This is a genomic window from Dokdonella sp. (assembly GCF_035511235.1).
Classification (GTDB): domain Bacteria; phylum Pseudomonadota; class Gammaproteobacteria; order Xanthomonadales; family Rhodanobacteraceae; genus Dokdonella.
The window spans coordinates 1-57,671 of sequence record NZ_DATKFQ010000004.1 but is presented as its reverse complement, the minus strand read 5'-3'; the positions used below and the strand labels follow the sequence as shown (position 1 = coordinate 57,671).

The following is a 57,671-nucleotide window of genomic DNA, read 5'->3' as shown; positions in this document are numbered from 1 at the left end:
ACCCCGAGCGGGTGTCGTGATCCGGGCTGCCGGTCCGACGCACTCGGGCGAAGAGACCGGCATCGTCCGGCACCGAGCCGATCTGCGCACGGCCCCGGCACGAGGCTGGTTCTTGTGGTCGAGCATGGCGATCGCGTCGGGAGACGGCGGCAGCGAGATCCCGCGCGATTGCGCCGCCGATACCGGTTGCGGTCGCGCCGGTGGACCGCGCGTCGGCATCCCGCATCGCGACGGCCGGTTCCGAGAAAGCGCCGTCATCCGGCGCGACCACGTTTCGACGAAAGATGCCGCGCACCGCGGCGGCACGGGCGAAACGATCGCGAAAGGCGCCGCCGTCGAGGCGATCGAGAGCGCGTGACAATCGTTGACAAACGGCCGGCCGCGCCGTTCGCACCGCCATACGGGGCGCTGCGCACTCGCCCGTGAGTAACGGTGATCGAAGGAAAGACAGCGTGAGTGATTTGCGCGGATGGCCGTTCCTAGACTCCGCGCGGTCGATGCCACCGGTGCCGTTGCCGCGGACCGCAAGCCGACCCTAGCGCGGTTCACTCGCGATTTGAAGGGGGTGCCGTCGAGACGCCCGCGTCTCGCGGTCCCATCCGATACCAAACGCTGGCGAGCCTCTTGCAAAGAGGCTGGGCCTTGGCGCAAGCGATTCTGGGGACCTATGTTCAAGCGAATGTTCGATCATGCACGCCGCACGTGGATCACGGCGGCATCCGTGCTGGCCCTGGCGTCGATCGCCGTGGCGACCTCACCGGCCTCGGCCGAAGGCACTCGCTCGCTGCATCCCAGCGGCGCCGTCGGCAATCGCGGCGTGATGGACGTCAGCGACTCCACCAACTTCGCGAGCGTCGCGCGCGGCCGCCAGTTCCTGTACGTCTACGCACGGGCCGGCGAGTACATCCTGCTCGGTTCGCGCAACCGCGCCAACGGCGGCGACATCTTCGTCTACGACCCGCAGTCGTTCGGCACGCCCGGCGACGAGACGATTCCGGCCACGGCCAACTTCACGTGCAGCACGCAGAGCGGCGGCCTGATCGCCAGCCGCGACGAAGAACTGGCCGGACCGAACAGCGCCGACGGCTCGGCGACGATGCCGAACGGCTTCACGCCGTGCTGGTACGTCGCGCCGACGACCGGCGTCTACGGCGTGCGCTTCACCGGCGCGACCAGCGGCGGCCAGACCAACACCGCGTCGATCGCGACGCCGCCGATCCTGTCCGGCAGCCTGGTATCGGCCTGGGACGTCACCGTGCGTGCCAGCGCCGACTCGCTCGACGACCTCGACGGCCGCCTGTTCACGTACGCCTGGACGGTCTACCTGCAGAACAACGGCCGCACGCTGCACAACGATCTGTATTACGTCTCGACCGACGGCTACCGCTACCGGCAGACGTTCCGCGGCCTCGACCCGAACCGCGCCGCGTTCTACGCCAATGCGCGCGGCTACATCGACACCAACGGCGGCCCGCTGTATCGCGACATCCGCGGCAGCAACGCCGCGGTGTCGGCAGGCCCGTCGCTCAGCGCCGGCATCAGCGCGCAGCGGCCGCAATATCCGATCTTCTTCAGCGACATCACGCCGGGCGGCGCCAATGCAGCCGAGGTCAACCGGGTGCTGACCGCGCTGGCCATTCCGCTGGTGCCGGCCGTGCCGCAGCTGACCAATCCGGTATTCATCGGCAACGTCGGCGGCAGTACCTCCACGGTCTCGGCCGGCGGCGTGTTCGCGTTCTCGACGCAGAACACGCTGACCTACGAGATCGTCGTCAGTCGTGACGGCATCGACTTCGATCCGGCCAACGTGCTCAACCGCGTGCTGACCGGTACCGCGCTGACCGGCAATCACACGGTGCTGTGGGACGGCCTGGACAACAACGGCCTGCCGTTCCCCGCCGGCGACTACCAGTTCCGCATCGTCGGCCGCAACGGCGAGATCCACTTCCCGATGATCGACGTGGAAGGCAATAGTGGCGGCGGCCCCACCCTGACCAAGCTCAACGGTTCGCAGGACAGCACCGTCTACTACGACGATCGCGGCTATCGCGCCGCCAACGGCACGCTGATCGGCGAGCTCAACGGCCATCTGTGCGGCGCCGGCAGCGCGATCCTGCAGCCGGTTCCGAGCTACTCGCTGATCGGCGTCGACTCGGCCAACGCCAACTTCAACGGCAGTGGCAACTACTACCGTTCCTGGGGCGGCTCCAACGACAGCAACGCCGACTGCACCAATGCCGCGAGCCAGTACTTCGCGACCGCCAAGGGCCTGGACCTGTGGGCGCTGGAGCGCTCGCCGACCTATCAGGAGCCGATCGAGATCGTCGAACCCACGGACGGCGTCGACGTCGGCACGATGGTCAGCGTCACCTCGAGCGTCCTGCCCGGCGAATCGGCTTTCGGCAATTTCGTATTCACCAATGCCGGCGACGTCACCGCGACCGGCGTGACCTACGCCGCGACGCTCGGCGACCCGGGCGTCCCGGCCACGTGTCCGGCTGCCGTCGTCTTCTCGATGGTGCCGCCCGGCGTCACCGCGACCTACCAGCCGGCGCCGCTGTGCTCGATCACGTTCACCGGCATGCCGACGACGCTGACGCCGGGGCAGTCGCTGAACTTCAATTTCAACTACGTCGTCGCGGTCTCCAATCCCGGCCCGATTCCGATCACCACGGTCATCGCGGCAGCCAACGAGACGCCCGGCGCGCCGGCACCGAATACGGCCACCGCGCAGACCGTCGTCGCGCGGCCGGTCATCGGCGTCGTCAAGAGCTCCACGCCCGCACCGGGCAGCGAGGTCGAGGTCGGCGACACGATCACCTACACGCTCAGCACGACGATCGCCAACGCGCCGCTGACCAGCACGCTGACGCTGGACGATCTGCTCGGGCCGGGACTGACCTTCGGCTCGGTGACCGGCAGCCATCCGAGTTTCATCTGCAGCGGCGCGCTGGTCTGCACGCTGCCGCCCGGCACCGCGATCGGCACCTATACCGTGACCTATACCGCGACCGTCGACGCATCGGCGGTCGGCAGCGTCGCCAACAACGTGGTCGCGAGCGGTGGCGGCGGCGATACGCCGCCGACCTGCGCGCCGTGCCAGGTCGAGCATCCGCTGCCGCCGCCGCCGACGTTCCCGTTCTGCCCGGCCGCCGGCGATCCGGCGCAGGTGTTCAGCATCGTCAACGGCCCCGGCATCTACGGCTATACGCCGCCGAGCGCCACGCCCGACGCCTTGCTGCCGCTGCTGCCGGCGACGATGTCCGGCGATCTCAATGCGCTGATGCTCGACCCGGTCCGCAACCGCCTGCTGATGATCCAGCGCTCGAGCGGCACCGAGTCGACGCTGTGGGCGTATGACGCCGCCAACGGCGGCTGGTACGTCGCGGCCGGCCCGTTCGTCTCGCCGGACTTCCCGCGCGGCGGCTTCGCCGCCGACGGTACCGGTTACCTGCTATCGGGCGCCGCGAGTCCCGACGTGTGGACCGTAGTCGCGCAGCCGTCGCCGTCGTTCGGCTACACGGTGACGCAGATCGGCAACATGACCTACGACCAGACGCCGACCAACCTGTCCTCCGGAGACATCGCGTTCGACGGCGACGGGCGCGCCTGGCTGGCCGTCGGTCAGGATCTGTGGCATCTCGATCTCGGCACGCTGGTCGCGGTGCGGCAGACCCGGCCGCTGCTGAACGGCTCGCCGAGCACGATCAACTGGGCCGGCATCGCGTTCGCCTCGAACGGTGCGCTGATCCTCGCCAACAACAGCAGTCCGAGCGCGTACTACCAGTACGATCCGGCCACCGGCGTCATCACGCATCTGGCCGACACCACGGCCAATTCATCGCGCGATCTGGCTTCGTGCGCGTTCCCGATCCAGGCGCTGCCGGAGCTGTCGGTCGTCAAGACGCTGGACCAGGTCAACGGCGCGGCGCCGGGTCCGTTCGTCCATCCGGGTGACGTGCTGCGCTACGCGATCACGATCAGCAACACCGGTGGCGCGGTCGCGACGCTGTATCCGGGCGACGTCGTCGAGACGCTGCCGACGCATACCACCGCCGTCGCCGCCGGCAACGATTTCACCTGCACCGGCAGCACCTGCCCGAACAGCGCCGCGGTCAACGTGACCGCGGGCGGCAGCACGACGCTGTACTTCGTCGTGCAGCTCGACTCGCCGCTGCCGACCGCGCAGATCAGCAACGCGGTCGCGATTCCCGGCGAGGTCGACTGCTCGGTCGCGCCGAACGACTGCGGCGAGGAGACGCCGGTCGGTCCGCGCCTGACGATGAGCAAGACCTTGCAGTCGGGCGGGCCGCTGGCCGCGCCGGGCGGCAGCCTGGTCTATGCGATCACGCTGACCAATCTGAGCGGCGTGCCGGCCAGCGTGCCGGCCGGTGCGATCGGCGAGACCGTGCCGGTCGCGACGACGCATGCCGGCGCCGACAGCTTCAGCTGCGCCGGTGTCGCCGCCGGCTCGGCCTGCTCGAACAGCGCCGCAGTCAGCGTGCCGGCCAACGGCAGCACCGTGCTGACGTTCGCGGTCAGCGTCGACGATCCGATCGCCGCTGGCGTACTGTCGATCCAGAACACCGCGCTGCCGCCGCCGGACGTCGCCTGCCCGAGCTGCTCGGTGACGACGCCGACCGCGCCGAACGTGACCCTGGTCAAGGCACTGACCGCCGAGAGCGGCGCCCAGCCCGGCATCGCCGAGCCCGGCGAGACGCTGACCTATACGATCACGCTGGGCAACAGCGGCGGTACGGCCTTCACGAACTACGACTTCGCCGAGCACGTGCCGGCCAGTGCGACGCTGACCGCCGTGAGCGGCGCCGGCGTCACCGCCGGCTGCACGCTGCCGCTGGCCGGTGTCGCGACCTGTCCGGTGACCGTGGCCAGCGTGCCGGCCAATGGCACGACCACGGTGTCGGTCTCGTTCCAGATCGCCGCTCCGGTTCCGGCCGGCACCGCGGCGATCGTCAACCTCGTCGACGGCGGCGACACCACCTGTCCGCAGGCCGGCAACGTCTGCTCGGTCACGACGCCGACCGCGCCGAGCGTCACGCTAGTCAAGGCGCTGACTGCCGAGAGCGGCAGCCAGGCCGGCGTCGCCGAGCCCGGCGAGACGCTGACCTACACGATCACGCTGAGCAACAGTGGCGGCACGCCGTTCGCGAACTACGACTTCGTCGAGAACGTACCGGCCGGCGCTAGCCTGGTCTCGGTCGCCGGTGCCGGCGTGACCAGCGGCTGCGCGCTGCCGCTGACCGGCCCGGCCGGCTGTGCGGTGACGGTCGCGGCGGTGCCGGCCAACGGCAGCACCACGGTCACGGTCGCGTTCGCGCTCGACGACCCGCTGCCGACCGGCGCGGCCGCGATCGTCAACCTCGTCAACGGCGGCGACACGACCTGTCCGCAGCCCGGCAACGTCTGCTCGGTGACGACGCCGACGGCACCGCGCGTGACCCTGGTCAAGGCGCTGACCGCCGAGAGCGGCAGCCAGGCCGGCGTCGCCGAACCGGGCGAGACGCTGACCTACACGATCACGCTGAGCAACAGCGGCGGCAGCGCCTTCGCGAACTACGACTTCGTCGAGCACGTGCCGGCCGGCGCGACGCTGACGGCCGTGACCGGTGCCGGCGTGACCGGCGGCTGCGCTTTGCCGCTGGCCGGCGCGGGCACCTGCAACGTCACCGTCGCCAGCGTGCCGGCGAACGGCTCGACGACCGCCACGATCGTGTTCACGCTCGACGCCCCGCTGCCGTCCGGCACCGCGTCGATCGTCAACCTCGTCGACGGCGGCGACACCACCTGTCCGCAGACCGGCAACGTCTGCTCGGTCACGACGCCGACCGCACCGAGCGTCATCCTGGTCAAGGCGCTGACCGCCGAGAGCGGCAGCCAGGCCGGCGTCGCCGAACCCGGCGAGACGCTGACCTATACGATCACGCTGAGCAATGACGGCGGCACCGCGTTCACGGACTACGATTTCGTCGAGCACGTGCCGGCCGGTGCGACGCTGAGCAGCGTCACCGGCACCGGTGTCAGCTCCGCGTGCACGCTGCCGCTGGCCGGCGCGAACACCTGCGCCGTGACCGTGGCCAGTGTGCCGGCGAACGGCTCGACGACCGCCACGATCGTGTTCACGCTCGACGACCCGCTGCCGTCCGGCACGGCGTCGATCGTCAACCTCGTCGACGGCGGCGACACCACCTGTCCGCAGACCGGCAACGTCTGCTCGGTGACGACGCCGACCGAGCCGCGCATCACGCTGGTCAAGGCACTGACCACCGAGAACGGCAGCCTGAGCGGCGTCGCCGAGCCCGGCGAGACGCTGACCTATACGATCACGCTGAGCAACGACGGCGGCACCGCGTTCACGGACTACGATTTCGTCGAGCACGTGCCGGCCGGCGCGACGCTGAGCAGCGTCACCGGCACCGGCGTCACCGCCGGCTGCACGCTGCCGCTGGCCGGCGCGGGCACCTGCGCGATCACGGTCGCCAGCGTGCCGGCCAATGGCAGCACGACGGTCGACATCGTGTTCACGCTCGACGACCCGCTGCCGTCCGGCACGGCCTCGATCGTCAACCTCGTCGACGGCGGCGACACCACCTGTCCGCAGACCGGCAACGTCTGCTCGGTGACGACGCCGACCGAGCCGCGCATCACGCTGGTCAAGGCACTGACCACCGAGAGCGGCAGCCAGGCCGGCGTCGCCGAACCCGGCGAGACGCTGACCTACACGATTACGCTGAGCAATGACGGCGGCACCGCGTTCACGGACTACGATTTCGTCGAGCACGTGCCGGCCGGCGCGACGCTGAGCAGCGTCACCGGCACCGGTGTCAGCTCCGCGTGCACGCTGCCGCTGGCCGGCGCGAACACCTGCGCCGTGACCGTGGCCAGCGTGCCGGCGAACGGCTCGACGACCGTCACCGTCGTGTTCGCGCTCGACGACCCGCTGCCGTCCGGCACGGCCTCGATCGTCAACCTCGTCGACGGCGGCGACACCAGCTGCCCGCAGACCGGCAACGTCTGCTCGGTGACGACGCCGACGCAAGGCCGGGTGACGATCGCCAAGACCGTCGCCGACGCCAGCGGCAACGGCATCGCCGAGCCGGGCGAGACGCTGACCTGGACGATTACGCTCAACAACGACGGCGGCAGCGCGGTCGGCGGTTTCGGCCTGACCGATCCGCTCGATCCGAACACCAGCTTCGTCAGCGCCAGCAACGGCGGCACGCACGCGGCCGGCACGGTGACCTGGACCGGGCTGACGGTGCCGGCGCAGGTCGGCTCGACGCCGGGGACGCTGGTGCTGACGGTCGTCACGACGGTGAGTTCGCCGATTCCGGAAGGCGTGCGCGAGATCGCGAACCTCGCCTACGAGACCGGCGGCACGCCGCCGGACTGTTCGAGCACGCCGCTGCCGGCCAACTGCGCGTCGATCCCGACCGCGGCCAGGCTCAGCGTCGCCAAGGCGCTCAGCGGCGAGAGCCAGACCGCCGACGGCATCGCCGAGCCCGGCGAGCAGCTGACCTACACGATCACCGTGCGCAACCATGGGGGTACCCTGGCCGACGACGTCATCGTCAACGAGATCGTGCCGCTGCATACCACGTTCGTATCCGGCACGCCGGGCTGGAGCTGCGCGGCCGGTGCGCCGGCCGGCACGGCCTGCGTGTCGACGGTCGATGTGCCGGCGGCCGACGCGGGCGGCACGCCCGGCGTGGCGACGCTGACCTTCACGGTCGAGGTCGCCGATCCGCTGCCGGCCGGCGTCCAGCAGATCGCCAATGCGGTCGCGATCGACGACGGCGTGCCGCCGGACTGCGCGGCGAACCCGACGCACCCGCAGTGCGTGGTCACGCCGACGATCAACCTCAACCTGGTCAAGAGCGTCGAGTCGATCACCGCGACCGGCCCGGGCACGTACTGGGTCGCCTATCGCATCGATCTGGCCAACACCGGCGGCAGCCCGGTCACCTACACGCTGACCGATACGCCGGACTTCACGCCGAACGGCGTGACCGTGACCGGCAGCGGCATCGCGGCGACCAGCAGCGGCGTGCTCAATCCGGCTTTGCCGGGCGGTGCCTTCGCGGTCGTCAACGGCTCGCCGGTGCAGCTCTCGGCGAACGGCGTCACGCTGGCGGTCGGTGCCTCGCACAGCTACACCGTGCGCATTCCGATCGCGGTCGCCGCCGGCAGCCTCGCCGACGCGGCCTGTACCGGCGCCCCCGGCCACGGCCTGTACAACCGCGCGTCGGTCGCGGGCTCGTTCTCGAGCGAGAGCAGCGCCTGCGCACCGGTCTCGGGCGAGCAGCCGCTGATCCGCCTGGTCAAGACCGTGCGCCTCGGCATCGACGCCAACGGCGATCACTACGGCAACGTCGGCGACGTGCTGCACTACACGTTCCGGATCAGCAATCCCGGTACGCTGCCGCTGAGTGCGATCGACCTGATCGATCCGCGCGTGACCGACCTGCAGTGCGACGCGACGACCGCCTACGGCGAGCTGCTGCGGATCCTGCGCGGCGACGAGCTGTTCCTCGGTCCGTTCGAGCACACGCTCGGCGGGTCGCTGGTGCCGGGCGACTCGATCACCTGCGGCGCGACCTATACGATCACCGCGCAGGACGTGCTGAACCGCCGCGTCGTCAATACCGCGACCACGCACGGTGCGGCCACCGATGGTCAGGTCGTCACCTCGACCAGCACCGCGATCTACACGAACATCCGTTGAAGAAGAGGGCATTGAGGCTATGGAAACGATGAACAAGCTCGCCCTCGTCCTCGCGTTGGCGGCCACTCCCGCGGTCGCCGACAGCGGCTTCGGCGTGGAGGCGACCGCGGCGGCAGACGGCGGCGCGATCGGCTTCACGATCGTCAACGACGGCAGCGAGGCGGTCAGCGGCGTGCGCTGGTACCCGGCACCGGGCTTCGCGGTGCATTGCGCGGTGCAGACCGATGCCGGCCGCGGGTTCGCATCGGGCGCCGTGCTGCAGGCCGGCGACCGTGCCGCCTGCACGATGACGCCGCTCGGCACGACGGCGGCACTGGCGCGCAGCGCCGCCGTCGTCGTCTCGGCGCACGAAGCCGACGGCGCAGTGACGGTCCGCCACGCCGGCATGACGCTGCTCGGCGGCGCGACGCCCGCGCAGGGCATCGTCGTCGTCGCCGCCGGCGCCGTGCACGCCGATACCGACCTCGACGGCGAGATCGATGCCGGCGAAGGCATCGCCTACGACTACACGGTCGTCAACGCCGGTACGCAGGCGCTGTCGGGCCTGCTCGTCGCCGACCGCACCGGTGCGCTGGCCTGTCCGTCGAGCGCGCTCGCGGTCGACCAGGCGATGACCTGCACCAGCGCCTACGTCGCGGTCCCCGACGATGCCGCCAGTGGCCTGGTGCTCAACGAGGTCGAGGTCACCGGCAGCGCCGAGGACGGCCAGACGGTGCAGGCCGCCGACGTGATCCTGACGCTGAACCTCGCCGGCAGCGCCGGCATCCGCGTGTTCAAGAGCCCGCTGCTGCTCGACGACGCCGACGGCAGCGGCTATGCCAGCGCCGGCGACGTGCTCGGCTACACGTTCCTCGTCAAGAACAGCCACGCGCAGTCGCTGAGTTCGGTCGATCTGACCGAGCCCGATCCGAGCCTGATCGACGGGCCGATTCAGTGCGAATCCGAGACCCTGGTCGGCGGCCAGCCGTTCGGTGCGCTCGGCGCCGGCATGCTGGCCAGCCAGGACGTCCTGCGCTGCCGCGCACAGCATACGATCAGCGCCGCCGAAGCGGCCGCGGGCGAGGCGCTGAATCTCGTCGAGGCCAGCGGTGTCGCCGCGATCGGCGGCCAGGTCTGGGGCACCGGCGCATCGGCGGTCGCGATTCCGGGCCCTGCGCAGATCGTCGTGACCAAGTCGGTCGATACACCGGTGTCCACGTACGGCGGTGAGGTCACCTATACGATCACCGTGCGCAATGCCGGCTCCACCGACATCCCGAACGTCACGATCAGCGATCCGATTCCGAACGGCCTGTCGACGTTCGATTGGACTTGCGCCGGTACCGGTGTCGCCTGTCCGGCGGCCAGCGGCAGCGGTGCGATCGCGGCGACCGTGCCGCTGTTCCCGGCCGGCGCGCAGCTGGTCTACACGGTCCGCGCGACCGTCGCGCTGAACGCGCCGCAGCAGATCCTCAATACGGTCACCGTGACGCCCGAGGCCAACGTCTCGTGCGTGCCGGCCGGCACGCCGGCGCCGTGCGCCGCGACGGTTCCGCTGATGATGGGCGAGCCGCGTGCGGTGCCGGTCGGCGGCCTGCCGATGCAGCTGATCCTGGGCGCGCTGCTCGCGCTCGGCGCCGCGTTCGGGTTCCGCATGCGCGGCGCCTGACCGATCGCCGAGTCATCCGGCGCGCGCATCGCTGTCGCGCGCGCGCCGGCGGTCGCTTCCGAGAGCGGAAGAAGGTCTGAACTTCAAACGGCATCGCCGTCGCACGCGCGCGCCGGTGGTCGCGCTGCCGATTCCCTTTGGCGAAGAACCCGTCATCCGCTCGACACGGACCGTGCGAGCGTGATGACGGGCCTTCGTTGCGGGATCACGCGGTTCGTGGCGACGGTCCGCCGGCGAGCCCGGCCGTGCACGCTGCGTTCTCGTGGCGGCCCAGCCTTACGCTCGCCTGGGCCGTCGGCTTCGCATGACCGTCACGGTGTCGACGATTCCCGGCGGCGAACTCACATGTGCTGGGTGCGTAGGTAGGTCGTCCCTGAGGCGAGGCCCGCCTGGGTCGTCGGCATGGCATGGCCGACGAGGGTTCGACGATTTCCGCCGGTGAGCCTGGACGTGCTGGATGCGTTTGCGAGCCGGCTTGGCCGCAAGGCGCGCCCACGCGTCCACCGCCACGGTCTTGGAATCTGCAGCGTCGCGGCGGCGCCGCAGGCCGGAGGGAAGGTATCCGGGCTTGTGCGCAAGAGTCGCCGATCCGGTGTCTCACGCGGTCGCTGCCGGCCAATGGAGTGAGCCGGCGCGGCGCTGCGGACTCCTCTGCGGGTGACACATGCCGCCGCTTCGCATCCGCGTCCGAGCGCGGCACCGTGAAGGCGCCGCGTCTTCACGGTGCGCTCCGCGCTTGCCCAAGCTGCGACCGCCCACCGCGCGCTCGTGCGGCGGTGGGGGCATGTCGCGCTCGTGCGCTTACGGCGTTGTCTCGAACCCGTTCGCAAAAATCGAGTCGACGACCGTCACGGTGACCGGTATCGCGATGCTGCGCATTCGCGAATCGTTGCTCCTCAGGCACAGCTCCGAGGTGTAGGTTCCCGTGGCGAGCCCGCGCGTATGGACCGTCAGCGTCACATCCTGCGCAGGCGCTCCGACCGCGATCGCTCCGGAGCCGGCGGATGGCGTCACCAGGCCCGGGTTCGCGTGCTCGCCGCAGGCGCTCTGCGGAACGGCCAGGGAGAGCGAGGAGAGGACGAACGTGTTCGTGTTCGCCACGTCGCCGATGGCCGTTGCAAGCCCGGTTTGGGTATCGATCGTATAGATCGCGCTGCGCAGTTCGCCCTCTGCACCCACGGTGAAGCCGGCCCAGTACAAGGTGTGCGTCGACGGGTCGAAGTCCATTCCGCCCTGGTATATCGAGGCATTGACGCCGAGCGGCCCAACGACCTGAGCTGCACCCGAGGTCTTGTCGATGGTGACGAGCGTATCGCTGGTCCAGTCGATGCCGTACATCTGTCCTTCCGGGGAGATCGTCATCGTGACAATCTCGTTGCCGGCCGGGATGCCGGGACCCCCAACGGTGCCGACCAAGGAGACGTGGGCGGTTGCCGGGTCAATGGTGTACAGCGTATTGCGGCCGAATAGATAGACGTTTCCTGAGACGGCATCCCACTTCAGGCCTTGCCAGCGGTCGGCCCCCACCGGGGCGTCGAGCGTGCCGATCGTCTCAGAGGCGCCCAGGGCGTCTTCCCGGGTGGCGAGGCGCACCAGCGTGTTGGGCGGAATTGCGAAAGTACTGCCGCCGCCCGCGCTGGTGACCGCGTAGATCTTGCTGAAATCATCGCCGATGAAGGTCGACGCGATGATGTTGCCGGGTCTGGGATTGACCAGATCGATCAAAATCGAAGGCTCCCGCAGATTGAGCGACGTGAAGCTGGTCAGATCCCAGCCGCCGAACGCGTAAGCGGGCACCGGAAGGGCCGACGGCGTCGAGGGCGGTCCGAGCGGCGACGACGATTCTCCCGTCGTCGTGGGGTGCGAGGACGCCGAATTCAGTTCCCAGCGCAGAATCTGGTTGCCTGCATTCGCGATGCGCAGGACGACGTTCACATCCTGGGCGGACGATCCATCCGCGACGATCGAGGTAGGCGTCGCCTGGATCGTCGGCTGACCTTCGACGACGAGGCGAAGCTGGCCGGCGGCTCCGTACTTCTCCGCACCGAACTGTGCCAGCCAGAACCAGTCGTGGAACCCGGTCTCCTCGGCGCGCGCGATGTGGTTGTACTGATAGATGCTGTTGCTCGGAAAATTCAGCGGCATTCCGACGAACAGATCGCCGTAGACGTTGTCGTTGAGTGTGTGGATGCCGTTCTCGTACGGCGTGTCGTTGTACACCAGGTAGCAGAAGTTGACCTCGTCACCGACCTCGACCACCAGCGTCGTGCGCGATCCGCACAGCGTCGGATCGCCGTTCGCCGGGGCCATGCCCACGATGGCGTAGAACGAGCCGGCGGGGGTCGTTCCGGCTCCGGTGGGTACGGGGTGCTCTGTCGGGCCGGCCTGTGCGGTGGAGAGGAGGCCGCCCAGAGCGGCGCAGGCGAGAGGGTGCGGAAGGCAGCGCATGAGAAATCCTCAATCGGTGATCGAACATTCGCGGCCGGCTCCACCTGTCGGAACACCTGAGCCGCGACCCGTTGTTTGAAGCGTAAAATTGCCGTCAACAGTGACATCCGGGTCCACCCAGGGGCTCGACCGGTGCGGGTCTCGCAAGTGCGCGCCGGCGCAGCTGCCCTAGTTTTGCGGCGAAAGACGAGCTTTGCGTGGTCCATCCCGCACGGGGTAGCGGCGATGAGCAGCGGTTTGGGAGACTGGTAGCCCGGCGACGACGGTGCGCTCCGCGCGCTGCTTCCTCTGGTCTACGCCGACCTGCGCTTCCCGGCTGCCGCCGAGCTGCGTGGAGAGCGGGACTCTGCGCCGCGCGTTCCACCTCGAGCGCAGTGTCGCCGACGTGCTCAAGCAGAGTTCGGCGTGATGAGCTACAACGAGGGCGTTGCGCCGTACAGCCTCGGCCGGTTCCACGCGGCGCTGGCGACGTTCGAGCCGCTCGGTCGGCTGCTGATCGCGACGAGCGGCGCCCAGAACGGCACCCATCGCCTGCGCCTGGCGATGATGCGCGTGCGGATTCGAGCGGCGCGCGGTGACACCGATGCCTCGTGCCGGATGCTGCGCGAGGTGCCGGAGCGGAGCGCGCACGCCGCGATGCCGGCGCCCGCTTTCGCCTGCACACGCTGCTCGCCGCCGCAAAGCGCGCGATCGACGCGCAGGCCGGTCGTGAGGCTCAGGCCTGCTTCGCGCAGGCGCGCACGATCGTCGAAGGCGCACGTCACGGCCTAGAGTTTCTCGCGGCGCGCATCGACCTCCTCGAGGCCGAACAGCGGCTCCGCAACGGCCGTTGTGCCGCTGCGAAGTCGAGCCTGGCCGCAGCCAGCGCCGCCCTGCTCGAACTCGGCGGCGAAGTGAGCGGCTGGCCGATGGCGGAGATCGCGGGCATCGAGGGCGCTGCCGGCTTCAAGCCGGCGACCACGCGGCAGCTGCCGCGTCCTTCGCACGGTCCGAGCGCCTGTACGCATCCGCGCCGGGCGAGGACGCGCCCGCCGTGCTGCGAGCGCGCTTCCATGCGGCCTGGAATCAATGGCTCTGGAACGGCGCCCGTGGCTGCTTCGTCGCGGATGCGCGGGCTTCACGCCGATCTGGAACGGCTGCTCGGAAACGGTCGCGCGCCGCAACTGACCGAGATCGATCGGATCATCGAAGGCGCCAGTCACCCGGTTGAGCGGCCATCCTACGGCGTCGCCGGCTTCTTCTAGGCCTGATCCGCAACGGGATCGGCTGCGCCGCGCCCTGTCGCTACGGGGGCGTCCGATGCGTTCCGCCGTCTCGGAGACGATGCATCCGGACCGGCGGCCCTGCGCTTCGTGGCGTCGAAGCAGAAGAACAAAAAAGGGGTGCGGATGGAATCCGCCCTCGAGTGGGTTGACCGCGTCTGCCCGCGAGCGGGCAGACGCGGTCGATCGGTCATCAGCGCTGCGGCAGGTCGAAGCCGTCGGTGAACAGCGCATCGGGCTGCGACAGCACCGAGATCGTCGCGGTGCTCGCATTGTTGCCGGACACCGGATCGCTCAGCGGCGATCCCGATGGCAGCGACACGCTCGCGGTGTTGTCGAACGGCGTGAAGTCGTTCGCCGGATCGGCCGCCGGCATCACCACGCCGTACAGCTCGAACTGCAGGCTGGCCTCGCGCGGCAGCAGCGGGATCACCAGATCCAGGTTGCCGGTGCCGGTCGCCGGTGTCGGGCAACTGGTACCGACGGCCGCCATGCACTGCCAGACCACGCTGGCCGGATCGATGCGCGCCGGGACCAGATCGAGCAGGCGCACGTTGGCGGCATGCGCCGGACCGACGTTGCCGAGATCGATCGAATAGCCGACCGTGTCGCCGATGACCGCCGTGGCCTTCCAGGCGGACTTCTCGATCCACAGATCGGCCTCGGTCGGCGCCACCAGCGTGACCTGCACGCTCACCTGCGCGGCGGCGCTATAGTTGCCGTCGCCGGCCTGATCGGCGGCGATCGTGCAGACGCCTTCGGCGACCATCGTCACCGTCGTGCCGCTGACCGAGCAGACGCCGCCGCTGAGCGACGAATAGACGATCGGCGCGCCCGAGTTCGGTTCGGCGCTGCTGGCCAGCGGTGCGATCGCGAAGCTGCTGCCGGCCTTGAACCAGCGCGTCGTCTCGGTTTGCGCCGGGAACGTCAGCGTCTGGGTGGCCTGGGCGATCGTCAGCGACTGCGTCGCCTGCGGTGCCGGGTTCCATGCGCTGTTGCCGGCCTGGTCGGCGGTCAGCGTGCAGGTGCCGGCCGCGACGATCGAGACCGTGCTGCCGCTGACCGTGCACACCCCGGTCGTCGCCGATCCGTAGGTGACCGCCAAACCGGAACTGGCGCTCGCCGGCGGGTCGATCGGGAACGTGCCGCCCGGGCTGTAGACGCGATCGGGCTGAACGCCGAACGTGATCGTCTGCTCGCCCATCGGCGTCACCGCCGCGCTGGGCAGCGATGCAGGGCCGGCTCCGACGCCGTTGCTCGCCGCGACGCTGCAGGTGTAGGCGTTGCCGTTGATGAGGCCGGTCACGACGGCCGGTGCTGCGGGCGCGGTCTGGCTGTGGCTGTCGGACCCGTCGCTGCAGGTCGCGGTGTAGCTGGAGATCGGATCGCCGCCGTCGAGAGCCGGGACGGTCCAGTCCACGCTGATCTGCGCATCGCCCGGCGTTGCGTTGACGTCCGTCGGTGCGTCGGGCAGGCCCGGAACGACCGTGATCGAGAAGGCGGCCGTGCCGCTGCATCCGCTCGCATCGCTGACCGCGACGGTGAAGTTGAAGGTGCCGGTCGCGTTGGGCGTGCCCGAAACGTGGCCGCCTGCCGACAGCGTCAGCCCGGGCGGCAGTGCGCCGGCGACGACGGCGAAGTTCGGAGCGCCCAAGGCACCGGTCTGTCCGAGCGGCGCGCTGTAGGCCTGGCCCCAGGTGCCGTTCGGCGTGGTGCCGGTCACGGTCAGCGTCGGACATACGTACGGCGTGTAGACCGCGTTGTCGATGCCGATGTAGTCGGAGTTCGATCCGGTCGGGCCCGCGCTGGTCACGAAGTAGCGGAATGCGATGCGCCCCGAGGTCGGCGCCGGCAGGCCCGAGATCGTGACCGTGTACTGCGTCCAGTTGTACGGATAGCCGCCGACGACCAGGGTCGGGTTGATCTCCAGCAGCACGGTCGTGAAATCGCCGACGGCGGTGCCGCCCGTGCCGACGTTGGTACTCGCGCCGTTCGTGCTCAGGCGCAGTTGCAGGCGATCGGGATAGTCCGCTCCGCCGACGGGCGTTGCCGGTTTGCGGGTGTAAAACTGGAAAATGTCGCCATTGCGGAAAGTCCGGTTCGGCGTTGCCAGCCAGTTGCTGATCGTGCCGGTGCCGCCGGTCGTATTGTTGAAATTGGCGCCGATGTAGGCGTTGGCCGCCCCGTTGTAGGCGTCGAACGGACCGCCACCGGCGACGCTGGTGCCTTGGAACCAGTTGGTGATGCCGATCGGCGTGCTGTTGTTCTGCAGGAACCAGCCGTTGCCGGCCAGCGTGGTGATGTCGTCGAAGTTCTCGACGAACGGTTGGGCACCGGCCGTGCCGGCGAGACCCGCGCACAGCGTCATCGCCGCGAGGCGACTCCATGTCTTGCTCATGATGCTCCCCTGATGATTTCAGTCGTGCGCGGGCCTCGCGAAACGAATGCGCGAGTGCGTCACGGCCGTTCCCCCTGTGGTCGCGGCGAGGTGAGTATGCGTGAAGGAGCGCCGGAAAAGAATGACCGGGGGAAGCTTCGGAGAAAAAGCGGCCATGCAGACCGACCATGCGCCGGCGCGCGCGGAGTGGTCGCGCGCCGGCCGCACCCGTCCGCGCCCGCCGGGAAACGCAGGGCGAGCCCCTGCTCGCGCATGGATTGATTCGTGCGATCGGCGAGCCGCGCCGGTCCGAGCCGGCGCGGCTCGCCGGGTCACGGCAGCATGCGCAGCGTCGGCTCGCGCTGCCATTGCCGCGTCCTGGCCGCCTTGATGAAGGCGGCCGTATCGGCTGCGTCGACGATGCCGGCGTCGGCCTCCACGCCGGCCGCATCGAGCAGCGCCTGCGCGCCGCTGCTCGATGCGATCGCCTTCAGATGACCGAATGCGTCACGCACCCAGTCGACGGCCGCCGCTTCCCGGGCGAGCCGCTCGCCGGCCTGCGCCGACAGCACCACGGCCACCGCGTCGAACACCACCGAGGGCGTGCCGTCCAGTTTGCCGTCGGCCGGCAGCCGCTTGCCGTTCCTGAGCTGCACGCCGCCGATCTTCGGCGCGACGATCTTGACGGCGGCGCCCTCGGCCTCGACCGCCTTGCGCAGCGCCGCGACGGCGGCGCCGTCGGAGCCTTCGTCGACGAGGATGCCGATCGCCCGGCCCACCAGCATCGGCTCGTTCTTTCCGATCAGCCGCAGCGCCGGCGAAGGCGGCATGTCGATCGGTTCGACCGCCGGCTTCGCTGCGGGCGGCATCCGCTCCAGGCCGAGGCCGTCGGCGACGCGTGCGGCCAGATCGGCGTCGATGTTGCGCAGATGCCCCACGACGCGCTCGCGCACCGCCGGCGTCTGGACCTTCGACAGCTCGAACACCAGCGCATAGGCCATATGCGCCTGCTCGACCTCGCTCTGACTGCGGTAGAACAGCCGTGCCTGCGAGTAGTGATCGGCGAAGCTCTCCGGGCGCAGGCGCGTCCTGGCGCCGTCCGCGGGCGTCGCGTGATGGCGGAAGCCCGCCGGCGTCTCGCGCGGACCGTCCATCCCGAGCGAGTTCGGCTCGTAGTTGACGCGTCCCTTCGGCTGCAGCATCTGCATGTGGCCGTCGCGCTGCAGGTTCGCGAACGGGCATTTGGGCGCGTTGACCGGGATCTGGTGGAAGTTCGGGCCGCCCAGCCGCAGCAGCTGCGTGTCCAGATACGAGAACAGCCGGCCCTGCAGCAGCGGGTCGTCGCTGAAGTCGATGCCCGGCACGATGTTGGCCGGGCAGAACGCGACCTGCTCGGTCTCGGCGAAGAAGTTGTCGGGCCAGCGGTCGAGCACGAGGCGCCCGACGATCCGCAGCGGAACCAGTTCCTCGGGGATCAGCTTGGTCGGGTCCAGGTGGTCGAACGGGAAGCGCTGCGCGTCCTCTTCGGTGAACAGCTGCACGCCCAGATCCCATTCCGGGAATTCGCCGCGCTCGATCGCCTCGAACAGATCGCGCCGGTGGAAGTCCGGATCGGCGCCGGCGAGCTTGACGGCCTCGTCCCAGCACGTGGACTGCAGGCCCAGGCGCGGCCGCCAATGGAACTTGACGAAGGTGCTGTTGCCGTTGCGGTCGAGCAGACGGAAGCTGTGTACGCCGAAGCCCTCGATCATCCGCAGCGAGCGCGGAATCGTGCGGTCGCTCATCGCCCACATGATCATGTGCATCGACTCGGGCATCAGCGAGATGAAGTCCCAGAACGTATCGTGCGCGGTCGCGGCCTGCGGGAAGCCGCGATCCGGCTCCATCTTGACCGCATGCACCAGGTCCGGGAATTTCATCGCGTCCTGGATGAAGAACACCGGGATGTTGTTGCCGACCAGATCCCAGTTGCCTTCCGCGGTGTAGAACTTCACCGCAAAGCCGCGCACGTCCCTCGGCGTATCGATCGATCCCGCACCGCCGGCCACCGTCGAGAAGCGGCAGAACACCGGCGTGCGGACGCCGACGTCGCTGAGGATCTTCGCGGTCGTGTATTTCCTGAGCGAGCGCGTCAGCTCGAAGTAGCCGTGCGCGGCCGAACCGCGCGCATGCACGATGCGCTCGGGAATGCGCTCGTGGTCGAAGTGCGTGATCTTCTCGCGGAGGATGAAGTCCTCCAGCAGGGTCGGGCCGCGGCCGTAGGCACGCAGCGAGTTCTGGTTGTCGGCGACCGGGATGCCCTGGTTGGTCGTCAGCGGCGGATGCGTGCCGCCGGCCTGCTGATGGGTTTCGCCGCCCGCACCGGCCTCCGACTTGGCACGGCGTACGGCGGGGGATGCAGCGGAGGTTCGGGTCTTGGCGGCCACGTGGGGAGCTCCTGCGCGGGAAGGGGGACGGGGACCAGATCACCTGCGGCGGGGAAACCGCAGCCCATCCATCTTGCGCGCGGCGCCTAAATGCCCGCTGAGTCCAGACAATGCGCAGCCGGGCCGGCCCGCGCCGGGCACGCGGCCCGCGCCGCGGGCCTGCGTGACGGACCGGAGGCCCGATGCGAGACGAGCGCCCGTTCGCGAATGCCCCTGGCATTAGGCCCCCGGCTGCCGGACTCGGATCGAGGCGCCGCGCCGGCCGTGCCGACAGCCGGAGCCGACGCCTCGGGCCGTGCCGATCCGGGCCGGCCTAAGCCGGCCGTGTCAGCTCCACCACGGGTGCGAAGCCGCCGAAGATCATGCGCTTGCCGTCGAACGGCATCGGCTCGTTGTCGGGATTGGAAGGATCCATGCGCGGATCTTCCATCATCTTCTTCATGCCGGCATCGCGGGTCGCCTTGTCGGGCCATTCCACCCACGAGAACGCGACGGTCTCGTCGGCGCCCGCCTGGACCGCCCTGCGGAAATCGGTCAGCTTGCCGTCGGGCACGTCGTCGCCCCAGCCTTCGACGATGCGGGTGGCGCCGTATTCGAGGAACACGGTATCGAACTTGCGGGCATGGTCGATGAAGGCCTGCTTGTTGGCGGTCGGAATCGCGATGACGAAACCATCGATATAGGACATGCGTATCTCCTGCGGACGGAACGGGGGTGAACCGGGGGAGCGTCCGATCGGGCCGGGCGGCGCGCATCGCCGCTCCCATCCGGACGACGAACGCGGGCGGCCGGAATCGACAGGCCCGATGCGATTCAGCTCGTCGGCCTGCGGAGCCGCAGATGCCGCCACCGGCAACGGCGCGGCCCGGCGCGCTAGCGCCGCATGCAGCGCTGGTAGCGGTCGTTGACGCGCGTGGCGAACCAAGCGGTGGTCAGATCGCGCGTGATCTTCGGACTCTCGAGCCTGATGCCCGGCACGAGCGCGCGCGGCAGCGGCGTGCGTGCACGGACCTCGGCCAGCGCGAACACCTTCACGTAGAGGTCGGTGTCGTCGAACTCGAGCCGGTCTCCGCGCGCCAGCGCATTGCGGATCGCGCGGTCGTCCATGCCGAGCGAGGCACCCAGCGCGCGTACCGCACGTTCGGTCTGGCCGGGCTCGTCGAGCCGCGCGCCGGGCCTGAGCAGATCGCCGTCCAGCGCGAGCTCGATGCCCGAGGCCAGGCCGGCTGCATTCTGGAAGGCGGCATTGCGGCTGGCGTACCAGCCCGCGTTGTAGTCGGCGAACCGGTGCAGCTTGCGCGTATACGGGGTCTCGTAGCCGAGCAGGTGGGCGATGCCGAAGTACAGGCCGCCGCGGCGGCTGAACGCCTCGCGGCGGATCGAGCCTTCGACCGGATACGGATAGCCCCGGGCATGGGCCTCGGCGAACGCGATGCTGACCTGCATCGGCCCGGCGGTCTGGACCGGGTTCATGTCGGCGAACAGGCGCTTGCCGAGCGGCACGCGGCCGATCATGTCCTCGTAGATCTCGCTGAGCTCGCGTTCGGTGCGCGCTCCCCGCAGGCGCTGCGCATAGGTCCGGCCATCGGTCGACCTGATCGCGAGCGCCGCGTCGACCAGCCGCTTCGGTACGTGCAGGGCGGAGGCGCGGCGATCGATCTCCCTGCGTGCGATCGCCGGCAGGCCGGCCACGACCGGATCGGCGCGATAGCCCGATTCCTGCTCGATCACCGCCAGCACGGCGCAGATGTTCTCGGCGTTCGGCTCGATGCGCTGCGCGTCGAACGCGATCTGGATATCGCCGGCCCAGCCGGTACGGTCGGCGGTCGTCGCCGGCATCCGCCGCGCGATCTCGGCACGCACCGCGACCGCGTCGTGCGCGGGGCGCGGCGGACCTTGCGTCGCGCAGGCCGTCAACAGCACCGGCAGCAGCACACGCAGCCCGCGCCATGCGCGCGATCCCCCGCCGGTGCCGGTGCGTGCGGCCGGTGCAGGCGCTTCGCGGGAAGAGCGGGGCGTGTGGCGGCCGTCGTCGTTCATGCGGCCAGCATACGGTGGCCGCCGCATCGGCTCCAGCCGCCGGTCAGCGCGCCTGCGACCGCAAGGTGGCGCTCGCGGATGCGTCCGCCACGCCTCCGCTGGCGCCACGGTCCGTTGCGGATCGCGGTCCGGCCGCATGCGCGACCGGCGTGTCGAGCCGCTGCACGCGCGCGTGCCACTGCACGGCGCGCGGATGGTCGGCACCCAGAGCGGTGCGGATGCGCGCAACGGCCTGTTCGAGCCGCGCGCGCGCCGCCCGGCGGTCCTGTCCGCCGTGCCAGTCGATCCAGGCGGTGACGGCATCGCAGACGCCGAGCTGCCAGCTCTGCGGATCGACCGATTCGCCGAGCATCGCCCGCGCCTGGACGACCCGCGGACCGGCCAGGTCGCTGCGGCCGACGTCGAGCGCCGCCTCCGCGGTGTCGAGCATGATCCTCGCCAGCGCCAGCTTCGACCCGTCGCCCATCGCGCGCAGCTGGGTCTCGGCATTCTCGAACCGCGCCAACGCCTCCTGCGGGCTCGCCGCCTTCAGCAGGGTCTCGTCGGTGATCTCCGCCTCGCGCAACGCGGAGCGCAGGCGCGACTGCGGCGGCACCTCGAGCGCGTCGAGTGCCTCGCGGGTCTCGGCGATCTTCGTGGCGCGCAGGTGCTCGTCGCCGGCCAATGACGCGACGCGGCCGGCGAGGGCCGCCCACTGGATGCGAAAGCGCCTGGCCTGATCGGGCGCGAAGTCGCGCACCATCGCCTGCGAGCGCTCGAGCAGGGCTGCCGCATCCTCGGCACGCGCCAGATGCACGGCGATCTGCGCCTGGCCGTACAGCATCATCGCGATGTCGGCCGTGGGGCCGGTCGCTTCGAGGTTCAGTTCGATGCTGCGCTGCATCTCGCCGAACGCCTGGAGCGGCAGGCCGACACGGGCCGTGACGTAGGCCAGCTGGCCCAGCGTCGTCAGCGCATCGGCGCTGGTCTGGCGTCCCAGGCGCGTATACATGTCGATCGAATCGCGGAACATCGCGCGTGCCTCGAGCAGCTCGTCGGCCATCGCCAGCTTGACCGCGTAGGTGCCGAGGAACAGCGCGTTCTTGCGCGTATCGGGCGGTGCATCGCCTATCTCGGCATCCGCCTGCCGATAGAACGCCAGCGTGTCGGCGAGGTTGCCCGACAACAGCCGATGCTCGGCCAGGATGCGCTGGCAGGCCGGGCGGATCTCGCGTGCCCGTTCCGGCGCCAGCGTGGCGGCCTGCTGCAGTCCGGACTCGGCCCGGCGGCGCGCCCCGTCCCAGTTCTGGATCGTCCACTCCAGGTCGGCGAGCGAACACGACAGCTCGGCGGCGACGGCCGGCGGCAGGTTCTTCTGCGGGTCATCCAGCAGCGAGGACAGCAGCGGAGCGAGCGCACGCGCGTTGCCGCGCTGCTGGTAGGCCTGGATCAGCGTGTCGAACAGCGGCGGATAGAGTTCCGGGCGATGCGCGGCCGCGTCAGTGACGCGCCGGGAGGCCAGCGCGAGCAGGTCGTCGATCTTGATCGCCTCGTTGCCGGGCGCGGCCGACCCGAGCACCGAGAGCAGGAAGTCCACGGTCATGTCCGAGCGCGCAGCCTGCGCGCGGGCGTTGGCGCGTTCGGTCTCGGCGATAGCGCGCGCTGCCTGTGCGGCGTCGCGCTGTTCGGACGCGACGCGCGCCTGCCACAGCGCCACGACCAGACCCGCCGCGAGGCTCAGGCCGACCGCGGCGAGAACGCCGAGCGCCAGCGCATTGCGGCGGACGAAGCGCCTGAGGCGATACGAGCCGCCGTCCAGCTTGCGGGCCTCGATCGGGCGGTGGGCGTAGGCGTCGTCCAGATCGCGCAGCATCGCCTCGACATTGGGATAGCGATCGCCCGGCCTCTTCGCCAGGGCCTTGAGCGCGATCGCATCGAGATCGGCGCGCAGGCCGCGCGGCAGGTCCGGCATATCGCCCGCCACGCTCGGCCGGGGCGGCTCGTCGTCGCAGATCCGCCTGATGCAGGCCGCCAGCGGCAGGCCCTGGAAGTGGAACGGCGGCTGGCGCGCGATCAGGAAATAGAACAGCGCGCCGAGGCCGTAGATGTCGGTCCTCAGGCTGGCCTCGCCGTTGCAGACCTGCTCGGGCGCCGCGTACTCGAGCGTCAGCGGCTGCAGCGTGTCGGCCCTGCGCTCCTCGTCGAGCAGGCGCGCCACGCCGAAGTCGAGCAGATGCGCGCGGCCGTCGCGGTCGACCAGGACGTTGTGCGGCTTGATGTCGCGATGCGCGACCGAGCGCTCGTGCGCGTGCGCGAGGGCCGCCGCGATCTGGCGAAAGACGCCGATGCGCACGTCGAGCTCGGCCGCCGCTTCGGTCCGGCTCCAGGCGTCGAGCCGCATGCCCTCGACGAAGTCGGTGACCAGATACGGCTGTCCGCTCGCCGTGACGCCGCCGTCGATCAGCCGCGGGATGTTCGGGTGCTGCAGCTGGGCGAGCAGGTGGCGCTCCATCTCGAGGCGCGCGCGCAGCAGCGGCGTGTCGCCGTACAGGAACTTGATCGCGACGCGCTTCTCGTAGGTGCCGTCGCTGCGCTCGGCCATCCAGACGTCGCCCATGCCGCCGCGGCCCAGGCGGTGCAGTGCCCGCCACGGTCCCACGCGCTCGCCGTCGTGCGTCTGCGCCAGCGGATCGCGCTCGGCCTGGTCGATGTCCGCCAGCCATTGGCGCAGCGCACGCGCGTCGTCCGGGGCGCTGCGGTCGAGTTCGGCGAGGCGGTCCACGCGCTGCGGCAGCGGCAGATCGAGCAGCGCATCGAGTTGTCGCTCGAGCGATGGCCAGTCGAGGGGAGGGCGGGGTGTCGACATGTTCGAAGTCGGTGGCGGGCGGATGGCGCAGCAAGAATCGGATTTCGGTGCGAAAGACGGGCATCGGGGAGGAATCCGGCGCGCTTCCGGCCGGCGCGCGCGGACGGCATCCGATCGCGCGGCGGCAACCGGGCCCGGTGCGACACACTCCCGGCGGCGCCGGCCGCTCCGTCGCATCCTTACGCTCGGGACCGCACCTGCCGCCGGCGCCGGCCCGACCGTCGCGGCGATCGCGTGCCGCTGGTCGCGCCGCCTGGCCTCAGTCCGCCTCCCGCAGCCGGCCGATCATCCAGCCGCGGGCCTTGATCCAGTCGCGGCGCACGGTGCGCTCGTCGATGCCCAGCGCGGATCCGATCTCGGCATCGTCCAGACCGACGTAGAACCGCAGCGAGACGATCTGGGCCATGCGCGGGAAGATCTGTCCGAGCTGGTCGATGACGTCGTTGATCTCGACGACCTGCTCGGCATGCCGCCCGTCGAGGTCCGGCACGGCGTGCTCGTCGAGCAGGTCCGTGCTGAGCGCACTGCCGCGCTTGCGCGCCAGCTTGCGCCGCGCGTGGTCGGTCAGCACGAAGCGCATCGCGCGGGTGGCCAGGTAATAGAAGTGCTTGACGTCCGAAACCTTCAGTTCCGGCGATTCCTGCAGCTTCAGATAGACCTCGTGGACCAGAGCCGTGGTCGACAGCGTCGGGCTGGCGCCGAGGGCACCGCGTTGCACGTGCGCCACGCGCAGCAGGTTGCGGTAGGCCTCGGTCATCATCGAGGCCAGACTGTGCGACGGATCGCGCATCGCGCTGCTCAGCGTCGTCTGCAACCGATCGAGGACGACATCATCGGTTGAATCGACGGCGCGCGGCATACGACGTTCCAAAGGTCCATTTCGGATCATTGTAGCGGCTCGCCGCAGCCGCGCATCGCGCCAAATCCGGAACTCCTTCTCACTGTCGTCGACGGCGTGTCCGGATTCGATGCGATTTTGCGAATTACGCGCCGGATCAGAGATGAGGGAGCCAGCGACATGCTCGAGGGAGCTCAAGAGCAGCGCAGCCGATGGGCGGGCCGGCGTGCGGATCGGAAGCCGGTCGAGCGCAGCGGCGGTGCCGATGCAGCGGCCGCGCCTTGAGCGGTCATGGTCAACGCGCCGTCGACGTCGATGCACGCGGATGAGGCTCGGGAGGAATCGTGCATTCGACACTGGAAGGACATGCGTCCGGCGGCGGCCTGCGCTAGACCAGGCGCTTCCGTCGGCGATCGGGGTACCTGGCGGTCCTCAGCTCGAGTCCGCTCGGCGCCGTTGAGGCACCGTGCGACACGCTTTGGTCTGTGCGGTCCAGGGAAGGACCGCTCCTGGCGCGCCGGTGCGGTCGCGATCGCCTGCGTCGATCGCGCGTCCGCTCGAATGCGCTGTGCCGCGGACCGGATCCATTCCGCGCCGCATGTGCATGCCGCGTAGCCCCGTCCGCAGCGATGCATCGCGCGGGCATGGATGCGGCGTGCGGCGAAGCCGTGGGGAAGGGGCGCCGGCCCGTTCGCAGAGCCGGTCGGCGGTCGTCTATCGCGCCTGCAGCGCGCGCAGCGGATCGATGCGCGCGGCTCGCCGGGCGGGCAGCCAGCTCGCGAGCGCCGCCGCGCCGATCAGCACGAGCGTCGCCGCGGCCAGCGTCGCCGGGTCGCCCGGCTCGATCTCGAAAAGAAACGCCCGCAGGAACGGCGCCGTCAGCGCGTACAGAAGGAAGCCGCCGGCGACGCCGGTCGCGGTCAGCGTCAACCCCTGCGCGAGGACCAGACTGGCGATGCGCTGCGGGGCCGCGCCGAGCGCGCCGCGCACGCCGAACTCGCGCTCGCGCAAGGCCACCGTATACGCCATGACGCCGTAGAGACCCAGCGTGCCGAGCATCAGCGCGATCGCCGCGGCCGTCGTCATCAAGGCCAGCAGCAGCTCGAGCCGCGCCGTCGCCGCGCGGATCACGTCGTTCATCGCCGCGACGCCGTACAGCGGAACCGTCGCGTCGAGTTCGTTCACGAGCCGCCTGATCGTCGGCAGGATCGCCGCGGCGTCTGCGCTCGATCGGACGAGAAGGGCCATGTTGCGCGGCGCGGCCGGCTCGACGGCGGCGTCGCTCGCCACCGCCAGTGGGCGGTAGACCATCGCGGACGGCGGCTGCGCGAGGTCACGGTCGCGCACGTCGCCGACCACGCCGATGACCGTGTAGACCGGCCCGGAGTCCGCCAGGGCCAGCTGCTTGCCGACCGAGGCGGTACCCGCCGGATCCGCGAACAGCGTCGCCGCTGCCGCCCGGCTGATCACGAGGTTCGTACCGCTTTCGAGGTCGAGGCGCCGGAAGCCGCGGCCCGCCAGCATGGGGATCGACATCGCCGCGAAGTAGCCGTCGTCGACGACATTGACCGGCAGCGCGCGCGTGCGTCCGTCGGGACCGGTCCGGAACGTCTGTTCGATCATGGTGCCGCTGCCGAGCGGCAGCCTCATCGCCAGGCCGGCCTCGTCGATGCCCGGCAGCTCGCGTACCCGCTCGGCGAGCCGTGCGTAGAACGCAACGGCCGCCGCCTCGTCGTAGCGCGCGAACGGCAGCTGGGTCCGTAGCGTCGTGACCTGTGCCGCGTCGAATCCCGGATCGACCCGATGCAGGCGCTGAGCCGTCTGCATCAGCAGCGCCGCCCCGATCGTGACCGACAGCGCGATGGCGATCTGCAGGGCGGTGACGGCCGCGCGGAAGCGGCTGCCGGACTTGCCGGTCGACGCGCCGCGTCCGCCGTCGCGCAGATCGATCGCCAGTTGGGCACGCCGGAGGCGGCCCATCGGCACGACCGCCGCGAATACCGTCCCGATCGCCGTGATCAGCGCGACGAACGCGACCGCCGGCAGTCCGACGCCGAGTTCGGCCAGCCGCGGTATGCCGGCCGGCCCGAATGCGACCAGTGCGCGGACCGCGCCGGCCATCAGCAGCAGCGCGAACGCCGCGGCCGCGGTTCCGAGCACCAGGGCTTCGGCGAAGACGGCGAGGACGGTGCGCAGGCGATCGGCGCCCAGCACCGCGCGAACGGCGAGTTCCGGCTGGCGGACGTCGGCGCGGATCAGCAGCAGGTTGGCCACGCTGGCCCAGGCCACGAGCCACACCAGAGCCGCCGCGGCCGCCAGCATCCACAGCGTGCCGGCGATCCCGCGCGTGGCGTACTCGGCCAGCGGCTCGACGATCGGCGCCGGCCGCAGATCGGCCAGCCAGGACGTCGTCGGCGCGCCGGATTCGAGCCGCGGAAACGACTCGGCGATCCGCGGCAGGATCCCGGCCAGTTCGTGCCGGGCCTGCTCGAGGCCGACACCGGAGGCGAGGCGCGCCACGCCGGTGTACGCGAACTCGCCGACGCTGGCGTCGGCGCTGCGCTTGGCCGGCAGCCAGATCCGCGTATCGGCGGTCGGGAACGAGAAGCGCGCCGGCATCACGCCGACGATCTGGCGCGAGACGCTGTTGACCATCACGGTCTTGCCGACGACGTCAGGCGCCGCATCGAAGCGGCTGCGCCACTCGGCCTCGCTGAGGATGGCCGCGTCCGGACCGCCGCGCAGTTCCTCTTCCTCGGTGAACGAGCGGCCGAGCAACGGAGACACCCCGAGCAGCGGCATCATCGAGGCGCTGACCCAGGTCGCGATGACGCTGTCGGCCCCGCTGTCGCTGCCTTCGATCCACAGATTGCTGCTGCCGGTCCGGTAAAAGCCGACGCCGTCGAGGGTGCGCGCATGCTCGGCGTAGGTGACCTGCAGCGCCGGCGGCTGGCCCATCTCGCCCGACTCGGCCGTCTGCATGCGCAGACTGACCAGGCGATCGGGCTGTTCATACGGCAGCGGCGCGAGCAGCACGCCGTACACGATCGCGAACATCGATCCGACCGCGGCGACGCCGACGGCCAGCGTCAGCACCACCGCCAGCGTGAAGGCGGGCGCGCGCTGCAGCGATCTCAGGGCGTAGCGAAGGGCCATCGGTCGTGGGTCCCGGGTCGTCGTCAGGGGCGCATCGGCTGGAGCCTGACGCTGGGCCCATAGGCTGCCCGCGTGGACGCGATCCGTCCATGGCAGCGGTATGGCTTTTCAGAGGCGTTGCATGTTTCTCGTCGCTTCCGGGTTGTTCGCGACGCCGGCGATCGCGAGGCTCCGAAGGTCGCAGGCGCCGGCGTTGCGTGCGCGCTCGGCAAGGACGGGGCACTGCCGCTGTGTGCGCATGTACCTCGAGCCTATGATGGAGGCATCGGAGGAGGGTGCATGAGCACCCAGCGCTGCATCGCCGAGTTCCGGCACGAGATCGCTCGACCGATCGGCCGACGCAAGCAGAATCCGTTCATTCGTCTGACCCATACCGCCGATCACTCACCGATGAACGACGATTCCCTGCTGCTGGCGTTCGGCATTTCCCTGGAAGAACAGAAGGCCTACGAGTTTCTTCTGGCCAATCCGGGCAGCACCGCGGCCGACGTGGCGCGTGATACGTCCTGGTCGTCGCGGCGTGCAGGCCATGTCCTGCGGTCTCTGGAAACCAAAGGCATGGCCAGCTGCCTTCCCGAGCGGACGCCGCGCTACGTGCCGACCTCGCCCGAGGTGGCCCTGGACCTGCTCACCGCCAGGAAGCAGAACGAGCTGCAGCGCGCCCGGACGATTGCCGGTCACTGGCAGTCGAAGGTTCGGCGCAGCTCGTCGCGAGAGCAGCCGATCGAGCTCATCACGGGGCGTGAAGCGATCCTGCACATGTTCAGCCAGATGCATCGTTCGGCGCGGCAGGAGGTCATCTGCCTCGAACGACCGCCCTACGTGATGAAACCGGTCTACGAGAATTTCGACGCGCAGAAGCACGCGCTGACACGGGGTGTCGTCCTGCGCACCATCGTCGATGCCTCGGCACTGGACCTGTCCGGCAGAGCCGAGGACCTGCGCAAGGAGGTGGACAGCGGCAACCGCGTCCGCATTCTCGGCAGTCTGCCGATGAAACTGGTGGTCGCCGACCGGCAGATCGCGATGATTCCCCTGACGCTCGAGCAAGCCGGGGACGTCGTCCTCATGCTGCGTCCTTCGCAGCTGCTCGACGCGCTCTGCGAGCTGTTCGAGATTCTGTGGGAGCGCGGAACGCCGTTCGGGATAGCCGCGGTGTCGGTTCGGCTGTCGGAGAGGTCGCGTCGCCCGATCGATGCGGATCGACTGGCTTCGCTCCTGGCCGCAGGCATGAACGACAAGTCGATCGCGCAGGAGCTGGACATCTCGGCGCGAACGCTCGAGCGCAGGATACTGGCGCTGATGAAGCAGTTGAACGCACGTACGCGCTTTCAGGCGGGCTGGCAGGCGGCGCTGCGGACCCTGGCGGCCGGCGACTCGCGCGACCGGCACTGAGCTGCCGCGGCGCGCGTCAAGGAACGCGCTGTCGATTCTTCGTGGCATAGGCGGATCGTCCTTCGTCCTGGCCGCTGCGGATCCGCGCGGCTGGCCCAGGACCGCGCCGCTTCGACCGAGCGGGTCGGATCGGATGGCGGATTTGTGCCATGGCAACATTTAGCCGCCTTTTCGAGTTGACGCTTTTTCGTCATCGCACCTACAGTCGGACGGACCAGAGATAGAACGCCTCCCGGCTGCGCACCTGCGCGCCGCGCGAGCGAAACGCAGCCGGACACTGGCCGACGACCGTCGACCGCCGTCGGCACCCATCAAGAGCAGAGGTCATCCATGTTTCGCCTTCATGGCATTGCAACGTCCATTTCGATCGCGATCGGCTCGTCGATCGCGCTGTTCGTTCAACCGGCGGCATCCCAGGCGCTTCCCGCCACGCCTCGAAACGTCGTCGGCATCTCGATCGGGACTGATCTGACCGTCGACACGCGTTTCGGCGATGGCGGCTACACCGTCGTCAACTACAACGACGATGAGGGCACCTGGGACGAGGCGGTGCGCGTGATCGCGGCGGACGGCGGCGGTTTCTGGCTGGTCGGCTTCCATCGCACCGACGCACACGCCGACCGCGTCGCGATCTCCAAACTCGATCCGGACGGCGTGCTCGACCCCTCGTTCGGCGTCGGCGGCAAGCTGCTCTCGCCGACCGGCGTCAGCATGGTCAAGGACGCCATCGTGGCGAACGGCCGGTTCTACGTCGCCGGCATCCACTATCTGGACACGCCGGGGCTCGGTATCGCCGCCGTCGCCTGCATCCAGTTCGACGGTACGGCGTGTCCGGGCTTCGGCGAAGGCGGAACGGCCACGATCGCGGTCAACCAGCCCGGCTTCAACAGCGGCGCAACGCGCATCCTGCATCGCGACGGCTCGCTGTATGCGATCGGCGATACCGATCCGGGCGGCCCGACCGGCCACAGCAGCGCGATCGCGATCGCCAAGCTCGACGCGGTCACCGGCGCACTCGACGCGAGTTTCGGCGACGGCAGCGGCCCGCTGCCCGGGACGAAGATCATCGACCCCAACCGTCATCCCAACGGCTACGATTTTCCGTACGCAGCCGCCTTCGCCGGCAACGGCAAGATCCTCGTGGGCGGTTCGGCGCAGAACAGCGAGGGTCCCGGCAGCGATGGTTTCGTCCTCGCGTTCGATCCGGCCACCGGCGCGCTCGATTCGTCGTTCGGCAGCGGCGGCTATGCGTGGTTCTCGTTCGACGTGGGCGTCAACTACGATCAGGTCGCGGTGCGCGCAATCCGCGTGCAGGACGACGGCCGAATCCTCCTCGCCGGCGATGCCAACCACGACGACGAGTTCTTCAATACGATCACCGACGTGCTGCTGGGTTCGCTGCAGCCCGATGGGACGCCCAGCGCCGGCTTCGGCAGCAATGGCGCCACCCACATCAATGTCGCCTTGAATGGAGCGACGCAGGATCTGGCGGTCCGCGCGAACGGCGATCTGGTCGTATCGATGGCCAGCAACGGCATCGTTCCGAACGAGTACACGCCGGCGACGCAGCAGTCGATCGTGCAGTTCGACGCGTCCGGCAACGGTCCGACCTCGACCGTCTCGATCGAGTATCCCTCGGCGCTCACGCCGAACGGCTACCCGTACTCGATGCTGGTCGATTCCCGCGACCGTATCCTCGTCGCCGGCTTCGCGATGTGGGACTTCAATTTCCCGGTGCCCGATTCCGACCATTCGGTGACCCGACTCGTGCGCGAGGGCATTTTCGCGAACGGTTTCGAAGCTGCGACCGAAGCCGGACGATGAAGCCGGAGGCTCGAGCGATCGGCCTCGTTGTTCGAACGGCCAGCGCCGGCCTTTCGAGAAGGCGATAGATCGGTGTGCGCTGCGTCGGCGATCGGGTTTCGATACCGTCGCCGACCGGCGCAAACGGATGCACGTCAGGCGCCGAGCGAGATCGTGCTTCGCCCGCCCTTCGAGCGGCAACTGGCCACGACACCGCCCCGCCGCTTGCGCGCTCGTTGCCGGTCGTCACCACGGCGCGGCAGCCGAGAAGGTCATGACGTCGAGCACCCGCGCGATTGCCGCTGCGCAGCTTCGGTCGGCGATCGACCTGTGAGGTGACTCGGAAACTCCAGGAAGGCGCGAGGACATCGGCCGGCGCATCGCATGGACCGGCGGCCGTCAGATCGCGCTGCCATCGAGCCCCGGAGTTTCGGTGGCCACGGGTGCCTGCGAGGCGCGGCGATGCCGGCGCATTCTCACGACAGCCTGGCGCGCAGTCCGGACACCGGTCGTGCAGGCGGAGCGCGATTCGTATTGCCGTCGCCGCGGGGTGGTGATGTCCGGATCGGGCAGCGTTTCCTGTTCGGGCTGATGCACATGCGTCGTGGTCGCGGGCTCGCGGGCCGATGGGCGCCGCCGGCTTCATGTCGCGGCAGGACATCACGCCGGCCTCGACCCGATCGTTCGCAGTCAATCCGTCCTCATTGCAAGGAATCCATCCGATGAAATCGACCGCCGTACGCTACGTTGCCGCCACCGCCGTCCTGCTCGCGGTGTCCGCTTGCGGCCACGACGCCACGTCCACGGGCGGCGCGCCCGCGGCCGCACCGTCGACCTCGGCACCTTCGGACCCGCCTGCCTCGATGTCCGGACTGCCGGCGATGCCGCAGCGCTACAGCAAGAACCTCACGCGCGCCTTCACCGCCGCGAGCGAAGGCCGCAGCCCGACGATGGCGTGCACGTCGGTGATCGCGATGGCGGCCGGCAATCCTCTGCCCGAGGGGCGCGCGCCGACACCGGACAGCGTCCGCGCGTTCGAGTTGTGCTACATCGACGTGGGCGCGCGCTACATCGACACGCTGCTCGCGCAGATCCGCGCCGGCGGAGCGAAGGACGAGCTGTGCGCGAAGATCGCCTCGTACGCGGTCATCGCGCGAACCAGCCTGGGCAGCTTCGCCGGCAACGCCGGTCTCGACGTGGCCGCGCTCGACCGGCGTCTGCTCGAGCGCGTGCGCGCCGGTATGCAGACCTCGTGTCCCGATCAGATCGAGGCGCTCGGCGGCGATCGCTGAGGCGAGCGGCGTCAGCCGGCGCTGCCGGCGGGTGCCGACTCGACGAGATCGTGCAGCGCCTCCAGGTCGCTGCGCACCGGGTCCGCAGCATGACCCAGCTCCTGCGCTGCGTTGCGTACGCGCTCGAGCATGGCGCGTGCGGCGGCGACGTCGCCGCGTGCATGCGATAGCCGGCCGCGCAGCAGGTCCGCTCGCAATTGCAGCGCCACCGGCCACTGCGAGGGCTGCAATGCGGCGAGCGCCTCCAGCGCGGACGAGGCGGCGTCGAAGCGGCGCAGGTCGAGCAGTCCTTCCGCATGCGTGACCTGCAGCGACAGCGTCAGCGGGCTGCCGTCGCCGGCATGGAGGCGGGCCATGTCCTCGGCCTCCTTCGCCAACGGCACGGCCAGCTCCGGCTTGCCGTTTTTCAGCAGCGTCCGCGCATAGTTGCCGATCAGCGCGGCGGTCGCGGCCGACGGGCCATAGCCCTCGCGCCTCAGTGCGAGTGCGGAGGCGAAGGCCTGTTCGGCCTGCCGCATGTCACCCTGGCGGAAATACGCGGCGGCCAGGTTGTTGAGCGTATTGAGCGCATCGTTGCCGCGCTCCATGTTCAGCGCCGTCCAGGTGCGCATGGCCTCCTGCGATACCGCGATGCCTTCGTCGAAGCGGCCGGCCTGAATGTAGGCGGCGCCGAGGTTGGTGTAGAGCGCGGCCGTCTCGAAATGCTCCGCGCCGGAGCGTTGCAGGCGTAGCGGCAGTGCCGCTTCGAGCGTGGCGATGCCGCTCGCCACGTCGCCGCGCTGGCGCTCCAGCTGCGACTGCAGCATGCGGCTCACCAGCAGCACGTCGGCATGACGCGCCGCATCGGTGGACCAGAACGCTTGCGCCTGGGCGAGCAGGTCTGCGGCCTCGTCCGAGCGGCCCGTCCGATGCAGGGTTTCGGCCAGGGTGAAGCGCACGTCGGCGGCGGCCACGGGATCGGCGATCGCCGACTCGTGTGCCAGCCAGCGCTCGAGCAGCGGAGCCGCACCGGCGTAGTCGTCGATGTAGAAATGCAGTTCGCCCAGCGCCTTGAGCACTTCGGCTGCGGCGGCAGGATCGGCTGCAAACCCCGCATCGACGCGCGCGGCGGCCTGCTCGAGCACCTGCTTGGCCGTCAGCGGTGCGCCGGCGCGGGCCTGCTGGCTGGCATCGCGGAACATGTGTGCGAGGTAGTCGCGCACGGCCTTGCTGCGCGAGGCCTCCATCTGCGCGATGTCGCGCTCGCGTGCGGCCTCGCGTTCGGCCAGGCTCACGGCCGCCAGGGCCACCACCAGGCCGATAACGAACAGCGCCGACAGGCTCGCCGCCACTGAATAGCGCCGCAGCGCGCGGCGGAGGCGGTAACCCAGCGCATCGCCGCGTGCCTGCACCGGTCGCAACGAGAGGTGGTTCTCGATGTCCTGCCGCAAGGCTTCGACCGAGGCGTAGCGCGCGTCGGGCTCCGGCCGCGTCGCCTTGTGCACGATCGCGTCCAGATCCCCTCGCAGCCTGCCGGCATCCTCGCCTCTGGCCTGGGTGCTGGGCGCCGGCGGCGGACCTGCGGTCGCGCGCTGCAGTACCGCCATCGCGCCCTGGCGCACGAGGTGCCCCCAAGGCGGCTGGCCGGCCAGCATTTCGTGCAGCAGCAGGCCCAGGGCGTAGACGTCGGTCGATGTCGTTTCGGCTTCGCCGGCCAGCTGTTCCGGTGCCGCGTACTGCGGCGTCAGGCGCTGCGCGCGCGTGACGACGTCGGCCGCGGCGGCCTCGTCCATCAGCCGCGCGATACCGAAATCGAGCAGCGCGACGCGGCCGTCGGCGCGGACCAGGATGTTCTGGGGCTTCAGGTCGCGGTGCACGATCAGATGGCGATGTGCAAATGCCACGGCATCGCACACCTGCCGGAACAGCGCGAGTCGCGCGTCGATGCCCATTGCATGCTGGCGCACGTGCTCGGTCAGGGGCGCGCCTGCGACGAACTCCATCACCATGTACGGTCGGCCGCCGGGGGCGCTGCCCGCGTCGAGCAGACGGGCGATGCCCGGATGGTCCAAACGGGCGAGCAGGCGCTGTTCGCGCAGGAAGCGGGGGATGTCGTCGGGCTGCCAGTCGCGCAGCAGCTTGATGGCGACCTGCTGCTCGAACTGCCCGTCGTTGCGCACGCCGAGCCAGACCTCGCCGCTGCCGCCCCGGCCGATCGGCCGCTGCAGCGTCCAGGCCCCCAGCTGCATGCCCGCTTGTGCGACCGGCAGCACCTCCGCGGCGGGATGGTCGAGATAGCCGTCCGAGGCGGCCATCGCGTCGAGTAGCGCCATCACCTCCCGGCACAGGGCGTCGTCGTCGCTGCAGCGGTCCCGTACCAAGGCCGCGCGCAGCGCCGGAGGCTGGTCGAGTGCTTCGTCGAGCACGGCCTCGATGCGCGCGAAACGCCGGATGGCCGCCTCGTCCGGTCTCGCTGCGTCAGGTCGATGCACGGCCGTCCTCGATCACGGGGGCCGATTCGCCCAGCTCGCGATACAGCCACGCGCGTGCCTTCAGCCAGTCGCGGCGCACGGTGCGATCGGTGATGCCGAGTGCATCGGCGGTCTCGTTCTCGCTGAAGCCGGCAAAGAACCGGCAGTCGACCACCCGGGCCAGCCGCGGACTCAGCGCCGCCAGGCGCTGCACCGCCTCGTTCACCATCAATATCTGCTGGTCATCCGCGTCGGCCGCATCCATTCCTTCGTGCAGCCCGACGACGTCCACGCCGTGATTGCGCTTGGCCGATCGCCGCGCGAGCACGTCGTTGACCAGAACCTGCCGCATCGCCCGCGCCGCCGTGGCAAGAAAATGCTGCCGGTCGTTCCAGCCGCGCGAGCGCCGCAGCTTCAGCCACGCCTCGTTGACCAGCGCCGTGGTGCACAGCGTGGCGCCTGCGCGGGCGCGAAAGCGTTCGCGTCGGGCGATACCGCGCAGATCGGCATAGAGCACGGCCACGAGCGCATCGAACGGCGCAGTGGGCGTTTCCGGTGGTTCGACGCTGACGTCGGGGGCTGTCCCAGCGCTCATGGCCGAAGTCTCGCACAGGTGCGGCAGCGCTCGCAGGTCCGTTCGGACGTCGGCACGTCTGGAGCCAGGGCGAGCCGGAGCCGCGGCCGTCGGGCGGGCGATCGTGCTCGCCGAAAAAGAAGTGGAGCCAGCAGTACTTACCGGACGAAGCGGCACGTGACCCGGAGAGCATGATGCGCAAGTATCGCGCCGCTTTTGCCCAGGGCCGCGGCGTCGCATGGGACAAAAGCGATTCTTTCAATCAGCGCAACGCCATTCCAACGACTGACGTCGCGTCGTGGATCAACGAGAACCTTTCGAACCGAAGCAAGTGATCGCAGGCGTGCGCCCGAGCGGCCTCATCGATGCAATCCAGGCATCAACCCTGGATCAAGGCGACCCTGGGCGCACACTCGTTTGCGGTTCGCCGGCGATCACGCCCTTGATCCAATCCTGGTAATGGCGCAGATGGACGTTGCAGGTGATCTGGCCATACCGCCCCGGTGTCCTGTTGGTGCTCTGGGGGTCCGACCATGACGTCAGTCCGGCCAGGCGCCAGTCGTTTCCGGTCTGGATCAGGACGGGCCCGCCGCTGTCGCCACTTCCCGAGCCGCCCTCGAGCGGCAGCGCCTGCGCTGGCCGGTCAAAGGTGTAGCAGAGCCAGCGACCGTCGGCGCTGGTGACCTTGTTGAACGCGCGGCGAAGGGAAGTGCGGTGCGAATCACTGAACTCATAGCCGGTGACGCCGTTGCCCGTGGCACCCGCCCCCAGCACCTTGACGACCTGGCCGAACTCATCGACGTCTTCGTTGATCACAACGGGCGTGACGTCGGTGACGGGTTGCGCCAGCTTGAGCAGGGCGATGTCGTCCGAGGACGAGAGCAGCACCCTGAATAAGGTCCAGTCCCAGGTCGCCAGCGCCTGGTCGAACAGCTGCTGCGACGGCTTCTTGTAGCCAGGATGGACTACGAGGCGCTCGACGTTCCGGGGGATTCCATTGAGCGTCACCTGCTTGATCTGGGTCTGCCACGTAACGGCGTGCCCCGCGGTGACGATCCACTGAGGCGCGATCAGCGCGCCGTGCCCTTCGCCGGGCAGGTCGACCAGCGCCGGGAACTCCGACGCCGGAACGCGGTACTTCGCGTCGTCGACGTCATCGCGGATAACGATTGCGCCCGCGGTGAGGGGCGCGGCAAGCAGTGCGAACAGCAGGAAGCGGAGCATGGTTCGGTTCTCGAGTCTCTCTTGGAGTGGCCGGCCAGCGATTCGCCTTTGCGCCGTCTGCCTTCTTACTGCGTCGGACAATAAAAAGGCCGAAATCCAGTGTTTTAAGCTGAATTCCGGCCTATGTTGGACTGCCTTGGACCTGGCAAATGGTGGAGCGGAGGAGGATCGAACTCCCGACCTTCGCATTGCGAACGCGACGCTCTCCCAGCTGAGCTACCGCCCCGGTGTTGCCGTGTACGGAACCGCCTGCGCGGGTCCGTGCGGGGCGCGCATGATAGCCGGACGCGCCGGTGGCGCCAAGAGGGGCGAGGGGGTGCCGCGCGAGCGGCGGACCCGGTCGCTATTGCGGCGCAGCGAATTTCCCGCTACGGTGCGCGCCATTCCCGTTCCATCGCCTGCCGAGTCCTTGCGTGCGCGTCTGCGAGCTTGCTTCCAGCACCGGTCACCAGTCCAGCGCCCGCATGGCGTCGGGCATGACCTCGCGCGCGCGCCGAAACGAAACGGACATCCGCGCCGGGTAGGCTGTCGACCGCTGTTGTTGAGTCTCGACCAGAACCCGGCCTCGTGCCGGGTTTTTTCGTTCGTTTCCGTCCGCCGTACCGCCTGCCATAGGGATCGCCGATGACGCTTCGCCACTTTCTGACCACCCAGGACTGGAGCCGCAGCGAGCTCGACGCGCTGCTCGCGCAGGCCGCGGCCTTCAAGCGGACCCGTCAGGGCCGTGAGCTCGACGGCAAGTCGATCGCGCTGCTGTTCTTCAATCCGTCGATGCGCACGCGCACCAGCTTCGAGCTCGGCGCGCACCAGCTCGGCGGCAAGGCGATCGTACTGTCGCCCGGCAAGGACGCCTGGCCGATCGAGTTCGAGGTCGGCACGGTCATGGACGGGGAGACCGAGGAGCACATCGCCGAGGTCGCGCGCGTGCTGAGCCGCTACGTGGACCTGATCGCGGTGCGCGCGTTCCCGAAGTTCCAGGACTGGTCGGTCGACCGCGAGGACCGCGTGATCCACGCGTTCGCGCGGCATGCGACGGTGCCGGTCATCAACATGGAGACGATCACGCATCCGTGCCAGGAGCTGGCGCACGTGATGGCGCTCAAGGAGCACCTCGGCCCGGATCTGAGCGGCCGCAAGTACGTGCTGACCTGGACCTACCATCCCAAGCCGCTCAATACCGCGGTCGCCAACTCGGCGCTGCTGATCGCGACGCGCTTCGGCATGGACGTGACGCTGCTGTGCCCGAACGAGGACTACCTGCTCGACCCGCGCTACATGGACTTCGCGCGGCAGAACGTCGCCGAGAGCGGCGGCCGGCTGACGGTCAGCCACGACATCCAGAGCGCGTATCGCGGCGCCGACGTCGTCTATGCCAAGAGCTGGGGCGCGCTGCCGTTCTTCGGCCGCTGGGACGAGGAGCGCCAGGTGCGCGAGGCCAGCAAGCACTTCATCGTCGACGAGGCGAAGATGGCGCTGACCCACAACGGCCTGTTCAGCCACTGCCTGCCGCTGCGCCGCAATGTCAAGGCCACCGATGCGGTCATGGACTCGCCGGCCTGCATCGCGATCGACGAGGCCGAGAACCGCCTGCACGTGCAGAAGGCGATCATGGCCACGCTGGCGGCGCAGGGCTGAGCGGCCATGTACCAGCCGGCCGCCTTCCGCGAGACGCGGAGCGAGCGCATCGACGATCTGCTGCGGGCCTATCCGCTGGCGGCGTTGACGGTCGCGGACGGGCAGGGCTTCGCGGTCGACCACGTGCCGCTGCTGCGCAGCGGCGAGGTGCTGCGCGGCCACGTCGCGCGCGCCAATCCGCTCGCGCAGCGCGACGATGCGGCCGTCGTGGCGGTGTTCCAGGGCCCGCAGGCCTACGTCAGCCCGAGTTGGTATCCGAGCAAGCACGAGACCGGCCGCGAGGTGCCGACCTGGAACTACGCGGTCGTCCACGTGCACGGACGGCTGCGCACGACGGCCGATCCGCGCTGGCTGCGGGCATTGCTGACCGAGCTGACCGACTGGCACGAGGCCGGCCAGCCGCAGCCGTGGTCGATCGACGACGCGCCGGCCGACCATACCGAGCGCCTGCTCGGCGCGATCACCGGCGTCGAGATCGCGATCGAGCGCATCGAGGCCAAGTTCAAGCTCAGTCAGAACCATCCGCCGGCCAATCGCCTCGGCGTCGTCGAGGGCCTGCGCCGACGCGATCGCGCCGGCGACGCCGAGCTCGCGGCCTGGATGGCGCGCATCGAGGAGAGCCGCACATGAGTCTGCATCGCTACGCGCTCGAGGTGGTCTGGACCGGCAATCGCGGCGAGGGCACGCGCGGCTATCGCGGCTACGGCCGCGAGCACGAGATCCGCATCGACGGCAAGCCGGCGATCGCCGGCTCGTCCGATCCGGCCTTCCTCGGCGATCCGGCACGGCACAACCCGGAGGATCTGCTGGTCGCCGCGCTGTCGAGCTGCCACATGCTCTGGTATCTGCACCTGGCCGCGGTCGCCGGCATCGTCGTGACGGCCTATACCGATCGCGCCGAGGGCACGATGGCCAGCGACGCCGACGGTGGCCGCTTCACCGACGTGCTGCTGCGCCCGCGCGTCGTCATCGCGGCCGGCGATCCGGCACTGGCCGCCGCGCTGCACGAGGAAGCGCACCACGCCTGCTTCATCGCGCGCTCGGTCAACTTTCCGGTGTGCTGCGAGCCCGAGATCGTCACCGAATCCGTCTGATCCTTTTCCCAGAGACCTTTCCCATGAGCCAAGACATCGTCCTCGCGTTCTCCGGCGGACTCGATACCAGCTTCTGCGTGCCGTATCTGAAGGAGCGCGGCTATGCCGTGCACACCGTGTTCGCCGACACCGGCGGCGTCGACGCGGAGGAGCGCGCGTTCATCGAGGCGCGCGCAGCCGAGCTCGGCGTGGCCTCGCACGTCACCGTCGATGGCGGTCCGGCGATCTGGGCGGGCTTCGTCAAGCCGTTCGTGCGCGCCGGCGAGGGCTACCAGGGCCAGTACCCGCTGCTGGTCTCGGACCGCTATCTGATCGTCGAGGCGGCGCTGCGCCGCGCCGAGGAACTCGGCACGCGCCATGTCGCGCACGGCTGCACCGGCATGGGCAACGACCAGGTGCGCTTCGACCTGGCGGTCAAGGCGCTCGGCGACTACGTGATCGTCGCGCCGATCCGCGAGATTCAGAAGCAGCACACGCAGACGCGCGCCTACGAGCAGGCCTACCTGGAAGAGCGCGGCTTCGGCGTGCGCGCCAAGCAGAAGGCCTACACGATCAACGAGAACCTGCTCGGCGTGACGATGTCCGGCGGCGAGATCGACCGCTGGGAGGCGCCGGGCGAGGGCGCGCGCGGCTGGTGCGCGCCGCGCGCCGAATGGCCGGCGGCGCCGTTGCGCGTGCGGATCGCTTTCGAGGCGGGCGAGGCGGTGTCGATCGACGGCGAGCGCGTGCCGGGCCATCAGCTGCTGGCTCGACTGAACCGCGCGTTCGCGCCGTACGGCGTCGGCCGCGGCCTCTATACCGGCGACACCACGATCGGCCTCAAGGGCCGCATCATCTTCGAGGCGCCCGGCCTGATCTCGCTGCTGACCGCGCATCGCGCGCTCGAGGAGGCCGTGCTGTCCAAGGCGCAGAACCGCTTCAAGCCGGCCGTCGCACGGCAGTGGGTGGAGCTGGTCTACGAGGGCTTCTTCCACGATCCGCTGAAGGCCGATCTGGAAGCCTTCCTCGCCTCGAGCCAGCGCTGCGTCAACGGCGAGGTCGTGCTCGAGACGCACGGCGGCAGCGTGCAGGCCGTTGCGGTGACCTCGCCGCACATTCTCAACGCGAAGGGTGCCACCTATGCGCAGTCGGCCGACTGGGGCGTCGAGGAGGCCGAGGGCTTCATCAAGCTGTTCGGCATGAGCTCGACGCTGTGGGCCGAGGTCAACCGCCATGTCGAGCGTTGATCGAGTCTCGCGCAGCCGCGATGGCGCGATGAGGCAGCCGGCATGACCGCGCTGCTCGACGCCACGCTGCGGCATCTGCGGGCGCTGGTCGCGTTCGACACGCGCAATCCGCCGCGCGCGATCGACGGCGGCGGCATCTTCGCCTACCTGCGCGAGCAGCTGCCAGGCTTCGACTGCGAGGTGATCGATCACGGCGCCGGCGCGGTCAGCCTGTACGCGAAGCGCGGCCGGCCGCGGCTGCTGTTCAACGTGCACCTGGATACCGTGCCCGATTCGCCGCACTGGTCGGCCAGTCCGTTCGAGTTGCGCGTGGACGCATCGCGCGCGGTCGGGCTCGGCGCCTGCGACATCAAGGGCGCGGCGGCTGCTCTGGTCGCGGCGGCCGCCGCCAGCGACGGCGACGCGGCGTTCCTGTTCACGTCGGACGAGGAGGCCAACGATCCGCGCTGCATCGCGGCGTTTCTCGCGCGCGCGCTGCCGTACGAGGCCGTGCTGGTCGCCGAGCCGACCGGCGCGGAGGCCGTGCTTGCGCACCGCGGCATCAGCTCGGTGCTGATGCGCTTCGCCGGCCGCGCCGGGCATGCGTCCGGCCGGCAGTCGGCCCGCGACAGCGCGCTGCATCAGGCGATCGCCTGGGGCGCGCGTGCGCTGGCGCACGTCGATTCACTCGCGCACCAGCGCTTCGGCGGCCTGACCGGCCTGCGCTTCAACGTCGGCCGCATCGAGGGCGGCATCAAGGCCAATATGATCGCGCCGGCGGCCGAGCTGCGCTTCGGCTTCCGGCCGCTGCCGTCGACCGACGTCGACGCGCTGCTGGCGACGTTCCGCGATCTGGCCGATCCGGCGCCGGCGCATTTCGAGGAGACCTTCCGCGGCCCGAGTCTGCCGTCGGGCGCGATCGCCGACGCCGAGACGCGCCGACTCGCCGCGCGCGACGTCGCCGACGCGCTCGGCCTGCCGATCGGCAACGCGGTCGACTTCTGGACCGAGGCCTCGCTGTTCTCTCAGGCCGGCTATACCGCCCTGGTCTACGGCCCCGGCGACATCGCCCAGGCCCATACCGCCGACGAGTGGGTCGCGCTCGACCAGCTCGCCCGCTACGCCACGACCGTACATGGAATCATCGACGATGCACGCGCATAAGCAGACCCGGCAGACCATCGTGCGCCTGCTCTCGAGCATGGCCAGCGCGAAGGAGATCAGCCAGTACCTCAAACGCTTCTCGCAGATGGATGCCAAGCGCTTCGCCGTGGTCAAGGTCGGCGGTGCGGTGCTGCGCGACGATCTGGACGCGCTGACCTCGTCGCTGGCGTTCCTGCAGCAGGTCGGCCTGACGCCGATCGTGGTGCACGGCGCCGGACCGCAGCTCGACGAAGAGCTGGCCGCGGCCGGCATCGAGAAGCGCACCGTCGACGGCCTGCGCGTGACCTCGCCGCAGGCGCTGGCGATCGTGCGCCGCGTGTTCCAGGCGCAGAACCTCAAGCTGGTCGAGGCGCTGCAGCAGACCGACGCGCGCGCGACCTCGATCACCTCGGGCGTGTTCGAGGCCGAGTACCTGGACGAGGCCCGGCTCGGCCTGGTCGGGCGCGTCACCGGCGTCAATCTGGCGCCGATCGAGGCCAGCCTGCACGCCGGTTCGATCCCGGTCATCGCCAGCATGGGCGAGACCGCCGGCGGCCAGATCCTCAACGTCAATGCCGACTTCGCCGCCAACGAACTGGTGCAGGTGCTGCAGCCGTACAAGATCATCTTTCTGACCGGCACCGGCGGCCTGCTCGATGCCGATGGCAACCTGATCGATTCGATCAACCTGTCGACCGAATACGACCACCTGATCGCGCAGCCCTGGATCAACGGCGGCATGCGCGTGAAGATCGAGCAGATCAAGGACCTGCTCGACACCCTGCCGCTGACCAGCTCGGTATCGATCACCAAGCCGGCCGAGCTCGCCAAGGAGCTGTTCACGCACAAGGGCTCGGGCACCCTGGTCCGGCGCGGCGAGCGCGTGCTGCGCGTGACGGCGTGGAGCGAGCTGGATCTGCCGCGCCTGCGCGAGCTGATCGAATCGAGCTTCGGCCGCACCCTGGTCGCCGACTACTTCGAGCGCACGCGTCTGTTCCGCGCCTACGTCAGCGAGAACTACCGCACCGCGCTGATCCTGACCGAAGAGGACGGCATCGCATATCTGGACAAGTTCGCCGTGCTCGACGACGCACAGGGCGAGGGCCTGGGCCGTGCGGTCTGGCAGGTCATGCGCGAGGAGAACCCGCGCCTGTTCTGGCGCTCGCGCCACGGCAATCTGGTCAATCACTTCTACTACGCCGAGTCCGACGGCTGCTTCAAGCAGGAGCGCTGGAAGGTGTTCTGGTACGGCCTGCCGGACTTCGAGACGATCCAGCGCTGCGTCGCGCATTGCGCGACGCGCCCGCCGACGCTGGAAGGCTGAGCGATGGACGGATTCCTGACGCCGGTCATGCTCGAGGGCGAGCATGTCGTGCTCGAGCCGCTGCAGGCCGGCCACGCCGAGGCGCTCGCGGCGGCGGCCGCCGACGGCGAGCTGCACCGGCTCTGGTATACCAGCGTGCCGGCGCCGGGCGAGATGGCGGCCTATGTCGCCGGCTTCGTCGAGCAGCAGGCGCAGCGCACGGCACTGCCGTTCGCGGTGCGCCTGCGCGGCGACGGCACGGTCGTCGGCCATACCGCGATCTGCAACGCCGACGGCCACCACCGCCGGCTCGAGATCGGCTACACCTGGTATGCCGCGCGCGTGCAGCGCACGGCAGTCAACACCGAAGCCAAGCTCCTGCTGCTGCGGCATGCGTTCGAGGCGCTCGGCTGCGTGCGCGTCGAGTTCCGCACGCACTGGTTCAACCACCGCTCGCGCGAGGCGATCGCGCGGCTCGGCGCCAGGCAGGAGGGCGTGCTGCGCAGCCATCAGACGCTGGCCGACGGCAGCCTGCGCGATACCGTCGTATTCTCGATCATCGAACCGGAATGGCCGGCCGTGCGCCGCCATCTGATATTCCGGCTGGAGCGTTCCGTATGACTTCGATCCACAGCGTCGGCATCGTCGGCGCGCGCGGCCACACCGGCGCGGAGCTGATTGCGTTGATCGCCGGCCATCGGCATCTGCAGCTGGCCTTCGTGTCCTCGCGCGAGCTCGCCGGCCAGCCGGTCGCCGACCACGTTGGCGCCTACCGCGGCGCGCTGTGCTACGAACGGCTCGATCACGAGGCCGTCGCCGCCAAGCGCGCCGACGCGGTCGTGCTGGCGCTGCCGAACGGCAAGTCCGGCGAACTGGTCGCGGCGATCGACGCCGCGGCGCCGCAGACGCTGATCGTCGACCTGTCGGCCGATCATCGCTTCGATTCGAGCTGGTACTACGGCCTGCCGGAGCTGACGCGCGCGCGCTACCGCGGCGAGCGCCGCATCGCCAATCCGGGCTGCTACGCCACCGCGATGCAGCTGGCGATCGCGCCGCTGCTCGAAGAGCTCGCCGGGCCGCCGCAGTGCTTCGGCGTGTCGGGCTACTCGGGGGCCGGCACGACGCCGTCGGACCGCAACGACCCGGACAAGCTGCGCGACAATCTGATGCCGTACGCGCTGGTCGACCACGTCCACGAGCGCGAGGTGTCGCGCCAGCTCGGCGTGCCGGTGGAGTTCATGCCGCATGTCGCGCCGCATTTCCGCGGCATCACGATGACGGTCAACCTGTGGCTGCGCGAGGCGATGACGCGCGATGCGGTCCGCGCGCGCTACCTCGAGCGCTATGCCGGCGAACCGCTGCTGCGCGTTGTCGACGAGGCGCCGTGGGTCAGCGCGATCGCGCATCGGCACGAGGTCGAGATCGGCGGCTTCGCGGTCGCGCCGGGCGGGCGCCGCGTCGTCGTCGTCGCCACGCTCGACAACCTGCTCAAGGGCGCCGCGACTCAGGCGCTGCAGAACCTCAACCAGGCGCTGGGCCTCGACGAGTTCGAAGGCATCGTGCGTTGAACGGCGGCGCCGCGGCACCGCCAGCGAAATCCGTGGAGAGTCGACGATGAGCGATTTGTTGTGGCAGAAGGCCGGCACGCGTACCGACGAGCGCATCATGCGCTTCCTCGCCGGCGACGACGTCGTGCTCGACCGCGAGTTCTTCCTGCAGGACATCGCGGCCAGCAAGGCGCACGTGGAGGGCCTGGCCGCGATCGGCGTGGTATCGGCCGAGGAGGGCGCGGCGCTGTTGCGCGAGCTCGACACGCTGGCCGCCGATTTCCACACCGGCGACTTCGTGCTCGACGCGCGCTACGAGGATGGCCACTCGGCGATCGAGGCGCGCCTGACCGAGCGGCTCGGCGACGCCGGCCGGCGTGTCCATACCGGCCGCAGCCGCAACGACCAGATCCTGGTCGCGACGCGGCTGTGGCTCAAGCAGCGCCTCGGCGAGCTCGCCGCGACCTGCCGCGAGGCGGCCGAGGTCTGCCTGCGCCGCGCCGCCGCCGAGGCGCTGCCGCTGCCGGGCTATACGCACATCCAGCGCGCGGTGGTGTCCTCGACCGCGATGTGGTTCGCCGGCTTCGCCGAAGCCTTCATCGACGACGCCGAGCGCGCGCGGCAGACGCTGGCCTGGATCGACGCCAATCCGCTCGGCACCGCTGCCGGCTACGGCGTCAACCTGCCGCTGGACCGCGAGCTGACCACACGCGTGCTCGGCTTCGCGCGGCTGCAGGTCTCGCCGGTCTATGCGCAGCTCTCTCGCGGCAAGTACGAGATCGCCGCGCTCGACGCGCTCGGCGCGGCGGTACTGGACCTGCGCCGTCTGGCCTGGGACCTGTCGCTGTTCACGAGCGCGGAGTTCGGCTTCGTCACGCTGCCGGGCGAGTACACGACCGGCAGCTCGATCATGCCGAACAAGCGCAATCCCGACGTCGTCGAGCTGATGCGCGCAAGCTATGCGGCGGTGGCCGCGGCGCGCACCGAGATCGAGCACCTGCTGTCGCTGCCATCGGGCTACCAGCGCGACCTGCAGTTCAGCAAGGGCTCGCTGTTCCACGGCTTCTCGCGCGGCCTCGGCGCGCTGAACCTGCTGCCGGATCTGCTGGCGCGGTTCGAGTGGAATGCAGCGGCGATGCGCGCCGCGATCGAGCCGGCGATGTACGCGACCGACGTCGCGATCGAGCAGGCCGCAGCCGGGGTGCCGTTCCGCGAGGCCTATCGCGCCGCCGCGGCGGCGGCCGGCGATTCGGCGCGCACGCCCGAGGCCAGCCTCGCCGCGCGCGTATCGCCGGGCGCGGCGGCCGATCTGCGGCTGGATCTGCTGCACGCACGGCTGGCCGCGCTCGGCTGAGGCCGTGACCGCAGCGCTTGCCAGCGCGGGCAGGGTGCCGGCCTTCGCGGCCGGCGATCGCGTGCTGGTGGTCGCCGTGCATCCGGACGACGAGACCTTGGCGAGCGCCGGTCTGATCCAGGCCGCGCTGGCGGCGGGCGCGGCCGTACGCGTCGTGTTCGTAACCGACGGCGACGACAATCCCTGGCCGCAGCGCTGGCTCGAACGGCGCTGGCGCATCGATGCGGCGGCGCGCCGGCGCTGGGGCGCGCGGCGCCGCGACGAGGCCCGAGCCGCGCTGGCGACGCTCGGCGTCGAAGCCGGCGCGGCGCAGTTCCTCGGTCTGCCCGATCAGGGCCTGACCGCCGCGCTGGTCGCCGGCGACGCGCTCGAACGCGCGTTGCAGGCGGCGATCGATGCCTTCGATCCGACCTGGATCGCCGGCCCGTCGCGCGCCGATCGCCATCCCGACCACAGCGCCGTGGCGGTGGCGCTGGACCGGATCGGGCGGCTCGGCGGCCTGGCCGCGGCGCGGCGCCTGGCGGCGGTCGTGCATGGGGCGATCGACACCGTCGATGTCGCGCTCGCGCTCGACGCAGCCGCGCTGCGCCGCAAGCGCGAGGCGCTGGCCGCGCACCGGACCCAGCTTGCGCTCAGCCGCGGACGGCTCGAACGCATGGCCGCGGCGGTCGAGCGCTATACGAGCGAAGCGAAGCCGTCCTCGTCCGGCCTGCTGACGCTGCCGTTTCCGCCGCATCGGCGCCGGCTGGCTCGGCATGCGCTGCTGATCGTCGCCGAAGGCGAGGGCGGTGCGGTCGAGCGACGGCGTCTGGACCTGTCGCCGCATCGGCGGCCGGATACGGAGTCAGCCCTGCCGTTCGGCTGGCGGCTGACCATCGAGCCGCGGACGCTGACGCTGCGGCCGGGCACCGACAGCGGGCCGCTGTACGCGAAGATCGACCGGCTCGGGCCGCGCTGGATCGTGTTCGACGCCGACGGCTGGCACCGCTGGCTGCCGCGCTGAGCGCCTCAGCGGCGCCGGACCAGGATCACCGTGACGTTGTCCGAGCCGCCGCCTTCGAGCGCGGCGAGGATCAGATGGTCGACGCATTCCTGCGCCGACAGATCGGTGCGCGCGAGGATCGCGGCAATCTGCGCGTCGTCGACCTCCTCGGTCAGGCCGTCGCTGCACAACAGCAACTGCATGCCGGCCTCGAGCCGGCCGCGCACCGATTCGACGCGTAGCGACTGCGGGTCGGTCACGCCGAGCGCCTGGGTGACGACATTGCGGTGCGGATGGCGGCGCGCCTGTTCGCTGGTGATCGCGCCCTGGTCGATCAGCTCCTGCACGTAGGAGTGGTCCTGCGAGACCTGGCGCAGGGTCTGGTTCCACAGGTAGACGCGGCTGTCGCCGACCCAGGCCACCTCGAAGTCGGTTTCGCCGCCGAGCCGCAGCACCGCCACGGTCGTGCCCATCGGCAGCGCTTCGGAGCGGCGCGTGGAATGGCGGATGATCTCCTCGTCGGCGATCTGGATCGCCCGCACCAGCGGCGTGCCCTGGCCGATCTGCTGCACCAGCGTATCGCGCGCGATCGAGCTGGCGACCTCGCCGTGCTCGTGTCCGCCCATGCCGTCGGCCACCAGCCACAGCCCGAGATCGGCATCGGCGTAGTAGGTGTCTTCGTTGTGTTCCCGGCGCAAGCCGACGTGGGTGCTGTGTCCGAACTCGATCATGCGCACGCCATGTCAAGATCCCGGGATGAACGGTCGTGAAAGTGTCGCGAAGAAGACCGTCGGGCCGTCCTTGCGAGGTCGCGGCCGGCCCCCGGCCGGCGCCCGAAAGATAGCATGAAAGCTTGCGGCGACTCGCGCACGAATCGTCACGTAAGGCTGGCGTTCACCGCTGCGGCGCAGCGATCTTCCGACCGGCGCGGCACCCGATCCGCCGGACCTTGCGCGAGCGGCCACGCACCTGCGATTCGTGCGCCGCAGCGAAGCGCGCGTGCACGGCGGCGATCGTCGCGCCCGGTCCGGGCGCCGTTCAATCGGCGGACGCGCGCGTCGTGTCGATCACGTCGAAATCGACACGCGGATCGACGTCGGCGTCGTAGTCGACGTCGTCGCGGCCGAAGCCGAACAGCTTCAGGAACGACTGCTTGTAGGCCGCGTAGTCGGTCAGCTCGAACAGGTTCTCGGTCGTCACCTGCGGCCACAGTTCGCGGCAGGCGCGCTGCACGTCCTCGCGCAGCTCCAGATCGTCCAGGCGCATGCGGCCGGCCTCGTCGAGCGGCGGCGGCTGCGTCGCGTAGAGATGTTCGCGGAACAGGCGCTCGGCCTGGTCGATCGGCTCCTCGTGCAGGCCGCGGTCCTTCATCAGGCGGAACACCAGCGCGATGTACAGCGGCATCACCGGGATCGCCGCGCTGGCCTGGGTGACGACCGACTTGAGCACCGCCACGTTGGCCTGGCCGCCGCCGGCGCCGAGCCGGGCGTCGATCGCATGCGCGGCACGGTCCAGATCCTCCTTGGCCTTGCCGAGTGCGCCGTGCCAGTAGATCGGCCAGGTGATCGCGGTGCCGATGTAGCTGAATGCAACCGACTTGGCGTCGGGTGCGAGCACGCCGGCGCGCGCGAGCGCGTCGATCCACAGCTCCCAGTCCTCGCCGCCCATCACGCGGATCGTGTCGGCCACTTCCTCGGGCGTGGCCGGCTCGACCTCGGTCTCGATGATCTGGTCGCGGTTGGTGTCGACCGCGGTGGTGCGGTAGCTCGCGCCGATCGGCTTGAGCGCCGAGCGCTTGATCTCGCCGGTATCGGGCAGGCGACGCACCGGCGAGGCCAGCGAATAGACCACCAGGTCGATCGGGCCGTCCATCTCGTTGCGGATGATCTCGATCGCCTGGTCGCGCACCTCGTTCGAGTACGCATCGCCGTTGATCGAGCGGCTGAACAGGCCCGCTTCCTTGGCGTAGCGGTCGAACGCGGCGGAGTTGTACCAGCCGGCCGTGCCGGGCTTCTTCTCGGCGCCGGGCTTCTCGAAGAACACGCCGAGCGTCGCGGCGCCGTAGCCGAATGCGGCGGTGATGCGTGCGGCCAGGCCGTAGCCGGTCGATGCACCGATCACCAGCACGCGCTTGGGACCGCCTTCGCGCGGGCCGTCGGCCTGCACCATGCGGATCTGCTCCAGCACGTTCCTGGCGCAGCCTTCCGGATGGGTCGTCGTGCAGATGAAGCCGCGAATTCGGGGGTGTATGACCACGGGAACCTCGGATGTCGATGGAAAGGCGCGGCCAGCGGCGGCGCGCGGAGGCGGGCATTGTAGCCACGCACCGCCGCCCGCGGCGCGCCGCGCAGGTCGATGCGGCGCGGTATGGCCCGGGCGCGGGCGCCGCGCCGGCACTGCCGGTGCGCCGGCGCGAAAACGCGAACGCCCCGCGCGGGGCGGGGCGTTCGCGAAGATGGTGCCCGAGGTCGGACTCGAACCGACAAGCCTTGCGGCGGAGGATTTTCTTCCCACTTCGGCTTTCGCCGCCGATGCCGTCGGCATCGTTCGTGGTCTGGAGCACGCCTTCACCTTAGCCTTGCAGCCTTAGGTGCCCGCCGTCTGCTCTCTACACCTTCCCCGGCGCCGTCGATGGCGGCGGGGCTTGGCTCGGCACCAGCGCGGACGCGTTCGCGTCCAGGGCCTCCGCCGAGTTTGACGGGCTTCACCTCAGGGGTTTCCCCCGGAGGGCTCAAATTGGTCTGAGTCCTCTGCGTCTACCAATTCCACCACTCGGGCATGAGCGGCGCGCGAGTATAAGGCAATCGCGATCAGTGCGTCCTGTCCAGCGCGAGCTGGCGCTGGTCGCGTTCGCACCAGCCGTCGCCGACCGGACGGAACACCGAGCAGGAGGTCATCGCGCCGCGGTAGATGTGCACGCTGACCGCGATCTTGTCGCGGCTCGGATTGCGGATCATGTGGTACTCGTGCGGCGGGATCAGGCTGCCGGCCGAACCGGGCCCCGCGTTCATCGTGCCGCGCGGCTCGAAGCGGTAGCGGCCGTCGCGCTGCTCGACCAGCTCGTACGGCGTGATCTCGATCGCGCCGTGCCAGACGCCCTCGACGCACCACATGCCCGAATGGTCGTGGATCGGCGTGCCCTGGCCGGGCCCCCAGGTCATCGCGATGACGCTGTAGCCGTGCTGGTCGCTGCGGTAGAGCTCGCGCCGCGCGTAATGGTCGGTGGCCGACTGGAACACGCAGTCGGGCAGGCGGATTTCCGGATCGTGCATGATCCGGCACAGGCTGTCGCGCAGTTGGCCGGTGATCTCGGCCGCGCAGTCGCACCGCACCGCGGCGTCGACCGCCTCGACGAACCTACGGGCGCCGGGAAACTCCAGGGCAAGCATCGAACGCTCCGTCATATGGATATGACGATAGTTTACATGCGGCCGAGGAAGGCGGCGATCGCCGCGCCGAAGCGCGCGATGTCGACCAGGAACGCGTCGTGTCCCTGCGGGCTGTCGAGCGCGACCAGATCCACCTCGGCACCGCCGGCCGCCAGGCCATCGGCGATCTCCTGCTGCTGCGTCAGCGGAAACAGGATGTCGGTCTCCACGCCGATCACCAGCGCGCGTTCGACCGCGATGCGCTCGAGGCCCGCCGCCACGCTGCCGCCGTACTCGGCGATGTCGAACCAGTCGCTGGCGCGCGACAGATACAGATAGCAGTTCGGATCGAAGCTGCGCACGAAGCGCCGCGCATGGCCGGCCAGGTACGACTCGATCTGGAACTCCACGCCGAACGGATCGTCCTCGCGCTGGTCGGACTCGAGCCGGATCCGCGCGAAGCGGCCGACCCATTCCATCGCCGAGCGGTACGTGATGACGCCGAGCTTGCGCGCGATGCTCATCCCGGTCTCGGGATAATGCGCCTCGTCGTAGTGGCCTTCGTTCCAGTTCGGATCGAGCCGGATCGCCTCGCGCTGCAGCGAACGGATCGCGATCGCGAACGGCTGCGCCTGCGGCGCGGTCGAGATGCTGACGTGGCTGCGCACGCTGCCCGGATGCTGGATCAGATACGCCAGCGCGGTCATGCCGCCCATCGAGTTGCCGAGCAGGCAGGCCAGCCGTTCGATGCCGAGGCCGCGCACCAGCTCGAACGCGGCGTTCGCGGCGTCCTCGAGCGTGAGCTCCGGAAAGCGCAGGCGGTACGGCTCGCCGCTGGCCGGATCGATCGAGGCCGGCCCGGTCGAGCCCTTGCAGCTGCCGAGCGTGTTGACGCAGATGACGTACCAGCGGTCGGTGTCGATGTGCTTGCCGGGCCCGAGCATGTCCTGCCACCAGCCCGGGCTCGGATCGGCCTCGTTCGAAGCGGCGTGTGCACTCGGCGACAGGCCGGTCAGGATCAGGATCGCGTTGTCGCGCGCCGGCGACAGCGTGCCCCAGGTCTCGTAGGCGACCCGCGCACCGCTCAGCGCACCGCCGCGCTTCATCGGAAACGGCGAGGACAGGTCGAAATAGCGGCGTGCGTCTGCGCTCATCGTCAATCCATCAAGGCCGCGACGTGCGCGGCCGACGACAGCCGCAGCGCCGACAGGCTGTAGCCGCCTTCGAGGCTCGACACCAGGCGGCCCTGCGCGTGGCGTTCGGCCAGATCGACCAGGCGTTCGGTGATCCAGCGGAAATCGGACTCGTCCAGGCGCAGATTGGCCAGCGGGTCGAGCCGGTGCGCGTCGAAACCGGCCGAGACCAGGATCAGCTCCGGCGCGAAGCGGTCGATCGCCGGCAGCAGCGTGTCCTCGTAGGCGGCGCGGAACGCGGCCGAATCGGCGCCCGGATCGAGCGGCACGTTGAACACGTTGCCGGCACCGGTCTCGCGCCGGGCGCCGGTATGCGGGTACAGCGGCCACTGGTGCGTGGAGGCGTACAGGACCTGCTCGTCGCTCCAGAAGATGTCCTGGGTGCCGTTGCCGTGGTGGACGTCGAAATCGACGATCGCCACGCGCTGCAGGCCGTGCGCGGCGATCGCATGCGCCGCACCGACCGCGACGTTGTTGAACAGGCAAAAGCCCATCGCGGTCTGCGTGGTCGCATGATGGCCGGGCGGGCGCACCGCGCAGAACGCGCGCCGCTGGCGGCCGTGCACGACGCCGTCGACCGCCGCGCAGACTGCACCGGCGGCGCGCAGGGCGGCCTCGGCCGAGCCCGGCGACAGCACCGTGTCCGGATCCAGGCGCCGGAATGGATCGTCCTGGTCGTCGAGAATCTCGGCGATCAGCGACTCACGGTGCACGCGCGCGAGCTGCTCGCGCGTCGCGCGCGGTGCCTCGATGCGGTCGAGCAGTGCGAAGCGGTCCGTGCCGAGTGCCTCGAGCACGGCGGCCAGGCGCAGCGGCGACTCCGGATGGCCCGAGCCCGGATCGTGATCGAGGCAGGCGCGGTGCGTGTAGAGCGCGACGGTCATGCGGGCGGCGGCGGGGAGCGCTCGGCGTCAGCGCTTGCGTCGTTCGTGCTGCCAGAGCACCTCGCCGTGTCCGGAGGCGCGCGCGAGTACGCGCGCGACCACGAACAGCAGGTCGGAGAGGCGGTTCAGATAGCGGATCGCCTCGCCGCGGACCGCTTCCGTGCGCGACAGCGCGATCGTCTCGCGCTCGGCGCGCCGGCACACCGTGCGCGCCAGATGGCAGCTGGCCGCCGCCATGCCGCCGCCGGGCAGGATGAAATCCTTGAGCGCCGGCAGCGGTTCGTTGAGCGTGTCGAGCTCGCGCTCGAGCCGCTCGACGTCGGCAGCATGGACCATCGCCATGCCGGGGATGCACAGCTCGCCGCCGAGATCGAACAGGTCATGCTGGACCTGGGTCAGCAGCTCGCGCACCGGCTCGGGCAGCTCGCAGGCGAGCACCAGGCCGATCGTGCTGTTGAGCTCGTCGACGGTGCCGTAGGCGCCGACCCGCGCCGAATCCTTGCCGGTGCGCGTGCCGTCGCCGAGGCCGGTGCTGCCGTCGTCTCCGGTGCGCGTGTAGATCTTCGAAAGGCGATTGCCCACGGTGCGCCGCGAATGCTCAGTGCGGCAGCGTGCGCTCGCCGTGGGCGGCCAGCGTGCGCAACAGCAGGGTGCCGAGCAGGTGCAGCGCAGCGGCGCCGGCCAGATACAGCGTCGTATTGGCCAGGTACGGCAGGTACCAGTCGCCGAGGTTCTTGACCCAGCCGCTCAAGCTCGGATCGGCGACGCTCGGACTCAGCCAGTAGAAGCTGCCGTTGGAGATCAGGTAGCAGGCGCTGACCGCGACCAGCACGCTCGCCGCGGCTGCGCCGACCGCGGCCGGCGACAGCTGCGCATGGCGGCGCGCGAGCCACAGGCCGCCGAGCCACAGCACCAGATACGCCGGCGCCAGGAACCAGTAGGCCGGCGAGACGCAGTAATGCGTCCAGAAATTGAGGCCCTGACCGGTGATCACGAAATAGTCGACCGCGACGGCCAGCGCCAGCAGCAGCGGAAACGCCCAGCGCGTCCAGCCGCGCAGATAGAAGCCGCCGAGGAAGAAAACCGCCCAGGACGCGTCCGGGATCGCGGTGAAATGGTGGAAGCGCGTCGCGGCCATCACCAGCGCGAGTAGCGCGAGGATGCCGATCCGCCGGGTCGTGAGATGGGTCATGGGACGTCCGCAGGTCGGTGGTGCTCGCGACATTCTAGCGTGCTGCGGCGTCCGTGGCGCGGCCGCGACGTTCTGGTGCGGATCGGCCCGATCGAATCCCGGACGTCCCAGGCTGCATTGGGCACGAGTGCGTGCGTCGCCGGCCGGCGTCGCGCCGATTCGAAGTGGCCGCACCGGACCGGAAGGAAGCGGGCCGGACCGGGACCGAGCGGACCGGCTAGAATCGCCGCGATGAACGATCGTTTCGACATCGTGATCGCCGGCGGCGGCCTGGTCGGCTCCAGCCTCGCCATCGCGCTCGAGGACAGCGGCTGGCGCGTCGCCCTGGTCGAGGCCGCAGCACCAAGGCTCGATCCCGAACCGCGGCCCGACGAACGCAACCTCGCGCTCGCGTGCGCCAGCGTCAACGCGCTCGAATCGCTCGGCGTGTGGACGCATGCCGCCGCGCGTGCGACCGCGATCGCACGCGTGCACGTCAGCCGCCGCGGCGATTTCGGTGCGGTGCGCCTCGACGCCGCCGAGCTCGGACTGCCCGGGTTCGGCGCGGTGCTGCCGGCGCGCGAGCTCGGCAATGCGCTGCTGCGACGCCTCGACGGCTGCGCCGGACTCGCGCGGTTCGCGCCGGCGCAGCTGGTCGCGGTCGAGGCGCGCGGCGACGATCTGGCAGTCGAACTGAAGAGCACGGATGGCGCATCGCGCCAGCTGACGACGCGGCTCCTGGTCGGTGCCGACGGCACCGCCTCGTTCGTGCGCCGCGATGCCTGCATCGGCGTGCGCGAGACCGACTACCGGCAGACCGCGATCGTGACGACACTGAGCGTCGAGCATCCGCTCGACGGCTGCGCCTACGAGCGTTTCACCGACACCGGGCCGGTCGCACTGCTGCCGATGGGCGGGCGCCGTGCCGGCCTGGTCGTCACGGTGCCGCAGGAGCGGGTCGAGGCCGTGCTCGCGCTGGCCGACGAGGCCTTCGTCGACTGGATCCATGCGCGCTTCGGCTATCGCGCCGGCCGCTTCTCGCGTCCGGGTCGGCGCCATGCGCACCCGTTGAAGCGCGTCATGGCCGATGCGCTGACCGCGCCGCGCCGCGTGCTGATCGGCAATGCCGCGCAGACCGTGCATCCGCTCGGCGCCCAGGGCTTCAACCTCGGCCTGCGCGATGCGCTGACGCTGGCCGAGGTGCTCGGCACCGCAGCCGCCGGCATCGATCCCGGTGCGCCCGACGTGCTGGCCGAGCACGTGCGGCGCCGCCGCGACGATCGCGAGGCGACCACCGCGTTCAGCGACGATCTGGTGCATCTGATGGGCAACGAGCGGCTGCCGGTTCGCCTGGCGCGCAGTGCGGCGTTCGCGCTGCTCGACCGCCTGCCGCCGCTGAAGCGCCGCATGGCGCTGCGCGGCATGGGCTTTCGCGGCGACGCGCCGCAGCGGACGCTGTCGCGATGAACCGCCGCGGCGAACACGACATCGTCGTCGTCGGCGGCGGGCCGGTCGGCGCGACGCTGGCGCTCGCGCTGGCCGGCGACGGATTCGACGTCGCCCTGGTCGAGGTGCGCGAGCCGCAGTTCGGCACGCGCGAGGACGCGCTCGATCCGCGCGTGGTCGCGCTGGCGCCCGACGCGGCGGCCCTGCTGCGCGAGCTGGGTGCCTGGCCGCTGCCGTTCCCGGAGCGCGTCGGCGCCTATCGGCACATGCGCGTATGGGATGCCTCGGCGCCCGGCGAACTGCACGTCGACGCCGCCGAGCGCGGCGAGGCGGCGCTCGGCTGGATCGTCGAGAACCGCCATCTGCAGCACGGCGTGTGGTCGGCGTTCGCCGACCGCGTCACGCGGATCTGCCCGGCCGAGGCGGCCGCGGTCGAATCGGGCGCCGCGCCGGCGGATGGCATCGATGCGGACGGGTCCGATCCGGTCGCGAACAGAGCCGTGCTCGAACTCGCCGACGGTCGCCGCCTGCGTGCGCGCGTGCTGGCGATCGCCGACGGCGCCGACTCGCCGCTGCGCACGCGGCTCGGCATCGGTTTCGTCGGCCGCGACTACGCACAGCGTGCCGTCGTCGCGCACGTCGCGACCGAGCGGCCGCACCAGGACACCGCCTGGCAGCGCTTCGTCCCGGGCGGTCCATTGGCATTCCTGCCGCTCGCCGACGGGCGCAGCTCGATCGTCTGGTCGCTGCCGTCGGCCGAGGCCGAGCGCGTGCTGGCGCTCGACGACGCCGCGTTCCGCGCCGAGCTCGGCGCGGCCTCCGATTTCCGGCTCGGGCCGATCGTCGCGAGCAGCCCGCGCGCGGCATTCCCGCTGCGTCTGCGTGAGGCGTCGCGCTACGTCGAGGGCCGCTGCGTGCTGGTCGGCGATGCGGCCCACGTCGTCCACCCGCTGGCCGGTCAGGGCGTCAATCTGGGGCTGCGCGACGTCGCCTGCCTGCGCCGCGTGCTGGCCGAGGCGCGCCGGCGCGGTACCGACATCGGCGCCGCGCATGTGCTGCGCCGCTACGCGCGCGAACGGCGCAGCGAGAACGCGCTGGCGGCGCATGCGTTCGATCTGATCGAACGCACGTTCGCGCCAGGATCGACGCCGCTGGCCGCGCTGCGCGGAGCGGCCCTGAGCGCGGCCGGCCGGATCGGTCCGCTGCGCCGGCTGCTGGTCGACGCCGCGGCGGGGCGGATCTGATGGAGCAGTCGATGAGCACGCTGTCGGCGGCGATCCTGCTGTTCCTGATCATGGATCCGATCGGCAACGTGCCGCTGTTCCTGAGCCTGCTCAAGCAGGTGCCGCCGGCACGCCGCCAGCGCGTGATGGCGCGCGAGCTGGTGATCGCGCTGATCGTGCTGTTCGCATTCCTGTTCGGCGGCCAGTACCTGCTCAAGGCGCTGCAGCTCAAGCAGGAATCGGTCGGCATCGCCGGCGGCATCGTGCTGTTCCTGATCGGCATCCGCATGATCTTCCCGCCGCCCAAGGGCGGCGTGTTCGGCGGAGAGGAGGGCGCCGAGCCCTTCATCGTGCCGATGGCGATTCCCGGCATCGCCGGTCCGTCGACGATGGCCGCGGTGATGCTGCTGGCCAACAGCAGCCCGGGACGCACCGCGGACTGGAGCATCGCGCTGTTCGCGGCCTGGCTGGTGACCGCGGCGATCCTGCTGTCGGCGACCTACCTGTTCCGCTGGCTCGGCAAGAGCGTGCTGGTCGCGCTGGAGCGGCTGATGGGCATGCTGCTGGTGGCGCTGTCGGTGCAGATGTTCCTGGATGGGGTGATGGCGTATCTGCGGGCGGCGGCTGGGCCGTAGCCGGGACGTTCATACCTTTCTTTATCGCGGCGCTGGAGTCTCGTGGGCGCGCATCCTGCGCGCTCGGCTTGGGTGACGAGGTTTGGGTGGTTGTTGCTTCGTCGGTGGGCGGCATCTCTGCCTTTTTCCGCTCGCCTCCAGGCGAGCGGGTCACTTCTCCTTGCGTGCCACTGCGCCGCAGGAGCGGCGCGAACGGCGAAGCCAGCTTGATGTTTGGGCGGTTGCTGCTTCGTAGGTGGTCGGCTTCCCTGCCTGTTTTCCGCTCGCTCCCGCGAGCGGGTCACTTTTCTTTGCGTGGCCACAGCGCCGCAGGAGCGGCGCGAACGGCGAAGCCGGCTTGATAGTTGATGGTTGTTGCTTCGTAGGTGGTCGGCATCCCTGCCGCTTTTCCGCTCGCCTCCAGGCGAGCGGGTCACTTTTCTTTGCGTGGCCAAAGAAAAGTAACCAAAAGAAAGGCCACCCCGGTACCGCGGTCTCCGGGCATCCTGCCCTGCGACTGCGCGAAGGTGCTCCGGGGGTCTGCTGACAGCGCCTCCTGCGCTGACAGCAGACTGGGCCACGTCCTGTGGCCCACCCTTCGGGCTTTTCCCTACGCACCTTCGCCGCGGCACAGGGGCCCCGTGGGCGCGCGTCCTGCGCTCAAGCAAGAGCGAGAGCGAGAAGCGCGGGGCTGTGCCAGCGAGCGCGATGAAAGCGAAATCGAATTGAAAGCGGCGGCGAAAGAGCAAAGGCGCGGGCGCATCGAACACCGCTTTTGCTGTTGCTTGATCTTCTGCGCGCAGGAAGCGCGCTCTCGGGTCCCGTCAGACGTGGTGGGTCGGGGCCGAAAAGCCCGCAGGGGCGCGGGCAGGGAGGCCCGCGCGTTCGTCGTCAGCACAGGAGGTGCTGTCGACGAACCTCGGTCCCGGCCCACGGACCCGCAGGGCAGGAGGCCCGGAGGGCACGTCTGTGGGGTGCCCTTCTCTTT

Annotated in this window: 39 protein-coding genes and 1 tRNA gene; 21 read left to right on the top strand and 19 right to left on the bottom strand. The window is 70.1% G+C overall.

Annotated elements, in window-relative coordinates; all coding sequences use genetic code 11:
- The first annotated feature begins 16 nt into the window (after positions 1-16).
- From VMR06_RS01585 to VMR06_RS01575, 3 genes are all read left to right on the top strand, one after another.
- Positions 17-358, top strand: coding sequence for a hypothetical protein (locus tag VMR06_RS01585; RefSeq protein ID WP_325372289.1), 342 nt, complete (start codon positions 17-19; stop codon positions 356-358).
- A 321-nt stretch (positions 359-679) separates the two neighbouring features.
- Positions 680-8,743, top strand: coding sequence for a DUF7507 domain-containing protein (locus VMR06_RS01580; protein WP_325372287.1), 8,064 nt, complete (start codon positions 680-682; stop codon positions 8,741-8,743).
- A gap of 28 nt (positions 8,744-8,771) precedes the next feature.
- Positions 8,772-10,391: a DUF11 domain-containing protein gene (locus VMR06_RS01575; RefSeq protein ID WP_325372285.1), complete on the top strand. Its 1,620-nt coding sequence runs from the start codon at positions 8,772-8,774 to the stop codon at positions 10,389-10,391.
- 801 nt (positions 10,392-11,192) lie between these two features.
- Here the strand turns inward: VMR06_RS01575 and VMR06_RS01570 are convergent.
- Positions 11,193-12,839, bottom strand: a complete 1,647-nt coding sequence (locus tag VMR06_RS01570) for a DUF4394 domain-containing protein (protein WP_325372283.1) — start codon at positions 12,837-12,839, stop codon at positions 11,193-11,195.
- A 590-nt stretch (positions 12,840-13,429) separates the two neighbouring features.
- On the opposite strand from VMR06_RS01570, the gene VMR06_RS01565 reads away from it, so the two are divergent.
- Positions 13,430-14,083: a hypothetical protein gene (locus VMR06_RS01565; protein ID WP_325372281.1), complete on the top strand. Its 654-nt coding sequence runs from the start codon at positions 13,430-13,432 to the stop codon at positions 14,081-14,083.
- Positions 14,084-14,294: 211 nt separating this feature from the next.
- Here VMR06_RS01565 and VMR06_RS01560 read toward each other — a convergent pair whose 3' ends face one another.
- The 7 genes from VMR06_RS01560 to VMR06_RS01530 form a co-directional block, all read right to left on the bottom strand.
- Positions 14,295-16,499, bottom strand: coding sequence for a choice-of-anchor J domain-containing protein (locus tag VMR06_RS01560; protein WP_325372279.1), 2,205 nt, complete (start codon positions 16,497-16,499; stop codon positions 14,295-14,297).
- A 311-nt stretch (positions 16,500-16,810) separates the two neighbouring features.
- On the bottom strand, positions 16,811-18,793 hold the full coding sequence (locus tag VMR06_RS01555) for a catalase (protein WP_325372453.1): 1,983 nt from the start codon (positions 18,791-18,793) through the stop codon (positions 16,811-16,813).
- Positions 18,794-19,217: 424 nt separating this feature from the next.
- Positions 19,218-19,592 (bottom strand): DUF1428 domain-containing protein, encoded by a 375-nt coding sequence (locus VMR06_RS01550; protein WP_325372277.1) that lies wholly within the window; start codon positions 19,590-19,592, stop codon positions 19,218-19,220.
- Between the two features lie 185 nt (positions 19,593-19,777).
- On the bottom strand, positions 19,778-20,944 hold the full coding sequence (locus VMR06_RS01545; RefSeq protein ID WP_325372275.1) for a DUF1615 domain-containing protein: 1,167 nt from the start codon (positions 20,942-20,944) through the stop codon (positions 19,778-19,780).
- 43 nt (positions 20,945-20,987) lie between these two features.
- Entirely contained in the window at positions 20,988-23,789 is a 2,802-nt protein-coding gene (locus tag VMR06_RS01540; RefSeq protein WP_325372273.1) for a serine/threonine-protein kinase, read from the bottom strand.
- Positions 23,790-24,048: 259 nt separating this feature from the next.
- The gene (locus VMR06_RS01535) at positions 24,049-24,984 is read right to left on the bottom strand and encodes an ECF-type sigma factor (protein WP_325372271.1); all 936 of its coding nucleotides are present in this window, start codon (positions 24,982-24,984) and stop codon (positions 24,049-24,051) included.
- A 357-nt stretch (positions 24,985-25,341) separates the two neighbouring features.
- Positions 25,342-27,783, bottom strand: coding sequence for an ADOP family duplicated permease (locus VMR06_RS01530; protein ID WP_325372269.1), 2,442 nt, complete (start codon positions 27,781-27,783; stop codon positions 25,342-25,344).
- Positions 27,784-28,062: 279 nt separating this feature from the next.
- On the opposite strand from VMR06_RS01530, the gene VMR06_RS01525 reads away from it, so the two are divergent.
- The 3 genes from VMR06_RS01525 to VMR06_RS01515 all read left to right on the top strand — a co-directional run bounded on the left by VMR06_RS01525 (position 28,063) and on the right by VMR06_RS01515 (position 32,273).
- Positions 28,063-29,178 (top strand): helix-turn-helix domain-containing protein, encoded by a 1,116-nt coding sequence (locus VMR06_RS01525; RefSeq protein ID WP_325372267.1) that lies wholly within the window; start codon positions 28,063-28,065, stop codon positions 29,176-29,178.
- A gap of 330 nt (positions 29,179-29,508) precedes the next feature.
- Positions 29,509-31,002 (top strand): hypothetical protein, encoded by a 1,494-nt coding sequence (locus VMR06_RS01520; protein ID WP_325372265.1) that lies wholly within the window; start codon positions 29,509-29,511, stop codon positions 31,000-31,002.
- A 701-nt stretch (positions 31,003-31,703) separates the two neighbouring features.
- The gene (locus VMR06_RS01515; RefSeq protein WP_325372263.1) at positions 31,704-32,273 is read left to right on the top strand and encodes a hypothetical protein; all 570 of its coding nucleotides are present in this window, start codon (positions 31,704-31,706) and stop codon (positions 32,271-32,273) included.
- Between the two features lie 11 nt (positions 32,274-32,284).
- Here VMR06_RS01515 and VMR06_RS01510 read toward each other — a convergent pair whose 3' ends face one another.
- Both VMR06_RS01510 and VMR06_RS01505 read right to left on the bottom strand, forming a co-directional pair.
- Positions 32,285-34,744 (bottom strand): serine/threonine-protein kinase, encoded by a 2,460-nt coding sequence (locus VMR06_RS01510; RefSeq protein ID WP_325372261.1) that lies wholly within the window; start codon positions 34,742-34,744, stop codon positions 32,285-32,287.
- Complete coding sequence (locus VMR06_RS01505; protein WP_325372259.1) at positions 34,731-35,318, bottom strand: ECF-type sigma factor; 588 nt, start codon at positions 35,316-35,318, stop codon at positions 34,731-34,733. Before VMR06_RS01505 ends, VMR06_RS01510 begins: the two co-directional genes overlap by 14 nt.
- Before the next feature lie 173 nt (positions 35,319-35,491).
- Between VMR06_RS01505 and VMR06_RS01500 the strand changes: the two genes are divergently transcribed.
- A complete protein-coding gene (locus VMR06_RS01500) occupies positions 35,492-35,632 on the top strand; it encodes a hypothetical protein (protein WP_325372257.1) in 141 nt (46 codons plus the stop codon).
- Positions 35,633-35,687: 55 nt separating this feature from the next.
- Here VMR06_RS01500 and VMR06_RS01495 read toward each other — a convergent pair whose 3' ends face one another.
- Positions 35,688-36,521 carry a trypsin-like serine protease gene (locus tag VMR06_RS01495; RefSeq protein WP_325372255.1) on the bottom strand — a complete coding sequence of 278 codons (834 nt, stop codon included), beginning with the start codon at positions 36,519-36,521 and terminating at the stop codon, positions 35,688-35,690.
- Between the two features lie 150 nt (positions 36,522-36,671).
- Positions 36,672-36,747, bottom strand: a tRNA-Ala gene (locus VMR06_RS01490).
- Between the two features lie 398 nt (positions 36,748-37,145).
- On the opposite strand from VMR06_RS01490, the gene VMR06_RS01485 reads away from it, so the two are divergent.
- From VMR06_RS01485 to VMR06_RS01440, 10 genes are read left to right on the top strand one after another with little or no spacing between them, the layout of a single operon-like run.
- Positions 37,146-38,156 carry an N-acetylornithine carbamoyltransferase gene (locus tag VMR06_RS01485; RefSeq protein ID WP_325372253.1) on the top strand — a complete coding sequence of 337 codons (1,011 nt, stop codon included), beginning with the start codon at positions 37,146-37,148 and terminating at the stop codon, positions 38,154-38,156.
- A 6-nt stretch (positions 38,157-38,162) separates the two neighbouring features.
- Positions 38,163-38,786 carry an FMN-binding negative transcriptional regulator gene (locus VMR06_RS01480; protein WP_325372251.1) on the top strand — a complete coding sequence of 208 codons (624 nt, stop codon included), beginning with the start codon at positions 38,163-38,165 and terminating at the stop codon, positions 38,784-38,786.
- On the top strand, positions 38,783-39,250 hold the full coding sequence (locus tag VMR06_RS01475) for an OsmC family protein (protein ID WP_325372249.1): 468 nt from the start codon (positions 38,783-38,785) through the stop codon (positions 39,248-39,250). The genes VMR06_RS01480 and VMR06_RS01475 overlap by 4 nt, the downstream gene beginning before the upstream one ends.
- Before the next feature lie 23 nt (positions 39,251-39,273).
- Positions 39,274-40,476: an argininosuccinate synthase gene (locus VMR06_RS01470; RefSeq protein WP_325372247.1), complete on the top strand. Its 1,203-nt coding sequence runs from the start codon at positions 39,274-39,276 to the stop codon at positions 40,474-40,476.
- A gap of 42 nt (positions 40,477-40,518) precedes the next feature.
- Positions 40,519-41,619 (top strand): acetylornithine deacetylase, encoded by a 1,101-nt coding sequence (locus VMR06_RS01465; RefSeq protein ID WP_325372245.1) that lies wholly within the window; start codon positions 40,519-40,521, stop codon positions 41,617-41,619.
- The gene (locus VMR06_RS01460) at positions 41,606-42,922 is read left to right on the top strand and encodes an acetylglutamate kinase (RefSeq protein ID WP_325372243.1); all 1,317 of its coding nucleotides are present in this window, start codon (positions 41,606-41,608) and stop codon (positions 42,920-42,922) included. The genes VMR06_RS01465 and VMR06_RS01460 overlap by 14 nt, the downstream gene beginning before the upstream one ends.
- Positions 42,923-42,925: 3 nt before the next feature.
- Entirely contained in the window at positions 42,926-43,522 is a 597-nt protein-coding gene (locus VMR06_RS01455; RefSeq protein ID WP_325372241.1) for a GNAT family protein, read from the top strand.
- A complete protein-coding gene (gene argC / locus VMR06_RS01450) occupies positions 43,519-44,469 on the top strand; it encodes an N-acetyl-gamma-glutamyl-phosphate reductase (RefSeq protein WP_325372239.1) in 951 nt (316 codons plus the stop codon). The genes VMR06_RS01455 and argC overlap by 4 nt, the downstream gene beginning before the upstream one ends.
- 46 nt (positions 44,470-44,515) lie before the next feature.
- On the top strand, positions 44,516-45,802 hold the full coding sequence (gene argH / locus VMR06_RS01445; protein WP_325372237.1) for an argininosuccinate lyase: 1,287 nt from the start codon (positions 44,516-44,518) through the stop codon (positions 45,800-45,802).
- A gap of 4 nt (positions 45,803-45,806) precedes the next feature.
- Positions 45,807-46,805: a PIG-L deacetylase family protein gene (locus tag VMR06_RS01440; protein WP_325372235.1), complete on the top strand. Its 999-nt coding sequence runs from the start codon at positions 45,807-45,809 to the stop codon at positions 46,803-46,805.
- Positions 46,806-46,810: 5 nt separating this feature from the next.
- Here the strand turns inward: VMR06_RS01440 and VMR06_RS01435 are convergent, their stop codons facing one another.
- The 7 genes from VMR06_RS01435 to VMR06_RS01405 all read right to left on the bottom strand — a co-directional run bounded on the left by VMR06_RS01435 (position 46,811) and on the right by VMR06_RS01405 (position 53,421).
- Positions 46,811-47,515: a PP2C family protein-serine/threonine phosphatase gene (locus tag VMR06_RS01435; RefSeq protein WP_325372233.1), complete on the bottom strand. Its 705-nt coding sequence runs from the start codon at positions 47,513-47,515 to the stop codon at positions 46,811-46,813.
- A 307-nt stretch (positions 47,516-47,822) separates the two neighbouring features.
- Positions 47,823-49,040 (bottom strand): enoyl-ACP reductase FabV, encoded by a 1,218-nt coding sequence (gene fabV / locus VMR06_RS01430; protein WP_325372231.1) that lies wholly within the window; start codon positions 49,038-49,040, stop codon positions 47,823-47,825.
- A gap of 554 nt (positions 49,041-49,594) precedes the next feature.
- Positions 49,595-50,173, bottom strand: a complete 579-nt coding sequence (locus VMR06_RS01425) for a cysteine dioxygenase family protein (RefSeq protein WP_325372229.1) — start codon at positions 50,171-50,173, stop codon at positions 49,595-49,597.
- 32 nt (positions 50,174-50,205) lie between these two features.
- Positions 50,206-51,306, bottom strand: a complete 1,101-nt coding sequence (gene metX, locus VMR06_RS01420; RefSeq protein WP_325372227.1) for a homoserine O-acetyltransferase MetX — start codon at positions 51,304-51,306, stop codon at positions 50,206-50,208.
- Between the two features lie 2 nt (positions 51,307-51,308).
- Complete coding sequence (locus tag VMR06_RS01415; protein WP_325372225.1) at positions 51,309-52,229, bottom strand: histone deacetylase family protein; 921 nt, start codon at positions 52,227-52,229, stop codon at positions 51,309-51,311.
- A 27-nt stretch (positions 52,230-52,256) separates the two neighbouring features.
- Positions 52,257-52,811 carry a cob(I)yrinic acid a,c-diamide adenosyltransferase gene (locus tag VMR06_RS01410; protein WP_325372223.1) on the bottom strand — a complete coding sequence of 185 codons (555 nt, stop codon included), beginning with the start codon at positions 52,809-52,811 and terminating at the stop codon, positions 52,257-52,259.
- Between the two features lie 16 nt (positions 52,812-52,827).
- Positions 52,828-53,421, bottom strand: a complete 594-nt coding sequence (locus VMR06_RS01405) for a hypothetical protein (protein ID WP_325372221.1) — start codon at positions 53,419-53,421, stop codon at positions 52,828-52,830.
- A gap of 231 nt (positions 53,422-53,652) precedes the next feature.
- Between VMR06_RS01405 and ubiH the strand changes: the two genes are divergently transcribed.
- The 3 genes from ubiH to VMR06_RS01390 are packed head-to-tail and all read left to right on the top strand — an operon-like array spanning position 53,653 to position 56,704.
- Positions 53,653-54,867, top strand: a complete 1,215-nt coding sequence (ubiH, locus tag VMR06_RS01400; RefSeq protein WP_325372219.1) for a 2-octaprenyl-6-methoxyphenyl hydroxylase — start codon at positions 53,653-53,655, stop codon at positions 54,865-54,867.
- The gene (locus VMR06_RS01395) at positions 54,864-56,090 is read left to right on the top strand and encodes a UbiH/UbiF/VisC/COQ6 family ubiquinone biosynthesis hydroxylase (protein WP_325372217.1); all 1,227 of its coding nucleotides are present in this window, start codon (positions 54,864-54,866) and stop codon (positions 56,088-56,090) included. Before ubiH ends, VMR06_RS01395 begins: the two co-directional genes overlap by 4 nt.
- A gap of 11 nt (positions 56,091-56,101) precedes the next feature.
- Positions 56,102-56,704 (top strand): YhgN family NAAT transporter, encoded by a 603-nt coding sequence (locus tag VMR06_RS01390; protein WP_325372215.1) that lies wholly within the window; start codon positions 56,102-56,104, stop codon positions 56,702-56,704.
- The last annotated feature ends 967 nt before the right edge of the window (positions 56,705-57,671 follow it).

What these genes read in the sequence shown, in the direction of transcription:
- VMR06_RS01580 (WP_325372287.1), top strand. Translation starts at nt 680, where the DNA reads ATGTTCGATCATGCACGCCGCACGTGGATCACGGCGGCATCCGTGCTG.
- VMR06_RS01575 (WP_325372285.1), top strand. Translation starts at nt 8,772, where the DNA reads ATGAACAAGCTCGCCCTCGTCCTCGCGTTGGCGGCCACTCCCGCGGTC.
- VMR06_RS01570 (WP_325372283.1), bottom strand. Translation starts at nt 12,839, where the DNA reads ATGCGCTGCCTTCCGCACCCTCTCGCCTGCGCCGCTCTGGGCGGCCTC.
- VMR06_RS01560 (WP_325372279.1), bottom strand. Translation starts at nt 16,499, where the DNA reads ATGAGCAAGACATGGAGTCGCCTCGCGGCGATGACGCTGTGCGCGGGT.
- VMR06_RS01550 (WP_325372277.1), bottom strand. Translation starts at nt 19,592, where the DNA reads ATGTCCTATATCGATGGTTTCGTCATCGCGATTCCGACCGCCAACAAG.
- VMR06_RS01545 (WP_325372275.1), bottom strand. Translation starts at nt 20,944, where the DNA reads ATGAACGACGACGGCCGCCACACGCCCCGCTCTTCCCGCGAAGCGCCT.
- VMR06_RS01540 (WP_325372273.1), bottom strand. Translation starts at nt 23,789, where the DNA reads ATGTCGACACCCCGCCCTCCCCTCGACTGGCCATCGCTCGAGCGACAA.
- VMR06_RS01530 (WP_325372269.1), bottom strand. Translation starts at nt 27,783, where the DNA reads ATGGCCCTTCGCTACGCCCTGAGATCGCTGCAGCGCGCGCCCGCCTTC.
- VMR06_RS01525 (WP_325372267.1), top strand. Translation starts at nt 28,063, where the DNA reads ATGAGCACCCAGCGCTGCATCGCCGAGTTCCGGCACGAGATCGCTCGA.
- VMR06_RS01520 (WP_325372265.1), top strand. Translation starts at nt 29,509, where the DNA reads ATGTTTCGCCTTCATGGCATTGCAACGTCCATTTCGATCGCGATCGGC.
- VMR06_RS01515 (WP_325372263.1), top strand. Translation starts at nt 31,704, where the DNA reads ATGAAATCGACCGCCGTACGCTACGTTGCCGCCACCGCCGTCCTGCTC.
- VMR06_RS01505 (WP_325372259.1), bottom strand. Translation starts at nt 35,318, where the DNA reads ATGAGCGCTGGGACAGCCCCCGACGTCAGCGTCGAACCACCGGAAACG.
- VMR06_RS01500 (WP_325372257.1), top strand. Translation starts at nt 35,492, where the DNA reads ATGCGCAAGTATCGCGCCGCTTTTGCCCAGGGCCGCGGCGTCGCATGG.
- VMR06_RS01495 (WP_325372255.1), bottom strand. Translation starts at nt 36,521, where the DNA reads ATGCTCCGCTTCCTGCTGTTCGCACTGCTTGCCGCGCCCCTCACCGCG.
- VMR06_RS01485 (WP_325372253.1), top strand. Translation starts at nt 37,146, where the DNA reads ATGACGCTTCGCCACTTTCTGACCACCCAGGACTGGAGCCGCAGCGAG.
- VMR06_RS01480 (WP_325372251.1), top strand. Translation starts at nt 38,163, where the DNA reads ATGTACCAGCCGGCCGCCTTCCGCGAGACGCGGAGCGAGCGCATCGAC.
- VMR06_RS01475 (WP_325372249.1), top strand. Translation starts at nt 38,783, where the DNA reads ATGAGTCTGCATCGCTACGCGCTCGAGGTGGTCTGGACCGGCAATCGC.
- VMR06_RS01470 (WP_325372247.1), top strand. Translation starts at nt 39,274, where the DNA reads ATGAGCCAAGACATCGTCCTCGCGTTCTCCGGCGGACTCGATACCAGC.
- VMR06_RS01465 (WP_325372245.1), top strand. Translation starts at nt 40,519, where the DNA reads ATGACCGCGCTGCTCGACGCCACGCTGCGGCATCTGCGGGCGCTGGTC.
- VMR06_RS01460 (WP_325372243.1), top strand. Translation starts at nt 41,606, where the DNA reads ATGCACGCGCATAAGCAGACCCGGCAGACCATCGTGCGCCTGCTCTCG.
- VMR06_RS01455 (WP_325372241.1), top strand. Translation starts at nt 42,926, where the DNA reads ATGGACGGATTCCTGACGCCGGTCATGCTCGAGGGCGAGCATGTCGTG.
- argC (WP_325372239.1), top strand. Translation starts at nt 43,519, where the DNA reads ATGACTTCGATCCACAGCGTCGGCATCGTCGGCGCGCGCGGCCACACC.
- argH (WP_325372237.1), top strand. Translation starts at nt 44,516, where the DNA reads ATGAGCGATTTGTTGTGGCAGAAGGCCGGCACGCGTACCGACGAGCGC.
- VMR06_RS01435 (WP_325372233.1), bottom strand. Translation starts at nt 47,515, where the DNA reads ATGATCGAGTTCGGACACAGCACCCACGTCGGCTTGCGCCGGGAACAC.
- VMR06_RS01425 (WP_325372229.1), bottom strand. Translation starts at nt 50,173, where the DNA reads ATGCTTGCCCTGGAGTTTCCCGGCGCCCGTAGGTTCGTCGAGGCGGTC.
- metX (WP_325372227.1), bottom strand. Translation starts at nt 51,306, where the DNA reads ATGAGCGCAGACGCACGCCGCTATTTCGACCTGTCCTCGCCGTTTCCG.
- VMR06_RS01415 (WP_325372225.1), bottom strand. Translation starts at nt 52,229, where the DNA reads ATGACCGTCGCGCTCTACACGCACCGCGCCTGCCTCGATCACGATCCG.
- VMR06_RS01405 (WP_325372221.1), bottom strand. Translation starts at nt 53,421, where the DNA reads ATGACCCATCTCACGACCCGGCGGATCGGCATCCTCGCGCTACTCGCG.
- ubiH (WP_325372219.1), top strand. Translation starts at nt 53,653, where the DNA reads ATGAACGATCGTTTCGACATCGTGATCGCCGGCGGCGGCCTGGTCGGC.
- VMR06_RS01395 (WP_325372217.1), top strand. Translation starts at nt 54,864, where the DNA reads ATGAACCGCCGCGGCGAACACGACATCGTCGTCGTCGGCGGCGGGCCG.
- VMR06_RS01390 (WP_325372215.1), top strand. Translation starts at nt 56,102, where the DNA reads ATGAGCACGCTGTCGGCGGCGATCCTGCTGTTCCTGATCATGGATCCG.